This is a genomic window from Martinezella rhizogenes (assembly GCF_027460065.1).
GTDB lineage: Bacteria > Pseudomonadota > Alphaproteobacteria > Rhizobiales > Rhizobiaceae > Agrobacterium > Agrobacterium rhizogenes_C.
In genome coordinates this window covers 1-55,753 of sequence record NZ_JAPYZZ010000021.1, presented here as the reverse complement: position 1 = coordinate 55,753, position 55,753 = coordinate 1, and the positions used below count along the sequence as shown (strand labels likewise).

Below are 55,753 nucleotides of genomic sequence, written 5' to 3'. Positions count from 1 at the left end.
AAGTTTCCGCCGACCGGAAGGGCTGCAAAAGACGCTTGCATCGCTTGCAGCCCAGAAGGTCGATTTTCCCTTCGCTGTCGTCGTGGTCGATAATGATGGCGCGGGCCAGCAGGGCCTTGCCGTCGCGCGCGCATTTTTCGCACAACACAACATGGCCGGTCAGGCACTGGTAGAGCCGACGCAGGGCAATTGTTACGCCATCAACACCGCCTTCCGCACCGCCAGGCAGACTTATCCTTCGGCTGAGTGGTTCCTGATGATCGATGACGACGAGGCCGCCGCCCCCGTCTGGCTTGCCGAAATGGTGTCGGCGGCAAAATCCTTCGGCGTCGATATCGTCGGCGGACCCGTCAACCGCGAATTCGACGCCCCTGCTTCGAAGGCGGTCCTGTCGCATCCGCTGTTCGGCTCCATCGAAGCGCCGACCGGCCTTGTCGAGCAAATCCACGGATCGGGCAATTGCCTGATCTCGCGTCGGGTGTTCGAAAGCCTGCCGAAACCGGAATTCGACGTGCAGTTCAACTTTCTCGGCGGCGGCGACATGGATTTCTTCACCCGCTGCCGCAAGGCCGGCTTTAAGTTTGCCTGGAATGCCCGCGCCGTCATCATCGAATATGTGCCGGAAAGCCGGATGGCGCCGCGCTGGATCATGGAGCGCTCGCTTCGCACCGGCATCATCAATTACAGCATCGACCGCGCCCGCCGCCCCGGCCTGAAGGGCGGACTGCTGCTTACCGCCAAAAATGCCATCAGCCTGTGCCTGTCTCTGGGTCGCGCCGTTTCCGCCGGGCTGAAAACCGGTGCATTGCTGCCCGCCACACATCCGCCACTCATGTCCATCGGTCGGGTGATGGCAAGCCTCGGCATCACGCTGACGCCCTACAAGGCGCCGGCGAAGAAGAGCTGAACCCCAATCGTTCTCATAGCTGGTCTAGCTGAGGGTCTTTTCCCTGCCAAACGACAGCATGTTCAGACGCCGTTTCTGCAAACCGAGTGACGAAAAGGCAGTCGCGAGAACGAGGAGCGGCACCAGCAGCGGCCAGAAGAAACACAGGACAATGCCGGTCACCCGGTAAAAATCCCAATTCTTGTCGCGGCGGGCACCTTCAATATAGGTCATGGCGAGAGAGGTGGCGGTGCCAATTCCATATATGAAAAGAGAAATGGACGTAATCACCATGGGTGTCCCCAAAATATCTCTGATTCGAATAAATTTCTAATATTGGGACAGTGTAGCGCGGTCCTTCGCAGTTGCAACGAATTTCAGCGGCAAAGCCCGTTCGCTCAATAAGTTAGGGAAAGCTGATTAACTGACGCGATGCAATATGCCTGCCGCGCAAGAGGCTTGCCGCAGCTTTACCGGCCCTGACCCGACGCCCCGAAGCGATACTTCAGCAGCGAATATATCGCGATCGGATTGGTCAGCAGGTACCGCTTTCCCAGACGCTTCGGCTCAAGCATCGCCCGGTAGAGCCATTCCAGCCCCATATCCTGCATCCATTGCGGTGCGCGGCTGTTCTTCCCGGCAAGGAAATCGAAAAGCCCGCCACAGGTCTTGATCACGGCAATGCCGGAAAGCCTGTCGAGATTGCGCGAAACGAAACGCTGCTCCAGCGGAATGCCGAAGCCGACCCAGAGAATATCCGTTTTCGAAGCGGCGATATCGGCAAGGACTGCGTCTTCCTCGGCGCGGCTGAAATAACCGTTGCGCCGTCCCGAAAATATGAGACGCGGATAAAGCCTTTGCATTTCTTCGACCGCCGCGCGGTTCACCTCTTCCGAACCGCCGAGGAAATAAAACCGGCTGCCCGTTTCTTCGGCGCGCCTGGCCACCGCGTGAACGAGGTCCGTCGTCGCGACCCGTTCCCTCAGCGCCTGCCGGCAGAATTTTCGGGAGAAGATCACCAGCGACATGCCATCGGCGTGAATCTGGTCCGCCTGCCGCAGCATGGCGTCGAATTCCCGATCGTGATGGCAGAGCGCAATGACCTGGCCGTTCGCCGAGGTCGAATAAAACGGTCTTGCACCGGCCACGCGCTCGCTTCCCGCACGCAGGATGAAATCCCGCGCCGTTTCATCGATGGTCGCGTCAGTGATGGGCAACGCCGCAAGGGGAATAACCGGCCAGACCTGGCCCGGCCCTCCCATATCCGGCATCTCTCTCCCTGTCATGATCTGTCCGGTGTCCAAGATAGGCATCGTTTCATTGTTATATTCACGCTTATGCTTAGGGTATAAGGCTTCAGACACTACGAAGAACTATCATTAATATTTTTATAAATCCCCGCATGTCGCAGGCATTTTACACGCCTGAAGGTTGTGCGCCACTCCTGTCGCCTATTCCGGTTTCCCCGCCGATGGGCTAAAGGGACCACGACATCAAACCACGGAAAGGTCTTCGCCATGGAAACAGTATCGATCGATAATCGCGGCGATTTCGGCCTCTGGGCGATAGAACGGGCCAAGGAAATCGTTGCCAACGAAGCCTCCGATCTGGCCATTTCGGTGCGCGACGGCGACGAGACCGGTATTCGCGATGCGGGCAATGCGCTGGGCGCCGCCATCGCCGCCGCTCTGCTCGAAGTTTATGACGGCCTTATCTCGGAAGAATAAGCCCGGCAGGCAGCCGCTCCCGGATCAGGCATAACGTGCCGCTGCTTCCGCGTGATCGTCCCGCCGCAGGTAACCCCAAAGACCGAGCGCCACGGCGATCGCCAGACCGAGGAACAGGCCGCCCATGCCACCGGCGATCAGGAAGGTCAGCTTGCCCGGCGGCCAGCTTCGGGAATTGGGCGCGACCGGCTGCGAAATCACCCGCACATTGGTGGAATCGATCGACTGCTGTTCGGCAAGCTGGCGCGAGCGGGTGAGATAAGTCTCATAGATCGCCGCCGCCGAACGGGCGTCGCGATCCAGATCGCGCAGCCGCACCTGCGCCTCATTGTCGGTGAAGACATTGGCGCGCTCCGCCACCGCCTTCAATCTCAGCGCATCGAGCGAGGAGCGAGCTTCCGCGACATTGATCTTGGCCGCCTGCAGGATGCGTCGCGCCTCATCCGCCATGCCACGTTCCAGCATCGCCCGCTCCGCGCCGGCGGTTGCGAGACGCGGATGGCGTGCGCCATAGGTCAGCGTCATCGCGCCGATCTGCTGCTGCAGCGTGCTGTATTGGGCGCGGATGGTGTTCATCGTCTGGCTGTCGAAGATGGCGTCGCTCTGGGTGCGGTTCTGGGCGATCGCCGCCTCCATCTGCTTCAGGCGGGATTCCTCCTGAATGAGGCGCTGCTGGGTGGCAAGCACCTGCGCATTCAATTCGCCGGAGGCGAGATTGCTGACGAGCTGGCCATTATTTTCCTGCAGGCCGTTCTCGCGGCGGAAATCGGCCACGCGCTTTTCGGCGATGGTCACATTCTCGCGCATTTCCTCGAGCCGCTTCTTGAGATCGTCGACGACGCGCTGGCTGCTGTCGGAATTTGTCTGGAACAGCTCGCTTTCGAAGGCCTTCACGATGGCCTTGGAGACCGTCACCGATTTTTCGGCATCATTGGTCCAGACCGAAAGCGTGACCACAAAAGAGCGCGGATCACGTTCCGCCGCCACCCGGTCGCCAAGCGAGCGGAGCGCGCCGACACGGTTGTCGCCATCATCAGGCTTTGATGAGAACATTGCCTTCAGCCGGGCAAGCGGCGGTGGGCTGATGAATTCAGGATCCTGGTCGAGCTTCAGTTCCTCCACCACCCGCGCCAGCACGTTGCGCGAGGTGATGGTGCGCAGCTTGCTTTCCACCTCGAGGATTTGCGTATCCCGCTGCTGGTTGGGGGAAAACACCCCGTCATTGACGACGTTCAGGTTGGAGGGGTTAACGACGATATCCGTATAGGCCTTGTAACGCGGCGGCGTCATGGAGGCGTAAGTGAGCGCGCCGGCGACGCAGAGAACGATCGCCAGCACGATCCAGACAATACCCTTGCGCAGCCAGACGAGCACGTCGTCCACACCGATCCTGTCGATATATTTGAGGCCGGGTAGCATGGAGGCAAGGCCTCCACCAGGTGAAGCCGCCCTCACCCGCGTCTCGACCGGGGCCGGCTCGGCAGCGGTCGGCGCCGGTCTCGGCTCGAGATGCTCTTTCAGCACCGTACGCTCGAAAACCTCGTCCTCATCCACCAGATCGTCCAGCAGGGAACCATGGGTTCTGGCGGCGGGCGCCGTTTTTTCATCGAGCGGACGTGCCTGCTTATGTCCCGCCTTTTGAAGCCTGTACATCAGCCAATCCAACCCGAACGAACCACAAAAAAGGCCGGCAACACAGTATTCCCATCGTCGCCAGAGCCGCTATTGACGGACAAGTTTAAATATGACGGGTGAATTTTAGGTTACCCGCATTATTGCCGCCATCATCGCCTATTCGCGGCCGCCATGAAAGCGATGATTGACTTGAATGGATCGATACGGTTCTTTCAACCGTTATATTTTTTCATTATCCCTTTGCACCTCAAAAGATTTTATGGAAACGGAGTTTGGAATGAGCCTGAAATTCGGAACGAGCGGCCTTCGCGGCCTCTCCGTCGATCTGAAGGGAAAAGCCTCCGCCGTCTACGCCACGGCATTTGCAAGGCACCTTCTCACGTCGGGTCAGGCAAAGGTGGGTGATCCCATTCTCATCGGCCGCGATTTTCGCGATTCGAGCCCGGATGTCTCCGCCACCTGCATCGCCGCGCTGAAAAAAGCCGGCCTCAAGCCGCTCGATTGCGGCACGGTGCCGACCCCTGCCCTGGCACTTTACGGCCTGTCGCTGAAGGCCGGCGCGGTGATGATTACCGGCTCGCATATCCCGGCAGACCGCAACGGCATTAAATTCTACCGCCCGGACGGCGAAATCGACAAGCAGGACGAAACCGCGATCGCGGCCCTTGCCGCCGAAATCGAGGCGGAAGGCATAAGCGACGAGGCGGCCACCGCCGAGGACCATTCCGCCATCGCTGCCGAACTCTTCTACGAACGCAACATCGCCCTCCTGCCGGAAAAGGCGCTTTCCGGCCTCAGGATCGGTGTTTACCAGCATAGCACGGTGGCGCGCGATCTCTTTGTCGACGTGCTGGCCCATTATGGCGCCGACGTCGTGCCGCTCGGCCGCTCCGAAAGCTTCATCCCGGTGGATACCGAGGCAGTCTCGCCGGAAACGCTGGCACTTCTTAAGGAATGGTCGCCCGAGCATGGCCTCGACGCCATCGTTTCCGCCGATGGCGATGGCGACCGCCCTCTGCTGTCCGATGAAAACGGCATACCGCTGCGCGGCGACCTGATCGGCCTCATCACCGCCAATTTCCTCGATGCCGGCGTCGTCGTCACCCCGGTCACGTCCAATTCGGGCATCGAGGCGAGCGGCTCCTTCGAGGTCATCCGCACCAAGGTCGGCTCACCCTTTGTGATCGCCGGCATGGCGCAGGCTCTCGCCGAGGGAAAAAACGGCGTCATGGGTTTCGAGGCCAATGGCGGCCTGCTGACGGCCTCCACCTTTACGCTGAACGGCAGGCCGCTTTCGCCACTGCCGACGCGTGACAGCTTCCTGCCCATTCTCGCCGTGCTGCTTCTCTCGGCCGAGCAGAAAAAACCGCTCTCGCAGATTGCCGCCGCCTACAGGCTGCCGGTCGCCGCCGCCGACCGCCTGGAAAATTTCGCCCAGGAAAAAAGCGCCGCCCTGATGACGCATCTGCGCGCCTCCCGCGACAACCTTGAGGCCTTCCTCGCCCCTGTAGGCAAGGTCAAGGATCTGAGCGACATTGACGGCCTGCGTGTGGCGCTCACCGACGGCAGCACCATCCATTTCCGCCCTTCCGGCAACGCCCCGGAAATGCGCTGCTACGTCGAGGCCGCCAACCAGGATGAAGCCGAAACGCTGTTGCACAAGGGGCTCGAACTCATCCGGAATTTTGGCTGAGTGTGGATGCCGCCTGCGCGATGGTGTAAGCTTGCCACATGAAGAGAGCAGAGGCCATCAGGAAACTCAAAATGCACGCCCATGCCATGAAAAGCATGGGCGCGACATCGCTGTATCTTTTTGGATCCACCGTCCGCGATGAAGCACTGCCCGCAAGCGATCTGGACGTCTTCATCGATTACGATCAGGACGGTCGCTTTTCGCTGATCGATCTCGTCGGCATCAAGCAGTTTCTCGAAGACGAGCTAGCTATGGAAGTGGACGTGACCACCCGCAACAGCCTTCACCCGCTGCTCCGCGCCGACATCGAGCAATCCGCAGTGCGGATATTCTGATGATAAGGCGTAGGGTCGGGCCGGTTCTCAGCGAAATGCTGGAGGCGATCCAAGGCATCGAGGCGCATACCGCCGGATTGTCACTGGACGACTTCAAACAGAACTGGCTCCTCAAGCTTGCCGTACAGCGCGCTTTGGAGATCGTTTCCGAGGCATCACGGCACATCCCGGAGGACTTGCTTGATGTCGCGCCTGACATTCCCTGGAAACAAATTCACGGGATCGGCAATATTTTACGTCACGAATACCACAAGATCGCGGATGATGTGATCTGGGCGGTGGTGACCGAACATGTCGCACCGCTGAAAATCGCCGTCCAGGCTATTCAACAATCCGTCGGGCCTGAAAACTGAAGTTTTATGGGCAGAATGTCCCAAATGTCGCATCCCGCCTTTCCCTGTTGCACTCGCTGCCCCGGAAAGCGATAAGGACCGCAGGGTCCAAGGAGGCGACGATGAGCGGCGAGACCGTTACCCTTTATGAAGCGATCGGTGGCGATGCGACCGTCAGGGCGCTCACCCGGCGTTTTTATGAATTGATGGATACCCTGCCCGAGGCGGCGCGCTGCCGTGCCATCCACCCTGCCGATCTTTCCGGCAGCGAGGCGAAGTTTTACGACTATCTGACGGGATATCTTGGCGGACCGCCCGTCTATGTCGAAAAACACGGCCACCCGATGCTGCGCCGCCGCCATTTCGTCGCCCCCATCGGCCCCACGGAGCGGGATGAATGGCTGCTGTGTTTTCGCCGCGCCATGGATGAGACGATCGAGAATGCGAAGCTGTGCGAGATCATCTGGGCGCCGGTGGAACGGCTGGCCTTTCACATGCAGAACCAGGAAGCGGATAACCCATGACCCACGCGAGACTGCGCGCCTTCATTCTGCTGCTGGGCGGCCTTTTGGGGGCTGCCGGTGTCATGCTTGCCGCCGCCGCCACCCATACCGGCGAAACCTATATGCTGGGCAATGCCTCGGCCATGGCGCTGGCCCATGCGCCGGTGCTGGTGGCACTCAATATCGGCGCGGACCGCATCAGAACCGCCATTCCGGCGGGCCTGATCCTCGGCCTCGGCACTGCGGTCTTTGTTGGCGATCTCGTCGTCAGACATTTTTCCGGCCACAGCCTGTTCCCCTACGCAGCCCCCATAGGCGGCCTCGGCATGATCGGCGGATGGCTGGTGCTCTGCGCCGGCGCGTTCCTGAAGCCGAAAGGCTGATCGGCCTTAACGCCGCCGCGTCCAGCGAAACGGCAGGATGTTGCGGCCCTTTTCCGCCGCCTCGCCGAGAGCGAAGGGCGGCGCCTCGCCGGGCTGGCGGGTGCGCAGGTGGGGAAAGATCACCACATTGCCGCCGGTGGTCGCGGCGCGGTTGCGCCTTTGACGTTCGCCGACGATCTCATACATTTCCGTCAGGGCCGGATCGGCAGCCTGTTCGGCCATCTTGTGCAGTTCCACGCGGCAGGCTTCGTCTGCCGCCGGCTCTTCACCCTTAAAATTATTGCGCTCGTCGCTCATCGTTGGGAGTCCGTTCATTCATCGTCTGCAGCGCCCGCTCCAGACTGGATTTGCTGCCATTGCGCAGCGGAATGAACGTCTTGCCGAATTTCTTGCAACCGGACTTCACCCGCAGACACGCATCGTGGCTGATACAGTCGATCGGGCAAAAAACGCAGTCGACGGAGGGAAGCACGGTATCGATGCGCGAAACCGCCTCACGCAGGCCGCCATCGTGATGGATCAGTTCGGCGCCGAAATTGCTGGCGATCTGGCGAAGATGGGCAACCTGACAGTCACGGCCGCCAACGTAAAGAAAGCTCTTCGGACCGGAAAGCTGCTGTTCGGCCACGTCCTTTTCAGGTTGAGGCGCGCCCTTGCCCTGCTTGCCGCCGCGTTCGGCTTTCTTCTTTTCCTTGCGTGCCATTCCCTCACCTGCCGGTTGATTTTTCATGCCCCGATCTTCGGGCCCCATAAGCGGGATGCCGGCACCATAATAAAGATGAGTTTTGGAGTAAAGTATAAAGGTGATAATTTTCCTCATGTTTCTGTAGAAAGAATCGATCACCTGTTCGTGAGAACCCTGGCTTTCAGCCGCTGATGCGCAATCCGCCCATGAAAAGCTGCTCCAGATGCCGGGCCGCATCCTCGAAACGACCGTCGCCACCGTGTCTGTCACCCAGCACGGCGCGCACCTGCACGTCAAAATCCGCATAATGCTGGGTGGTCGACCAGATCGAGAAGATCAGATGATAGGGGTCGCATTTGGCCATCCGCCCCGCCTTGATCCAGGCGCGGATCACCTCGGCCTTTTCATCCACCAGTTGTTTGAGCGGGCCTTTCAGTTCATCCTCGATATGCGGCGCGCCCTGCAGGATTTCATTGGCGAAGAGCCGGCTCTCACGCGGAAAATCGCGCGACATTTCCAGCTTGCGGCGAATATAGGAGCGGATCTCGCTTTCGGGATTGCCTTCGGCATCGAAAGCCCGCAGCGGATCGAGCCATGTGTCCAGCACCCGTTCGATCAGCGCGCGATGCATCGCTTCCTTGGTGCGGAAATAATAAAGCACGTTCGGTTTCGACATGCCGGCCGCCTCGGCAATCTGGTCGATGGTGGAACCACGGAAGCCATTGGTGGAAAACACATTGAGCGCGGCCTCGAGAATCGTTTCCTGCTTCTCTTCCTGAATGCGGGTCCGCTTCTGGGTTTTCGCTGCTCGCGGTATGGCCATTCTCTGCTCTCTGTTTCTTTTCAGTGCAATTGCCGATACAGTATGCTTAAAAAATAATCTTCGCGTACAGTTTAGGCAAAATTAGTGCGATTCGTCACGAAAATCTCTTGCTGACGCCATCGCGAATTTGCAATGTTTACCAGCCGGTCAATTTATCCACCATCGCCATCTTTAGGCAATGGCTGTTATCTTAGCCGGCAAAAACGGGAACGGCACAAGCTTTGCTTCGATAAAAACAAAACGGGTGAGGACGACATTTCATGGCGGCGGGTAAAAACTTGACGGTCAATGGCGACCGCCTGTGGGACAGTCTGATGGACATGGCGAAAATCGGCCCCGGCATTGCCGGCGGCAATAATCGCCGCACGCTGACAGATGAGGATGCCGAGGGCCGCAGCCTGTTCCAGCGTTGGTGCGAGGCGGCGGGCCTGACGATGGGCGTCGACCGCATGGGCACCATGTTCGCCACCCGCCCCGGCGAGGACCCGGACGCGCTGCCGGTCTATATTGGCAGCCATCTCGACACCCAGCCGACGGGCGGCAAGTTCGATGGCGTGCTTGGGGTGCTGGCGGGACTGGAAGTGGTCCGCAGCCTGAACGATCTCAACATAAAGACGAAACACCCTGTTGTCGTCACCAACTGGTCCAATGAGGAAGGCGCGCGCTTTGCCCCGGCCATGCTGGCCTCCGGCGTCTTCGCCGGCATTCACGATCTCGATTACGCCTATAGCCGCACCGATACCGACGGCAAGACCTATGGCGAGGAGTTGAAGCGCATCGGCTGGCTTGGCGAAGAACAAGTTGGTGCGCGCAAGATGCACGCCTATTTCGAATATCATATCGAGCAAGGGCCGATCCTCGAGGCCGAAGGCAAGCAGATCGGCGTCGTTACCCATGGTCAGGGTCTGTGGTGGCTGGAAGTGACGCTGACCGGCAAGGAAGCCCATACCGGCTCGACGCCGATGACCATGCGCGTCAATGCCGGCCTTGCCGCGGCCCGCATCCTCGAAAAGGTCCAGGAAGTGGCGATGGCCCACCAGCCGGGAGCTGTGGCCGGCGTCGGCCAGATGATCTTCACGCCCAATTCCCGCAACGTGCTGCCCGGCAAGGTGGTATTCACCATCGACCTTCGCACGCCGTCTCAGGCGAAACTCGACAACATGCGGGCCACCTTCGAACGCGAAGTGCCTGTTATCGCCGAAGAACTCGGCGTCGGCTGCTCGATCGAAGCCATCGGCCATTTCGATCCCGTCACCTTTGATCCCATTCTGGTCGAGCGGGTGCGCTCCGCCGCCGAGCGACTGGGCTACAGCCACATGGACATCATCTCCGGGGCCGGCCACGATGCCTGCTGGACGGCAAGGGTCGCTCCATCAACCATGATCTTCTGCCCCTGCGTGGATGGGCTTTCCCATAACGAGGCCGAAGAGATTTCACCGGAATGGGCGGCCGCCGGCTGCGATGTGCTACTGCATGCGGTGCTGGAGACTGCGGAGATCGTCGAATGACCGCCACCATCATCAAAAACGGCACCATCGTCACCGCCGACCTGACCTACCGCGCCGATGTGAAGATCGAAGATGGCAGGATCACCGAGATCGGCCCGGACCTCACCGGCGGCACCATCCTCGATGCCACGGGATGTTACGTCATGCCCGGCGGCATCGATCCGCATGTGCATCTGGAAATGCCCTTCATGGGCACCTATTCCGCCGATGATTTCGAAAGCGGCACGCGGGCCGCCCTTGCCGGCGGCACCACCATGGTGGTGGATTTCTGCCTGCCCGATCCCGGCCAGTCGATTCTCGATGCCCTGCAGCGGTGGGACAACAAGGCGACACGCGCCAATTGCGATTATTCCTTCCACATGGCCGTTACCTGGTGGGGCGAGCAGGTCTTCAACGAGATGAAAACGGTGGTTCAGGAAAAAGGCATCAACTCGTTCAAGCACTTCATGGCCTATAAGGGCGCGCTGATGGTGAATGACGACGAGATGTTCGCCTCCTTCTCGCGTTGCGCGGAACTCGGCGCCATTCCATTCGTGCATGCGGAAAACGGCGATATCGTCGCTCAGATGCAGGAAAAGCTGATGGCCGAGGGCAATGTCGGGCCGGAGGCGCATGCCTACTCCCGGCCTCCCTCCGTCGAAGGCGAGGCCACCAACCGCGCCATCATCATCGCCGATATGGCCGGTGCCCCGCTTTATGTTGTGCACACATCCTGCGAACAGGCGCATGAAGCCATCCGCCGCGCACGCCAAAACGGCATGCGGGTTTATGGTGAGCCGCTGATCCAGCATCTGATCCTCGATGAAAGCGAATATGCCAATGCCGACTGGGATCACGCCGCCCGCCGGGTCATGTCGCCGCCCTTCCGCAACCGGCAGCATCAGGACAGTCTCTGGGCGGGTCTCGCCTCTGGCTCGCTGCAATGCGTGGCGACCGATCATTGCGCCTTCACCACCGAGCAGAAACGCTTCGGGCTGGGTGATTTCCGCAAGATACCAAACGGCACCGGCGGGCTCGAAGATCGCATGCCGCTGCTCTGGACCCATGGTGTGGTGACCGGACGTCTGACGATGAATGAATTTGTCGCCGTCACCTCCACCAACATCGCCAAGATTCTGAATATCTATCCCAGAAAGGGCGCGATCCTCGTCGGCAGCGATGCCGATATCGTCGTCTGGGACCCCGCGCTGGAAAAGACCATCAGCGCCGCAAGCCAGCAATCGGCCATCGATTACAACGTGTTCGAAGGGCAGAAGGTGAAGGGCCTGCCGCGCTACACCCTGTCGCGCGGCCTCGTCAGTGTCGAGGAAGGCACCATCGAAACACAGGAAGGTCATGGCCAATTCGTGGCCCGTGATCCCTACCCCGCCGTCAGCCAGGCGCTGTCCACCTGGAAGGAACTCGTTTCGCCGCGCAAGGTGGAACGCACAGGCATTCCGGCATCGGGCGTATGACCATGAGCAGCGAGCCGAAACGGGAAATCCTCATCGCCGCCGCCATTCTCCTCAACGAGCGACGGCAGATGCTTGTGGTGCGCAAGCGCGGCACCACGCAATTCATGCAGCCGGGCGGCAAGATCGATCCGGGTGAAACGCCGCAGCAGGCGCTGCACCGCGAACTGGCCGAGGAAATCGGCCTGACGCTGCCCGAAGATGCCGTTCGTTATGAGGGCATCTTTCGCGAGGAAGCCGCCAATGAGCCCGGCGCCGATGTCGTCGCCCACGCCTTCACCGCCAGACTTCATGCCGAGGTCGTGCCGCAGGCGGAAATCGAGGAAGTGCGCTGGCTCGACCTCGACCGCCACCCCGGCGTCACGATCGCCAGACTGACGGAAACCCAGATGCTGCCGCTGGCGCGCGCGGCCCTTACGGAAAGCGACAATCAGCCAAGATGAACCAGGCCTCTTCCTATTCCGTCGTTTCCGCCAGAAAACTAGGCCTGACCTTCGAAACGGGGGATGGTCCGGTCCACGCCTTGTCGGATGTCGATCTGGACGTAAAAAAGGGCGATTTCGTCTCCTTCATCGGCCCTTCCGGCTGCGGCAAGACCACCTTCCTGCGGGTCATAGCCGATCTCGAAAAACACACGTCAGGCGAAATCACCGTCAACGGCACGACGCCCGAAAATGCCCGCAGGGACCGCTCCTATGGTTACGTCTTTCAGGCCGCCGCACTTTATCCCTGGCGCAGCATCGAAAAGAACATCGCCCTGCCGCTCGAAATCATGGGTTACAGCAAGTCGGAACAACGCGAGCGCATCGACCGCACGCTCGATCTCGTCAACCTCAACGGTTTCGGCAAGAAATATCCCTGGCAGCTTTCCGGCGGCATGCAGCAGCGCGCCTCCATCGCCCGCGCGCTCGCCTTTGATGCCGACCTGCTGTTGATGGACGAACCCTTCGGGGCGCTGGACGAGATTGTCCGCGACCACCTGAACGAGCAGTTACTGAAACTCTGGGATACGACCGGCAAGACCATCTGCTTCGTTACCCATTCCATTCCGGAAGCGGTTTATCTCTCGACGAAAATTGTCGTCATGTCGCCGCGGCCGGGGAGAGTGACGGATGTGATCGAATCCACCTTGCCTCGGGAAAGGCCGCTGGAAATTCGCGAGACGCCGGAGTTTCTGGCGATTGCGCATCGGGTGCGTGAGGGGTTGAAGGCGGGGCATGGTTATGAGGGGTGAGGTTGGCGCCAGCATTACCCCCCTCTGCCCTGCCGGGCATCTCCCCCTCAAGGGGGGAGATCGGCAAGCGGCGCACTCCTCTCTTCACTCTCAGTCCTTGAGACGGTCGAGACCTCACCACGAGTCGATCTCCCCCCTTGAGGGGGAGATGTCCGGCAGGACAGAGGGGGGTAAGCGTCACCCCCGTAGTGAGCGTAAACCCCACCCACAGAGCAAGCGTCGGAGAGAAACACCATGACCCTCCTCCGCCACCGCATCCTCCCCATCCTCACCGTCCTCCTCGCCATCCTCATCCTCTGGCACCTCGCCGTCATCTATCTCAACATGCCTTTCGCCCGCGACCAGGCCATCCGCGCCGGCCAAACGCCGAGCTTCTCGCAACTCCTGCCGCAAACCTTCGCCCAGGAACGCCCGGTTCTCCCCGCCCCGCACCAGATCGCCGCCGAACTCTGGGACACGACCGTCAACAAGGCGATCACCTCCAAGCGCAGCCTGATCTACCACGCCAGCATCACGCTTTCGGCCACGCTGCTCGGTTTTGCCATCGGCGCTGTTCTCGGCATCCTGCTTGCCGTCGCCATCATCCATAACCGCGCCATGGACCGCTCCGTCATGCCGTGGATCATTGCCAGCCAGACGATCCCCATCCTCGCCATCGCACCGATGATCATCGTCGTTTTGAACTCCATCGGCATTTCCGGGCTTCTGCCCAAGGCGCTGATCTCCACCTATCTCTCCTTCTTCCCGATCGTCGTCGGCATGGTGAAGGGCCTCAGAAGCCCGGAAACCCTCCAGCTCGATCTGATGCACACCTATAATGCCTCATCGGCACAGATCTTCTGGAAGCTGCGCTGGCCTTCGGCACTGCCCTATCTCTTCACCTCGCTGAAGATCGCCATCGCGATTGCACTGGTCGGCGCCATCGTCGGCGAATTGCCGACGGGAGCCGTCGCCGGTCTCGGGGCGCGCTTGCTCTCCGGCTCCTATTATGGCCAGACAGTGCAGATATGGGCGGCGCTGTTCATGGCCGCCGGTGTTGCGGCGCTGCTGGTGTCGATCATCGGCATTGCCCACGCCGCCGTCCTCAAGAGAATGGGAGCACGGCCATGACGAACCCCTTCTGGTTTATCGGCGCGATCCTGTTCTGGCTTGCCGCCTGGGTCTTCAACGAATGGCTGGTTCGGCGCAGTTTCGTTTCCGCTTCGGCACAGCGCATTAGCCACATCGCCGTGCCCTTCCTCTTCGGCCTTGCCCTGCTGGTTCTCTGGGAAGGTATCGTCCGCGGTTTTTCCGTGCCGCCCATCCTCTTGCCGGCCCCGAGCGCCATCCTCACGCGCCTTCTCGGCTCGCTGCCGATCCTCTGGGCGGATTTCCGCCAGACTTTCCTCAAATCGGTGCTGACCGGTTACGTGCTGGGCTGCGGCCTCGGTTTCCTCGTCGCCATCCTCATCGACCGTTCGCCCTTCCTCCAACGCGGACTTTTGCCCATCGGCAATTTCGTCTCCGCCCTTCCGGTGGTCGGCATAGCGCCGATCATGGTCATGTGGTTCGGTTTCGACTGGCAGTCGAAAGTCGCCGTCGTCGTCATCATGACGTTTTTCCCGATGCTGGTGAACACGGTGCAGGGGCTTGCCGCTTCCAGCCACATGGAGCGCGACCTGATGCGCACCTATGCCGCCGGCTGGGGGCAGACATTGCTGAAACTGCGCCTGCCAGCCGCCTGGCCCTTCATCTTCAACGCGCTGAAGATCAATTCCACGCTCGCCCTGATCGGCGCCATCGTCGCGGAGTTTTTCGGCACGCCCATCGTCGGCATGGGTTTCCGTATTTCGGCGGAAATGGGCCGCAGCAATGTCGACATGGTCTGGGCCGAGATCGCGGTGGCCGCACTCGCAGGTTCGGGCTTTTATGGTCTGGTGGCGCTCGCAGAGCGGGCCGTCACCTTCTGGCATCCGTCCGTCCGTGGGGGACGAACGTAAATAACGAAAAAGGGAACAGCGATGAAAATGAAACTTGCATCCATGCTTCTTGCCGGCGCGTCACTCCTGACCGCATTCGGGGCCCAGGCCGCCGACAAGATCACCCTGCAGCTGAAATGGGTGACCCAGGCGCAATTCGCCGGTTATTACGTCGCCAAGGACAAGGGCTTTTATGAAGCCGAAGGCCTCGATGTCGATATCAAGCCCGGTGGCCCGGATATTGCCCCCGCACAGGTTCTGGCCGGTGGTGGTGCTGACGTCATCGTCGACTGGATGCCGTCTGCCCTCGCGACGCGCGAAAAGGGCGTGCCGCTCGTCAACATCGCCCAGCCGTTCAAATCGTCAGGCATGATGCTAACCTGCCTCAAGGAAACCGGAATCACCAAGCCGGAAGATTTCAAGGGTAAAACGCTCGGCGTCTGGTTCTTCGGCAACGAATATCCGTTCCTGTCGTGGATGGCGCACCTGAAAATCCCGACCACCGGCGGCGCTGATGGTGTGACCGTTCTGAAACAGGGTTTCAACGTCGACCCGCTGCTGCAGAAGCAGGCCGCCTGCATTTCCACCATGACCTATAATGAATATTGGCAGGTCATCGATGCCGGCATCAAGCCGGAAGAACTCGTCACCTTCAAATACGAGGCGGAAGGCGTGGCGACGCTGGAGGACGGACTTTACGTTCTCGAAGACAAGCTCAAGGATGCCAAGTTTAAGGAAGACATGGTCAAATTCGTCCGCGCTTCGATGAAGGGCTGGAAATGGGCGGAAGAAAACCCTGACGATGCCGCCGGTATCGTTCTCGAAAACGACGCCTCCGGCGCGCAGACCGAAAAACACCAGAAGCGCATGATGGGCGAAGTGGCCAAGCTCACCGCCGGCTCGAAGGGCGCGCTCGACAAGGCCGATTACGACCGCACGGTGAAAACCCTGCTTGGCGGCGGCTCCGATCCTGTCATCACCAAGGAACCATCGGGTGCTTATACGACCGAAATCACCGACGCGGCGCTGAAGTAGGTCGAAGTGACGTCCAAGTAATGGAACGCGCGGGAGGTCCGCGCGTTCTGATTTATGACTCGCATGAAGAGCGCCAACTCTCTCGACGTCATCCTTGGGCCTGTCCCAAGGATCTAACCACGTCAACAAAATCACAACGTTGCAGATAAACAGTGACAAGCCCGAGGATGACGTCGGCGAGGTTGGCTCAACTCGATTTCCCATCTGACGACACTCTTCTTTTGGGGGCTTTGCGAGAATACGCCACTTGTGCAAACTGCGCCGGTAGTTCGAAGGCATCAGCACGTCGCCAATTTCACTGGTAACCCCTCTGACGAATTACAACATCTGCGGCTATACAAATTACAACATCTGCGGCTATACAAAAATGTATATCAACCATAGCGGCTATGCGGATTGATTTGTACGACAACAACAATTACAGTCCCGCCCACAAGACTGCCAGATTTGATCTTGTAAAAAAAGCACTAGGCAAAGGTGCTTGAGATTCGCGTTGAGGGGCGTTTGAATCGGGAGGATCGAAAAGGAAGTATTGTGATCCCTTGTTTCACATTCGCCATCGCATGACCTTTTGAGACACGGCCCGGAGCCTAGAGGACATGTGAGCGGATATTGCGCGAGCCAAGACACATGCAGCATAAAGTCACGTTTAACCGCTTTGTTTTCCTTCTTCTTTCCGCAACGGCGCTCCCCTTGTCCGCAGCCGCCGAGGGAGAGGCGCAGGCACCGGTCAAACAACAGAACCTGCCTTCCATCATCGTTGCCCATGCCGCAAAACGCGATCTCGTGGACCGCATCATCGCGACGGGCACCATCCGCCCGGTCGATGAAATCTATGTCCAGCCGCTGGTCGACGGCCTGTCGATCGATACGCTGAACGTGGATATCGGCGACAGGGTCGAAGCAAATGCCGTCCTCGCCGTCCTCTCCTCGGACAGTCTGATCCTTCAGAAAAGCCAGCTTGAGGCCAACAAGGCCAAGGCGCAGGCTGCGGTTGCCCAGGCCAAGGCACAGGTCCTGGAAGCGGAGGCGAGCGCCAATGACGCGAACCGCCAGCGCGACCGCGCCGCAAAGCTTGGCCAGAGCGGCTCCGGCTCGGTCTCGCAGGTGGAGCAGACCCAGGCGCAGGCCGAAGTGGCCGCCGCCAAGCTCAACGCCGCCCGCCAGGCCGTTTCCGCCGGCGAGGCCGACATCAAGGTGGTTGATGCGCAGATTGCCGATATCGACCTGAAGCTGACGCGCACCGGCGTGAAAACCCCTGTCGCCGGCATCGTTTCGGCCAAGAATGCCAAGGTGGGCGCAATTGCCAGCGGCGCCGGCAATCCGCTTTTCACCGTCATCAAGGATGGCGCGATCGAACTCGTCGCCGATCTGTCCGAAACCGATATCCAGAAGGTGAAGGTCGGCCAGAAAGCCTATTTGACGGTTGCCGGCGGAGCTGAGAAAATAGAGGGCAAGGTGCGCCTCGTCTCGCCCACCGTCGATCCGACGACGCGCCTCGGTTCCGTGCATGTGGTTCTGCCCGAAAACAGCCCCGCGCGCTCCGGCATGTATGCCAGCGCGGCGATCATCGTTGAAGAGACGAATGCGCTCGCTCTGCCGCTGTCGGCCGTCACCGCCGGACGTGAAGGCTCGACCACCCGCAAGGTGGAAGGCGACGTCGTCAAGCAGGTGAAGATCGAAACCGGCATTGAAGACGGTGGTTATATCGAGATTGTCAGCGGTCTTGCCGCTGGAGACAAGGTTGTCGAGAAGGCTGGGGCATTCGTGCGTGATGGGGACCGGATCAAACCGGTGGAAGCCCAGACAGCTGCGTCCAACTGACTGAGGGATTGAAATGAACTTTTCCGCATGGTCAATCCGTAACCCGATTGCGCCGCTGCTCGGCTTCGCCGTGTTGATGATGCTCGGCCTGCAGGCGTTCAACACGCTGCCGATCACCCGTTTTCCGAATATCGACGTTCCCGTCGTCGCCGTCACCGTGACCCAGAGCGGGGCTTCGCCCTCAGAGCTCGAAATGCAGGTGACGAAGGAGATCGAGGACGCCGTCGCCGCCATCAGCGGCGTTGACGAAATCCAGTCCACCGTGGTCGATGGCCAGTCCACCACCACTGTCGTCTTCCGCATCGAAAAACCAACGGAAGAGGCGGTTCAGGATACCAAGGACGCCATCGACAAGATCCGCAGCGACCTTCCCGCCGATATCGAAGTGCCCGTCGTCAGCAAGATCGACGTCGAAGGCCAGGCGATCCAGAGCTTTGCGGTCTCCTCGCCCAATATGACGCTCGAAGAGCTGTCATGGTTTGTGGACGATACGATCAAGCGGGCGTTGCAGGGCAAATCCGGCATCGGCAAGGTCGATCGCTACGGTGGTGCCGACCGTGAAGTGCGTGTGGCGCTCAGCCCCGAAAAGCTCGATGCCTATGGCATCACCGCCAATGAGGTGAACAGCCAGCTGCGCGGCACCAATATCGACCTCGGCTCCGGCCGTGGCCAGGTGGGCGGCAACGAACAGACCATCCGCACCCTCGGTGACACGCGTGATGTCTCGCAGCTTGCCAACACCACCATTGCCCTTTCGAACGGCCGTTTCGTCAAGCTATCCGAACTCGGCACGATTACGGATACCTATCAGGAGCCGAAGTCCTTCTCGCGCTTCAACGGCAATCCGGCCGTCACCTTCGCCGTGTTCCGCTCCAAGGGCGCAAGCGAGGTTTCCGTAGCACAGACCGTGTCGGAAAGCCTTGAACAGGTCCGAAAGGACCATCCGGACGTCGACATTCAGAAGGTCGACGATGCCGTCTACTTCACCTACGGCAACTATACGGCCGCACTCGATACGCTGATCGAAGGCGCTGTCCTTGCCGTTATCGTCGTCCTGCTCTTCCTGCGCAACTGGCGCGCAACCCTTATTGCCGCTGTGGCGCTGCCGCTCTCCGCGATCCCGACCTTCTGGATCATGGATATCATGGGCTTCTCGCTCAACCTCGTCAGCTTCCTCGCGCTTACGCTCGCCACGGGTATTCTCGTGGATGACGCCATCGTGGAAATCGAGAACATTGCCCGCCACATCAAGATGGGCAAGACACCCTATCGCGCGGCACTGGAAGCGGCGGATGAAATCGGCCTCGCCGTCATCGCCACCAGCTTCACCATCATCGCGGTCTTCGTGCCCGTCTCGTTCATGCCCGGCATTCCCGGACAATACTTCATCCAGTTCGGCCTCACCGTCGCCTTCTCGGTGTTCTTCTCGCTCGCCGTCGCCCGTCTCATCACGCCGTTGATGGCGGCCTATCTGATGCGCGCCGAAGACGCGATGGACGACCACCACGACAATGACGGCCGGTTGATGAAGGCCTATACGCGCATGGTCACTGCCACCACCCGCAAATGGTGGGCGCGGTATCTGACGCTGGTCGGCGCGATTGCATTCCTCGTCGCCTCCGTCATGCTTCTGGCCCAGGTACCGGGCAGCTTCCTGCCGCCGGATGACGCCTCTCGCGTCACGCTCTCGGTGGAACTGCCGCCCAATGCGACGCTTGACGAAACCGACCGGACGACGACGCAGATCTATCATGCCCTGCGTGACATCAACGGCGTGGAAAGCGTCTTCATCCTCGGCGGAGCATCGCCCAAGGGTGACCTGGAGCTGCGTCGCGCCACCGTCAACGTTATCCTCCAGCATATCGACCATTCGCTGCTCAAGCTGGTGGTCAACAAGGGTCTCGGCTCCATTCCGCTCATCGGCCAATATCTGCCGAAGGTGGAGGAAAAGGGCCGCACACGTCCGCAATGGGATGTGGAACGGGATATTTTCGCGCAGGTGCATGGCATTCCCGATGTCCGCATCATTAAGCTGAACGACCGCGCGGAACGCGAACTCTCCTTCAACTTCCTTTCAAAGAACGAGAAGGACCTGAGCGACGCCGTTGGCATTCTCGAAAGCCGCCTGCGTGCATCGCCCATCCTCGCCAATGTCAGCTCGGAAGGTGCTCTGCCCCGTCCCGAACTGCAGATCCGCCCGCGCAAGGATGAAATCGCCCGCCTCGGCATCACGCCGCAGCAGATTTCGCAGACCGTGCGTGTCGCCACCATCGGCGATATCGACGCGCAGCTGACGAAAATCTCTCTGGATGACCGGCAGATTCCGATCCGCGTACAGGCTTCGCTCGACACCCGCCGCGATCTCGCCACCATCCGCGCGCTGAAGATCAAGACCGCCTCCGGGTCACTCGTGCCGCTCTACAGCGTCGCCGATATCGACTATTCGGAAGGCCCAAGCTCGATCAAGCGCAACGACCGCAACCGCGTCGTCTCCATCGGCTCGGATGTGCCCTTCGGCACGGCGCTGGATACCTCGACGGCCGAGTTCAAGCGCATCGTGGCAGAGACCCAGCTTCCGGCAAGCGTCCGCCTTGCCGAGAGCGGTGACGCCAAGGTGCAGGGCGAAATGCAGCAGGGCTTCGTCAACGCCATGCTGCTTGGCCTGATGCTGGTGCTGGTCGTGCTCATCCTGCTATTCAAGGATGTCATCCAGCCCTTCACCATCCTGTTCTCGCTGCCGCTTGCGATCGGTGGCGTGGCAGTGGCGCTCATCATCACGCAGAACGCGCTCTCCATGCCCGTTCTCATCGGCATTCTGATGCTGATGGGCATCGTGACGAAAAACGCCATTCTGCTGGTGGATTTCGCCATCGAAATGCGTCGTCACGGCATGGAACGGGTGCATGCCATGGTGGAGGCAGGCCGCAAACGCGCCCGCCCGATCATCATGACCTCCATCGCCATGTCGGCGGGCATGTTGCCCTCCGCACTCGGTGTCGGCGAAGGCGGTTCGTTCCGCGCGCCGATGGCGATTGCGGTGATCGGCGGCATCATCGTCTCGACGGTACTGTCGCTCATCGTGGTGCCGGCCTTCTTCCTCATCATGGACGACCTGTCGCGCCTGCTCGCCCACCTCTTCGGCCGCTTTGTCGGCAAGAAAGAAGTGGAGGAGGAGGCCCTCTCCAACGAGAAACTCTCGGAGATCGCCCACGAAAACAGCCTGGCGCTCTCCTCGCTGGAGGCGCGGGTCGCCAGCATGGAAAAGGGCACCGGCGATAAGGCCAGCGACAAGGGCAGTAATATATTGCGGCTGCCGCCGCTTGCTGCGGAGTGAAGTTTGCAGAATAACGATTGAGACGCCGGGCCATCTGCCCGGCGTTTCGCTTTAACTGATACGTGAGGGCAAAACGTCGCCGCTTGTTTCTTCTCCCCGAGGGGGAGAAGGTGGCCCGAAGGGTCGGATGAGGGGGCAACCTCTCCGTATATCCCGCCCCTCGCCCCCTCATCCCGCTGCCGCGGACTTCTCCCCCTCGGGGAGAAGAAATATGTCGCACTCGCCCGCTCCATATTTCCCCCTGTGCTTATAAGCACGAATGGACGAACCATTTCCGCCCCTATGACGACCGCAATCCTGTTTGATCGAAATCAATTCGCTTTTCAGGTGAACTGCTAGTCTCCCTCGCATCGGGAATTGCCGGTCGAGGAAAAATGCGATGAGTTCTTTGCAGATAGGCGTGAGGGAGAAGGAACTTCCCCGGTTTCGTATCGCTTCGGACAGCCCGGCAAAAGGTTTGAGCGGGAGCCGGATGGACGTGAACAAGACCGTGAAGCTGAGCAACAGGGACAGGAACATTCTGCTGCGCGCACCCCTGATCGGGGTTGCCGACGACGCGGCAGCGCTGAAGCTGATGGAGGCGGCGACTATCACCAACGTCAACGCCCGTCACGTCCTCTTCAAGGAAGGCGAAGCGGCGCAGCATTTTTATTGCGTGCTGTCGGGTTATGTCCGCCTTTACCGGCTGGACCGGCACGGGCGCGAGGCGGATGTGCGCGTCAGCGGCCCCGGCGATACCTTCAACGAATGCCTGATCTTCGGAAGCGACACCTATCGTTACAGCGCACAGGCGGCGGAAAGCTGCACCGTGGCGCGTTTCGAGCTGGCAAGAATCCGCAACCTGATCGATCAGGAACCGGCAATCGCCAAGGCCGTCATGCGCTGCCTTTCCAACAGCCTGCTGGCGACCATGGATTGCATCGCCAATGATCGGCTGCAGACAGCACCACAACGCGTCGCCCACTACCTCATCAACCAGGGCCCGCGGGATGCGACATCCTTCTCGCTACGGCTGCCGTTCCAGAAAAGCCTGCTTGCCGGCAAGCTCGGCCTCGCGCCGGAAGCGCTGTCACGCGCCTTCTCGGCACTGAAAAAGTCAGGCGTCACGGTGCGCGGCCGCATCGTCCAGGTCAATGACGTCGCGGCCTTAAAACAGATCTGAAAACACCGGGAGAGGACGAAGGGCGGGATGCCAGCCGGCAGCCCGCCCTTCTGCATGCCCGAAAACGGAAAATCAGCCCGGCTGCGGCACGAAATGGAAGCTATCGCCCTGCCGCTCGATGTGGAAAAATCCGCCAAGATGGCCGCCGGAAACCAGCCAGTCATGATCGGCCGCCTCGGCTAGTGCCGCACGGCGGGTCGCATAAGCAAGTTCGGAATCGATATCGTAAACGAAAGCTATTTCGGGATCGTCCGCTTGCAGCGCGCTCACATGCAGCACATCACCCCACAATAACAGTCGGTCATCGCCATTGCCGATGAGATAACCGGCATGCCCCGGCGTATGGCCGGGCATGGCGATCGCCTCGATATCCTCGGCAACCGTTCCCATGGGGATCGGCCGCAACACGGCGCCGCAGATATCGAGCAGCCGCGCCGCAAGATCGAAACCGCCCTGCCGGGCGGGCGGCAATGTCTTTCGCGCCTCCGCGCTGGAGAAGAAGGCTAGATCGGCCTCGGGCACCCATATCTCCGCATTGGGAAAATAAGGCCGGTCGCCATCGATGAGACCCAGCGCGTGGTCGCCGTGAATATGGGTGAGGATGACACGGCTGACATCATCAGGCTGAATTCCGGCGGCTATCATCGCCGGGCGGGCATGGCCATAGGCGGCGCCCCAGGCCGTGCCGCAACCGGCATCGATCAGCCACACACCATCGGGCCCGGACAGCGCAAAACAATTGACATCCACATCCACCGTCTCGCCCTCGAGGCCGGCGAGAACGACAGCCAGCGCATCCGCGCCCTGCCGGTGGATGAGATGGCCGACCGGCGCCTTGTAGACACCATCAACGAACCGGGACACGGCATAGGGGCCGAAACGCAGCACTGCATTCATGGCTCAGAGACCACCCTGCTCTTTCAGGAAACCGACGATACGATCGACGCCATCGCCCCGTTTCATATCGGTAAAAACGAAAGGCATGGCGTTGCGCATCCGCGTCGCATCGCTGTCCATCACGGTCAGATCGGCCCCGACGTAAGGGGCGAGATCCTTCTTGTTGATGACCAGCAGGTCGGAGCGGGTGATGCCCGGCCCGCCCTTGCGCGGAATTTCCTCACCCTGACAGACGGAGATCACATAGATGGTGATATCGGCAAGATCGGGCGAAAAGGTCGCGGCAAGATTATCGCCGCCGGATTCGATGAAGACCACGTCGAGATCGGGAAAGCGGGCATTGAGCCCGGCAATCGCCTGCAGATTGATCGTCGCGTCTTCGCGGATGGCGGTATGCGGGCAACCGCCCGTCTCGACACCGACGATACGCTCGGATGGCAGCGCCTGCATGCGCACCAGCGCCTCGGCATCTTCCTTGGTGTAGATATCATTGGTGACGACCGCGACGGAATAATCGGCGCTCATCGCCTTGCAGAGCTTTTCCGTCAGCGCCGTCTTGCCGGAACCCACCGGCCCGCCAATGCCGACGCGCAGCGGACCATTACCCGATTTCATCACTCTGTTCCCTTCACTATGCTTTGGTATTTCCTACCGTAAAGCCTTGGACCAACGCTTCAAGAGCAAGCAAGAACCGTGCCGCCAGTTTCTTCTCCCTGCCGGGGAGAAGGTGGCCCGAAGGGTCGGATGAGGGGGCTAGCTCTCGATCTATCTCTGCCCTCGCCCCCTCATCCCGCTGCCGCGACCTTCTCCCCGGCGGGGAGAAGAGACACGCGGCACCCGCTCGCTCCACCAATTATTATCAGGCCTCCCTCAGGAGCGGAAAAGCCGCGTGCCCTGTGTTTCATGACGCATCGCCGCCGTGTCAGCGATAACAGTGGCGCTGCCGAGGTCATCAAGCGTGGATAATGCCGCCCGTGCCGCGACCTCCGCAATCACCGCCTCGCTTGCGGCCAGAATGGCAACACCATCCTTTTGTCCCGCGACACCAAGACGGATACCCGCCGAAACGATCTGCGAAGCGCCAGCATGCAGAAAGGCCGCAAGCGTCTCGCGCAGCGGCACTCCATGTCCGGCAGCCACAGCGCCTATGGCGACGGGATAGGGAGCCTCCTTCGGCAATAGCTCGAGAACCGCATGCGGCCATGCGCCGGCAGCGGAAACGAAGGCATCTCCCAGAAGCACGGTCTCGCGATAACGTTCCGCCGAACCGGCCAGCGCGCGGCCGAGATCAGCCGCTTCGCCGAGCGCAACGGCATCCTGCGAGCTTCGCCAGGCATGCGCCAGAAACACCGCATCGTTCCACAGGCTGCCGTGGCGCAGCAGCGTTTCCACCCAGCCGCCCAAGCCGGCGGCATCGCGCACGCGCCCGTCCTCCACCGCCTTTTCCAACCCGCCGGAATAGGAAAAACCGCCGACCGGGAAGGCCGGCGACAGCCAGGCCATCAGCCGCAGCAGCGCGGCGACGCCGCTTTCCTCGCTCACGCCTCAGCCGTGGTCATGATGGTGGTGGCCGTGATCATGGCCATGGGAATGGCCACCATGGGCGTGATAGGCGCCCCGTGCCGGCTGGAAAGGTTCTTCCACATCCCGCACGGTGGCGCCGAGACCTTCCAGCATGGCGCGAATGACGTGGTCGCGCAGGATGAGAATACGCTCTTCCTCGATCTGCGCCGAAAGATGCCGATTGCCCAGATGCCAGGCAAGCTCGATCAGGTGAAGCCGATCCTTGGCCTTGATTTCGAACAGCTTTTCATCCGCCGCGCGAACCTCGATCAGATCGCCGTTCTCCACCACCAGCAGGTCGCCATGGGCAAAAAGCACGGCTTCTTTCAGGTCCAGCATCACCATCTCGTCATTTTGCAAATGCAGCAGCTTGCGGCGCAGATGCCGCTGGTCATGCGCCAGCGTGACGTAACCGGAGGGCTCGTCGCCGGGGGTTCCGGCCGGGTGATAGGAGGTGACGCGCAGCATGGGATGATCCGTTTCAGAAACAGTCTTGAGAAGGTGATTTTTGACGGATAGGCGGGGTGATTTCAAGCTGCGATTTCAGAAGGTTGAGACGGAGCTTGGAGAGGCCGTCGCGCGAGAAAGCAGCACCTCAGAAAAAAGAAAAGCCCGACATCGCTGCCGGGCCTTCAGAAAATCATGAAACCGAAATCAGGCCGCAGCGCGGCTTTTCAGGTTTTCGAGAATGTTCTGCGGCGAGGAAACGCCGTAGGGGTCGGATTCGCAATTGTCGGAATAACCCTCTTCCTCGAACCACTGCTCCACCAGACCGTCATTGATGACGGCGGCGTAACGCCAGGAGCGCATGCCAAAGCCGAGATTGTCCTTGGCGACCAGCATGCCCATCTTGCGGGTGAACTCACCGGAACCGTCAGGAATGACCTTGACGTTTTCGAGGTTCTGGCCCTTGGCCCAGGCATTCATGACAAAGGCATCGTTGACCGAAAGGCAATAGATTTCATCGACACCGAGCGCGCGGAATTCACCCGCCAGCTTTTCGAAGTCGGGCAGCTGATAGGTCGAGCAGGTCGGTGTGAAAGCGCCCGGCAGCGAAAACAGCACGACCTTTTTGCCCTTGAAATAATCGTCGGAGGTCATGTCCTGCCAACGGAAAGGGTTCGGGCCGCCAACGGCTTCATCACGAACGCGCGTGCGGAAAGTTACGGCAGGCACTTTTTTGCCGAGCATGTCTTGTCTCCTGTTCTGGCGTTTTACGTGGATCGCTTGGGATCGATCCACGCGGAATTCTTTTGCCGTTTCCATAACGCAAGATGCGCTGCGGTGCAGCATAAAAATCCGGCCTCAAAAGAGATTCGAACAGGCGGTTTTACCACCTGACACAACTATAAAGTATAGTTTACACAAATACACTTTTAAGTAATATTCCGCACCCAAAGGGAGATATAGAAATTGATTTTGAAAGACCGCGTCCTCAATCATCTCGACAGTACCCTCAGGGCCTATTTCGATTATAGCGACGGCCCGCAATGCTCCAACCTGCGTGGCTTCGTCGCCGGGTTGATAACCGATGTCTGCGAAAGACTGGATACCGAATTGCTGCGGAAGGTCGCGGAGAAGGTTGATGGCAAAAGTTTTGCCGAATGGCGATCCTGGTACATTGATGAGGCCGTGACCCTGCAGGCCAATGCCGTCGGCGCCTTCGCCCATCGTGTCATCGATGTGGAAACGCTCAGCCCCTCGGCGCTCAGCCGGAAAGTGCCCTGTGAACTTGGTTACAAACACGCGGATGAATTCATCACCTGCTGGCAGGAAACCTATGGAAAGCGGCTGGCCGAAAAGGAAAGGCTGCCTTCATCGAAAAAATTTCAGGACAAGCGTAACAGCCATACGGAGCCGCCCTACCTGATGAAAGATATCCTGGGGCTGTCCTGGTGGCGCAAGCGGTCGAAATGAAGGATGGCAACAAGGAATCGACCAAGGAAATGCTGGCGGTTTTCCGCATCATCGCCAGCGCCGGGCTTTCGCTGATCCTATTGTTGGCCACATTCAAGAACAGGACGCCGGACCTCTCCGATTGGCTGGTATACCCGGCTACCCTCTTTTTCAGTGCCTCGTTGCTGTTCTGTCTTTACCTGTTTCTGCAGACCATAACCTTGCTGGCCAGCGAGACGGACGCCATCATCGATCAACCGAGGATCAAAATCCCGGCGCTGGCGGCGATGGGGCTTTTCATGACCGGCATCGCGAGCCTGCTGGCCGCGCTCATTTGCATCTGAGCGCGGAGCAACCGTTCCTCAAAACAGGAAATAACGCTGCGCCATCGGCAGCACGGTCGCCGGTTCGCAGGTCAGCAATTCGCCATCCGCCCGCACCTCGTAAGTCTCGGGATCGACCTCGATATGCGGGGTGAGCGAATTGTGGATCATCGAGGCCTTGGAAATGCCGCCGCGCACATTCTTCACCGGCAGCAGCTTCTTGGCAACGCCGAGGCGCTGGGCAAGGCCACCATCCAGCGACGCCTGTGACACGAAGGTGACCGAGGAATTGGTGCGCAGCTTGCCGTAAGCGGCAAACATCGGCCGATAATGCATCGGCTGCGGTGTGGGAATGGAGGCATTCGGGTCGCCCATCGGCGCTGCCGCAATCGAACCGCCGAGCAGCACCATTTCCGGCTTCACGCCGAAAAAGGCCGGGTTCCACAAGACAAGATCGGCACGCTTGCCGACTTCGATGGAGCCGATCTCGTGGCTGACGCCCTGGGCGATGGCCGGGTTGATGGTATATTTGGCGATATAACGGCGCACCCGGAAATTGTCGTTTTCGCCGGTCTCTTCCTTCAGGCGGCCGCGCTGGCGTTTCATCTTGTCGGCGGTCTGCCAGGTGCGGATCGCCACTTCGCCGACACGGCCCATGGCCTGACTGTCGGAGGAAATGATCGAAAACGCGCCGATATCGTGGAGGATATCTTCCGCCGCAATGGTTTCCTTGCGGATGCGGCTTTCGGCAAACGCGATGTCTTCCGGGATGGACGGCGACAGGTGATGGCACACCATCAGCATATCCAAATGTTCGGCGAGCGTATTAACGGTATAGGGCCTCGTCGGGTTGGTGGAAGAGGGAATGACGTTCGGGTTGCCGCAGACCTTGATGATATCAGGCGCGTGCCCGCCGCCCGCTCCTTCGGTGTGGAAGGCATGGATGGTGCGGCCCCTGATGGCGGCGACGGTGTCTTCCACGAAACCGCTTTCATTCAGCGTATCGGTGTGGATCATCACCTGCACGTCATATTCATCGGCCACCGTCAGGCAATTGTCGATGGCGGCAGGCGTCGTGCCCCAGTCCTCATGCAGCTTCAGCGATGAAGCGCCGGCAAGGATCATTTCCTCCAGCGGTGCCGGCAGCGAGGCATTGCCCTTGCCGGCCAGCGCCAGATTCATCGGGAAGGCATCGAAACTTTCGATCATGCGCTCGATATGCCATGCGCCGGTGCAGGTGGTGGCGAGCGTACCATGGGCGGGGCCGGAACCGCCGCCCAGCATGCAGGTCACGCCGCTCATCAGCGCTTCCTCGATCTGCTGCGGGCAGATGTAATGGATATGCGCATCCATGCCGCCGGCAGTGAGGATCTTGCCTTCGCCGGCGATTGCCTCCGTCGAAGGGCCGACGATGATCGTCACACCCGGCTGCGTATCCGGGTTGCCCGCCTTGCCGATAGCATGGATGCGGCCGTTCTTCAGGCCAACATCCGCCTTGTAGATGCCGCTATGGTCGACGATGACCGCATTGGTGATGACGGTATCGACAGCCCCTTCGGCCCGTGTCGCCTGGCTCTGGCCCATGCCGTCGCGAATGACCTTGCCACCGCCGAATTTCACTTCCTCGCCATAGGTCGTGTGGTCCTTCTCGATCTCGATGAAGAGTTCGGTATCGGCAAGACGCACCTTGTCGCCAACGGTCGGGCCGAACATGCCGGCATAGGCGGCGCGGGAAATCTTGTAAGGCATGGGCTCAGGCTCCTTGGGACGCGGAGAAAATCGATATGGGAGAAATTCGTGTCAGCCGGCCCTCGTTTGAGAGGGCTTCGACCAGTTGTAGTTCGGCGGCAAAAGGATGACCGCTCCAGCCCTGATGGCCGAAACCGGCTATCGCCACCTCGTCACCATCGCCGCTCACGCTCTCGAGAACATGGGCAATGGCAAAAAGGCCGGTGCTGGGGCAAACGTAGGGCGCTGGCTCATAGGCTTCGAGCGCCACATCGAGCCTTTCATGCACAGCGCGTGGAATGACGATATGGCTCTTGCCGGTGTCCGCGGCGATTGCCGCAAAACCGGCGGTGTAATCGGCGCAGAAATCGGTCAGCTCCGGCCAGCGCGCGCGGATGCCCGGCTCCATTTCTGAAAACTTCGCGGGATCGCGCACCGACCATAGGGCGGTGGCCTGCCGCACGCCGCCGCTCTCGCGCCAGTCACGGCCTCCCGTCATCTCCTGGCCCGGCCGCCCGGTATTACAGACAGCCACCACATCCGTGCGGCTGCCGCCGGCGCCCAGCGACCGGCAATCATTAAAGCGGATGACAATGTCGGAAAGATCGATGAAACCAGCCACACCCGGCGGCAGTTCCCCGTTTCCGACAATCATGATCCGCCGCCCCATGCCGTTCAGAAGCCTTCCGACAACTGGCGCAATTCATCGGCGCGCTTGCTGCTCATATCGGCGAGGCAGGAAGCGATCAGCATCGGCTCCATCGTGCCGCCACGCGCCTGAAAACCGGATAGCGCGCAGTTGGCATCGCGAAAAGCCACCCATGCGCGCTGGGCCGTCACCAGAGCGTCGGTCGCACCCTTGCTGCTTGCGTCGGCCGTCTTGTCGCGCTCGGCAAGCTGCTTGCGAAGCTTCTGATAGGCGGCGTTCAGATCCTTGTCGGCCTTTTCATGATCCTTGCCGGCGCAGATGGTCATATCCGCCTGCGTCTGCGGCGACTTGCAATCGGGCTCGGTCTGTGCGGCGACCGGCATGGAGATGCCAGCAGTCACGCTGAAGAGGATGGCCGCCATGACGACGTTATTTCGGGTCATCGCCATCGCTCAAGCCGCCGCGCCGTCAAAAGCCTGCGATTTCAACGCCCTTGGATCGACGCCGTCGAGACAATTGGCGTTGACCGCCACCATGGGCGTACCGTCAGGCCCATCGGCATAGGCAAAGCTTTCAATGCCGCAGGTGGAGCAGAAAAAATGATGGATCTTGTGTTTGTTGAAGAGATACTCGCTCAGCTTGTCCTCACCGGAAAGCAGGGTGAATTTCTCCCGCGGCGCAAAGGCGAGCGTGGAGCCCAGACGCTTGCAGCGTGAACAATTGCAGATGACGGTATGGTCGAGATCGGCATCGACCTCGAAGCTGACGCTGCCGCACTGGCAGCTTCCATGATAATGCGCCGTCGCCATTTCATAACCTCCCCATGACCTGTTGACGGAAACCATAAACCTCACGCTTGCCGGACAGCGGCACCAGCGTCACTTCCCGCTTCTGGCCGGGCTCGAAACGCACCGCCGTGCCGGCCGGAATATCGAGACGCATGCCGCGCGCCTTGTCGCGGTCGAACAGGAGCCCGGCATTGGTCTCGAAGAAATGATAGTGGCTGCCCACCTGCACCGGCCGGTCGCCCGAATTGGCCACCTCGATCGTCACCGTCGGCTGGCCGGCATTCAGTTCAATGGTGCCTTCTGCGGCAATGATTTCGCCTGGCTTCATGGTGTTTCCCTTGTTTCTGTCTCAGGCGGCAGTCGCGGCCGCGCAGCCTTCGGCCTTCAGCACGCGCTTTATGGACGCCGGATTGGTGACGAGTTTCACTGCCGGGCGCACCGGCCTGCGAACCAACTCGCCTCCGCAGTTCGGACAGGCGCCTTTGAGTACATCCGTCACGCAATCGGCGCAGAAGGTGCATTCGAACGAGCAGATCATCGCATCCCGACTGTCGGGCGCAAGATCGCGGTCGCAGCATTCGCAATTGGGCCTCAGTTCCAGCGCCATGCCACCCTCCTCACCGGATCGGTTCGTGAACGGTCACCAGCTTGGTGCCATCAGGAAAGGTCGCTTCCACCTGCACGTCATGGATCATCTCGGCAATGCCATCCATCACCTGATCGCGGGAAATCACATGCGCGCCGGCTTCCATCAGATCGGAAACGGCGCGGCCATCGCGGGCACCCTCGACCACGAAATCGGAAATCAGCGCAATCGCTTCGGGATAGTTCAGCTTCACGCCACGCTCCAGCCGGCGGCGCGCCACCATGGCGGCCATGGAAATCAAAAGCTTGTCTTTTTCTCTTGGGCTAAGGTTCATCGTCGTCCCGCAGCTTGGCATCCGCTCCGCAAAGCTGCTTTGCGGGAGATCAGATCCGACATTTGACAGACCCCGAAGGATGCCCGTCACGAGGCGATCCGAAGGGATTACAGATTCCAGACTTTCGGCACTGGCGCGCCGTTTCGCAAGAGCGAAATGATCGGAAAAAGCAATTTTCTGAGGGAGAAACCGTCCGCCGCCGACACCCGCACGACAAGCTTGCCCTGCCATTCGCTGGCGCCGCCGCTTTCACCGGCAATAGCCCGGATTTTAGGCAGAAGCGCCTCGGAGAGAGGCCCGATATAGAGAAGCGTCGCAAAGGCCACCTGACCGGCCAGAACCGCCGATTTCGCGGTCAGCTCCGCCACCTCGCCCTGAAGCAGAAGTTCCTCCGCATGCACCAGCTTGCCCCCGTGGCGAATGCGCCACCGGTCGCGGAACAGGCCATGCGTCATCGCCTCGCCCATGGCTTGGCGGCCGAGCAGCACGGCTTCGACGGCGATGAATTCGGAGGAGGCGTCGAGATCGGCTTCCAGCCGGCGGGTCAGCGACGCCCGGTCGAAGAGGATGGTTTCCTGCGGCAGCCAGTGTAACCGCGCACCCGGCCCGGCCGAAACGCGGGCAGTGACGGTGGCTGTGCCTGATGATGCCTTATAGACCTTCTCGCAGGCCTGCGTTGTCACGACAAGCGAGGTGCCGGCACCGGCAACCGCCTGCCATTCGATCTCGTCTCCGCCGGTCAGGCCGCCGGAGGAATTGATGAGAATGGCTTCGGCTTCGTTTGAAAAGGTGTCCGGCAGGCGGATTTTGGCACAGCCTTCCTGGAACAGCTCGTCCAGCCGGCTGCGCCCTTCAACCGCCTTGGTTACAACGCGTCCTCTGCCACGGGCGCGCTGCTGCCGGACAGGTTGTTGAGCGTCTTCACAACCGGAAGGGCCGATGGCTTGCTGTTGCTGCTGCACGCGGTCTCCGATGTACTTGCGGAAGCGGACGCGGCCTTGGCGCCACAGTCCTTCTTGACGACGGCGTCCACCACCATCTGCCCTTCCGTGTTGCGGAAGAAATCCCACATTCTTTCGGCCGCATCAACCGTGCGCGTCACTTCGCCTGTGGGCATCTTGCGCTCCACGGCGGGTTCGGCCTTCGGCGTCTGCTCACCGCCGGGTTTGCGGGTAACGACGGCGCTCGCGGCCAGCACTTCCGCTTTCATGGTGGCGCGCGGCCAGGCATGGTCCCAGTTTTCGATGACATAGGACTGGATGCGCGCACCAGCCTTGCAGACATCGTAAGAATTAACGGTGAAGCTCTCGCCCACCTTGCTTTTGGCAGCACCCTTGCAGCCGTCCATCTCGGCCCAGCGTTTCAGCGCCGTCTCGCCGCCATATTGCCAATAGGATTTGCCGCCGCCCTGATAGGGGTTGGCAGGATCCTTCAAGCCCGCAAAGGCGATGATCGACATCGGCCGCGCCGGCTGGCAGCTGGCCACATCCGGGCTCCACTTGCCTTCGGTCTCCAGCGGATAACCCGCGCGCAACGAGGCGACGAAACCGGCGGCGGTGAAATCCGCGTTGCCGCTGCAGATGAATTGCGACAGCATGCGCCCGCCGCCGGAATAACCGGAAGCGTAAAAGCGCTCTTCATCCACGCAGAACTTGCCCTTGACCATGTCAATCGCATTGCGAATGAAACCGACCTCATCCAGCCCGCCGGGACGCGTCGTAACGCCCGGCACGTTCCAGGCATGGGTGCCGGGCAATTCGCCGTTCAGACTGCCGGCCAGCGCCACAACCATCAGACCATCACGCTCGGCCAGCTTGTCCCAGCCGCTGCGGTTCAGCTGACCGTGCGGATTGCTGTTGGAGCCATGGAAATCGAATACCACCGGCAGCGGCTTTTTTCCGTCATAGGCGGAGGGAACAAAATAGACGCCGTCGCGTTTCTGCCCGTTAGAGAGAATGGAAAAATCATGCCGGCCCGGCACCATGCCAGGTCCGGGAAGCTGACCGCAGGTCGATGCCGACGCTGCGACGCCGGCGCTCGCGCACATTGCAATGCCCAGAACGAGGGTGCGGGCGGAGCGGAAGAACCGGGTAGCCCGGCCAATTGCAAAGTCTGGATTCATTGACACGCCTTTATTGGCACTATGTCCCCGACGATACGTCGGAGGTGCATGGAATGTAAGGGATCAACTGTCGCGGCGTGCGAATAGACTTTTCCTGTGTCTCGCATGCAGCATTTGCGCTGCCAATATCACAGGCTTTTATTCAACGAAATGCTAAAATTGCGCATAAAAGCCATGCAGAGGCGCATAGGCTTTCAAAATATTAATCGGCCGTTTGCACGCCGTGATCGGCGCGCAGCATTTTTAGTCTCGATTTATACTGTCAGATGACGCCGCGCTTCCGGTGTATCCAGCGTTTCGGCCAGCCCCTCATGCACGATTTCACCGCGGTCCATGATGTAGACATAGTCGGCAAGCTCGCGGCAGAAATCCAGATATTGCTCGACCAGCAGGATCGCCATGCCGGTGGAATCGCGCAGATATTTGATCGCCCGGCCGATATCCTTGATGATCGACGGCTGGATGCCCTCGGTCGGCTCGTCGAGGACGAGGATTTTCGGCCGCGTCACCAGCGCCCGGCCAATCGCAAGCTGCTGCTGCTGGCCGCCGGAGAGATCGCCGCCGCGCCGCGACAGCATGGATTGCAGCACCGGAAACAGGCTGAAAATATCGTCCGGGATGAACCGTTCCCTGCGCGGCAGCGGCGCATAACCGCTTTCCAGATTTTCCTGAACGCTGAGCAGCGGAAAGATTTCACGCCCCTGCGGCACATAACCGACACCGCGCTTCGCCCGCTGGTAAGGCGCCAGCCCATCCAGCGCCGCACCGCCGAAACTGATCGTCCCGGCACTGGTGGCCTGCTGGCCGGTGACGGCGCGCAAAAGCGAGCTTTTGCCCACGCCGTTGCGACCGAGGACGCAGGTGATCTTGCCCATCTCTGCATTAAGCGAAACGCCGCGGAGCGCTTGGGCTGCGCCGTAGTGGAGGTTGATGTTTTCGACTGTCAGCATGGTGCCACCTGTAGCTTCATCGGGGAGCGGATTGTGGATCCTCGGGTCAAGCCCGAGGATGACGTAGCTAGGCGCGGGACGGAAAACGACGCCACCACATCGAGATTTCGCCCGGGCTGTGGGACGTCAGGGTGCAAAAATGTCCGTGCAACATTGCAGGTATAAGCTCCAGACGTAACCACACCCCATCCGTCATCCTCGGGCTTGACCAGAGGATCCACCTCCGGGAGCCCACCATGACCGGCTTCGTTTATATCGTCACGAGCGGCAGACACGGAACGCTCTACATCGGCGTCACGTCCAGCCTCGAGCAGCGAATCTACGAACACCGCGAGGGCCTGACGGAAGGTTTTACCAGTCGTTATGGATGTACGCGCCTCGTCTGGTATGAGGAGCATATGAGCATCGGCACCGCCATCCAGCGGGAGAAATCGTTGAAGCGCTGGTATCGCGACTGGAAAATCAAGCTGATTGAAGATTTTAATCCGGAATGGCGTGATCTTTATGAGGAGTTTGGCTGAGGGCTTGGGGGTGGATCCTCGGGTCAAGCCCGAGGATGACGGCGGAGAATGGGGCACTGGTGACAACATACCCACTGCCGTCATCCTCGGGCTTGACCCGAGGATCCACAGCGACAAACGCCCAAATGTCCTTGTGACACACACCACCATCACCGCCCCAGATAATTCTCGATCACCTTCGGATCGCTGGACACAAAATCGATCGACCCTTCCGCCAGCACCGAGCCTTCGGCAAGACACGTCACCTTCACGCCCAGCTCGCGGATGAAGCCCATGTCGTGTTCCACCACCACCACCGAACGGGTCTTGGCGATTTCTTTCAATAGCACCGCAGTTTCGGCCGTTTCCGCATCCGTCATGCCCGCCACCGGCTCGTCCACCAGCAGCAGCTTCGGCTCCTGCGCGAGCAGCATGCCAATCTCCAGCCACTGTTTCTGCCCGTGCGAGAGATTGGCGGCGAGGTCGCCCCGGCGGTGGCCAAGCCGCACGGTGGCGAGGATTTCCTCGATACGCACCTTGTCTTCCTCCGTCAGTCGGTAAAACAGCGTGGCGAACACGCCGCGCTTGCGGTTCAGCGCCAGCTCCAGATTGTCCCAGACGGTGTGGCTTTCAAACACCGTGGGCTTCTGGAATTTGCGGCCGATGCCCAGCTGGGCGATGTCAGCCTCGTCCTTTTTGGTGAGATCAATGCTGTCTTCAAACAGCACGGTGCCGGTGTCCGGCCGGGTCTTGCCGGTGATGATGTCCATCATCGTTGTCTTGCCCGCACCATTCGGGCCGATAATGGCGCGAAGCTCACCCGGTTCGACCACGAAGGAGAGCGAATTCAGCGCCTTGAACCCATCGAAGGACACGGAGATGCCATCGAGATAAAGCAGGCTTTTGGTTCTGTTTTCAGAAATCGTGTTCATGTCCGCTCACTCCGCCGCCTGCTGTGCCACTGTCGAACCGCTGTCGTTACCGGCTTGCGCTCCGCCAACTGCCGCCCGCGCCACACGCTTTTCACGCCGCCCGGCAAGGTAATACTGGAGCGTGCCGACAATGCCCTTGGGGAAAAACAGCGTCACCGCGATGAAGAGGCCCCCCAGCGCAAACAGCCAGAATTCAGGAAAAGCACCGGTGAAATAGCTCTTGCCGCCATTCACCAGCAGCGCCCCGATGATCGGCCCGATCAGCGTGCCGCGCCCGCCCACCGCCGTCCACACCACCACTTCGATGGAGTTGGCGGGCGAGAATTCGCCGGGATTGATGATGCCCACCTGCGGCACGAACAGCGCACCGGCAATGCCCGCCATCATGGCAGACACGACGAAGGTGAAAAGCTTGATGTTTTCCACCCGGAAACCAAGGAAACGAACCCGGCTTTCGGCATCCCGCACGCCCACCAGCACCTTGCCGAATTTGGAATTGACGATGCCTGACGCAATCAGCAGCGAGATCGCCAGCATCACGGCGGTTACGGCAAACAGCACGGCGCGTGTGCCATCCGCCTGCACGGAAAAGCCGAGAATATCCTTGAAATCGGTGAGGCCATTATTGCCGCCGAAACCCATGTCATTGCGGAAGAAGGCGAGCAGCAGGGCATAGGTCATGGCTTGGGTGATGATCGAGAGATAAACGCCGTTGACGCGCGAGCGGAAGGCGAACCAGCCGAACACGAAGGCCAGCAGCCCCGGCACGACAAGCACCATCAGCGCCGCAAACCAGAACATGTCAAAACCCTGCCAGAACCACGGCAGTTCCTTCCAGTTGAGGAACACCATAAAATCAGGCAGCACCGGATGACCATAAACCCCGCGCGTACCGATCTGGCGCATCAGATACATGCCCATGGCATAACCGCCGAGCGCGAAGAAAGCGGCGTGGCCGAGCGAGAGAATGCCGCAATATCCCCAGACGAGATCGAGCGCCAGCGCCAAGAGCGCATAGGCCAGATATTTGCCCAGCATCGACATGATGTAGGTCGGGATGCGAAACGCGCTACCCTCCGGCAGCAACAGGTTGGAGGCAGGCACCAGAACGGCGATGGCCAGAATGATGCCGATGGCGATGGAAATGCGGCGATCGAGCGCGCGCAGGAGGAAGCCGGTAATCATGCTTCGATCGCCCTTCCCTTGAGTGCGAAGAGACCGCGCGGCCGCTTTTGGATGAACAGGATGATGAGGACGAGCACGAGGATCTTGCCGAGCACGGCGCCCACGGTCGGCTCAAGGAACTTGTTGAGCACGCCGAGCGACAGCGCCCCGACCAGCGTTCCCCAGAGATTGCCGACACCGCCGAACACCACCACCATGAAACTGTCGATAATGTAGCTCTGGCCGAGATTGGGGGAGACATTGTCGATCTGCGACAGCGCCACGCCGGCAAGGCCGGCAACGCCGGAACCGAGCGCGAAGGTGAAGGCATCCACCCAGGGCGTCCGGATACCCATGGAGGAGGCCATGCGGCGGTTCTGGGTCACGGCACGCATCTGCAATCCGAAGGCGGAACGCTTCAGAAGCACCAGCAGCGCGAAGAACACCGACAGCGAGAAGCAGACGATCCACACCCGGTTCCAGGTGAAATTGAGATAACCGAGGCTGAAGGAGCCGGACATCCAGCCGGGGCTGCCAACCTCCCGGTTGGTGGGGCCGAAAATGGAGCGCACGCCCTGTTGCAGCATCAGCGAGATGCCCCAGGTGGCCAGCAGCGTTTCCAGCGGCCGCCCGTAAAGGAAGCGGATCACACCGCGCTCCATCACGAGGCCAACGAAGGCCGTCACCAGAAAGGCGGCAGGCAGGGCAATCGCCAGCGACCAGTCGAACAGGCCGGGGAAGTGACTGCGGATCACTTCCTGCACCATGAAAGTGGAGTAAGCGCCGATCATCACCATCTCGCCATGTGCCATGTTGATGATGCCCATCACACCAAAGGTGATGGCAAGGCCGATCGCGGCCAGCAGCAGCACGGAACCGAGCGACAGGCCGTACCAGACATTCTGGGCGTAATCCCAGAAGGCAAGCGCGCTTTCGATGCTGGAAATCGCCTCGTCTACATCGGGTTTGAGGCTCTGATCCACGGACGCGGACGCCGCCATGAGGATGCCGATCGCATCGCGCCCGCCAAGGCTCTTGATGGTGGCAATCGCGTCTTTCTTCTGGTCGAGCGGACGGTCCGAGGAGAGCAGCGAGACAGCCCGCGCTTCCTCCATCCGGGTCCGCACTTCCGTATCGGTCTCCTTGGCGATGGCCGCTTCCAGCAATTCGAGATTTTCAGCACTCGGCGCTTTCAGAACCGCATCGGCGGCGGAAAGCCGCACGGAGCGTTCCGGACTGAGCAGCGTCAGACCGCCCATCGCGGCGCGAATGACGCGGCGCAGATTGTTATTGACCCTGATTTTGGTAACAGCCGCCTTCGGCGCTTCACCGGCGCTTTCGCCGGTCAGCGGATCAACGAGCGTGAAATTGGAACCCGACGGCTTCGTCATGAACACCAGATTGTCGGCCTTGCGCACGTAAAGATCGCCCGCCGCGAAAGCCTCAAGCGCCGGCACGACACGCGCGTCGCCCGTGGCGGCAATCTGGCCGATAAGCGTTTCGGCCTGCTTGAAGTCAGCCGTGCCGAGCTGATCGATCAGCGCCTTCGGATCGCTCTGCGCGAAGGATTGGGCTGCGATCCCCAGGGTGAGCCAGAGGAAGATAGCTCCGAGAAAAGATCGGATCGTCATGTCGGGGTCCTTAGGGCGGTTTGCAACGGGGCGTTTGTGTGGCGCCCGTTGAGTATGCGGCTTTACCCCCCTCTGCCCTGCCGGGCATCTCCCCCTCAAGGGGGGAGATCGGCAAGATGCTTTCCCGCCATTTCATTCTCGAACTCCGAGATGGGCGGGACCTCGCCGCAGGTCGATCTCCCCCCTTGAGGGGGAGATGCCCGGCAGGGCAGAGGGGGGTAATTCTTGTTCAGTTTCGAATGATAAAACCGCCCCCCAACAAGGGGAGCGGCCACCATCCCGCTAATCAGCTACCCTTGCCGCCGCACTTCCCACTGGCCACATTGAAGTTCCCGCAGGACATCGGCTTCCGCCAATCCGAAATCAGGTCCTTCGAATCCGGCAGATAATCCGACCACTCATCCCCCACGACCTGCGGGGTCTGCTGCACGATTTCGAACTGCCCGTCAGCCTGGATTTCGCCAATCAGCACCGGCTTGGTGATGTGGTGGTTCGGCATCACGGTGGAGTAACCGCCCGAAAGGTTCGGCACGGAAACACCGATGATCGAGTCGAGAACCTTGTCCGTATCCGTCGTTCCGGCGGATTCGACGGCCTTTACCCAGGCGTTGAAACCGATATAGGCGGCTTCCATCGGGTCGTTGGTCACGCGCTTGTCGTTTTTCGTAAACGCATGCCAGGTCTTGATGAATTCGGCATTGATCGGTGCATCGACGGACTGGAAGTAGTTCCAGGCGGCAAGGTGGCCGACCAGCGGCGCGGTATCGAGACCAGCAAGCTCTTCTTCACCCACGGAGAAGGCGACGACCGGGATATCCTCGGCCTTGACGCCCTGGTTGGCCAGTTCCTTGTAGAAGGGCACGTTGGCGTCACCATTGATGGTGGAAACCACGGCGGTCTTTTTGCCAGCCGAGCCGAATTTCTTGATGTCGGACACGATCGTCTGCCAGTCGGAATGGCCGAACGGCGTGTAGTTGATCATGATGTCCTCTTCCTTGACGCCCTTCGACATCAGGTAGGCCTTCAGGATCTTGTTGGTGGTCTGCGGATAGACATAGTCGGTACCAGCCAGAACCCAGCGCTCGACGCCTTCGGTATTGGCAAGGTAATCGACGGCCGGAATGGCCTGCTGGTTGGGGGCGGCACCGGTGTAGAAGATGTTGCGCGAGGATTCCTCACCCTCGTACTGAACCGGATAGAACAGGATCGAGTTCAGTTCCTCGAAGACAGGCAGAACGGATTTACGCGAGGACGACGTCCAGCAGCCGAACACGGCGGCGACCTTGTCCTGCGAAATCAGCTGGCGGGCCTTTTCGGCAAATAGCGGCCAGTCGGAGGCCGGATCGACCACCACGGCTTCGAGCTTCTTGCCGAGAACGCCACCCTTCTTGTTCTGCTCATCGATGAGCATCAGCATGGCGTCTTTCAGCGTCGTTTCTGAAATCGCCATGGTGCCGGACAGCGAATGCAGCACGCCGACCTTGATGGTGTCGTCGGCAGCAAAGGCGCCATGGAAGGCGGTGGTGGACAGGATCGCGCCAAGCAGCGCGGCACTAAGCGTCTTGCGGAACATCATCGGAAGAACCCCTCTCCTTGTTGGCCTCTCGTGGAGGCTCAGCGGTATCTACGACCGCTGCTGGGAGGGACTATCGATCTCGCGGATGCGAAACCGTATACGTCAATTGACGTAGGCGGGGTGGCGAAAGGTGCAGTGGGGGTTGGGGTAGGTGAATGCAGTGCCAGCCCTCGACGCGGTGCCGCAATTCACTCGCCGTCATCCTCGCCCTTAAGGCGAGGATCCATGGCTGCTTGAGAGAGTGGATCCTCGGGTCAAGCCCGAGGATGACGCCGAGTGATGGATCGAAAGTGGAGGTATACGGGCAAACCGCCCAAGCTCAAAAAACGGAACGATAGTTTCCCGCTTGTTTCTTCTCCGCCGGGGCGAAGTACGCGACAGCGGGATGAGGGGCGAGCGTCGAGATATACGGAGAGCTAGCCCCCTCATCCGACCCTTCGGGCCACCTTCTCCCCCGCGGGGAGAAGAAACCTGCGACACGGTCTCAGATCAGGAATGCGGCTTGCCGTCCCGCTCTTCGTCGCGGATCGCGTCGTCATGATACCAGGAGCCGAAATCCACATGCGGCTCTTTCGCCTCACGCTCAAGCTCGCTCAGCCCGCTGTTGCGGAACTTGGAAGCACCTGCGCGCCCGCCGACCGGGAATTGATAGATCGTTGCCGTCTCGCGATGAAAGCCAGTTGCCATATCGACCATCTCACTTTGTTTGCATCGAAACATTTAGGTCTGGAGCAAACCCACAAAGACCGGATTCGCTCCGTTTGATTAAAAAAAAATCACGTTGCGAAAAATATAGGCATTAATCGGTCAATCAGCAAGAAAAACCATTCCGAAAGCGCCGGTTTTTGGGGCAAATGCCAATCCGTCGCGCGCAATCGAAATCATTGCATCGCAGCAGGGCATTTCCGCTGAGGATGCCGGCTATCTATCAGGATTCAATGATAAAACATGAGGGGTGAATTTGCCTGTTGCAGCGCAACAGAAGCGGGTGCGCGCGATATCGCAGCCCCTGCGCGCCAGGGCCCCTGAAAGATTTTTCGAAAAAATCGCCTGATATCGCCAATCTGGCACGCGGCATGCATCTAAGGGGTCAGCCCTTGAACGCGAAAGCGCTTCCGGCGGCGAAAGCCACGGAAGCCTCAAGGCTTCGCATTTTTACCTATGAGAGGTTCGTAATGACTAAGTTCAAACTCGAGTACATCTGGCTGGATGGATACAAGCCCGTCGCCAACCTGCGCGGCAAGACACAGGTCAAGGAATTCGACGAATTCCCGACACTCGAGCAGCTGCCACTTTGGGGTTTTGACGGCTCCTCCACCCAGCAGGCCGAAGGCCACTCGTCGGATTGCGTGCTGAAGCCCGTTGCGATCTACCCGGATCCGGCCCGCACCAACGGCGCGCTCGTCATGTGCGAAGTCATGATGCCCGATGGCGTCACCCCGCATGCATCCAACAGCCGCGCCACCATCCTCGAAGACGAAGATGCATGGTTCGGTTTCGAACAGGAATATTTCTTCTACCAGGACGGCCGCCCGCTCGGCTTCCCGGAACAGGGTTACCCCGCTCCGCAGGGCCCGTATTACACTGGCGTCGGTTACAAGAACGTCGGTTCGGTTGCCCGCGAAATCGTTGAAGAGCATCTCGATCTCTGCCTCGAAGCCGGCATCAACCACGAAGGCATCAACGCCGAAGTGGCCAAGGGCCAGTGGGAATTCCAGGTGTTCGGCAAGGGCTCCAAGCGCGCCGCCGACCAGATCTGGATCGCCCGTTACCTGCTGCTGCGTCTGTGCGAACAGTACGGCATCGACGTTGAATTCCATTGCAAGCCGCTCGGCGATACCGACTGGAACGGTTCGGGCATGCACTGCAACTTCTCCACCAAGTTCATGCGTGAAGTTGGCGGCAAGGACTATTTCGAAGCCCTCATGGCCGCTTTCGCCAAGAACTGGCAGGAGCACATCGACGTTTACGGTCCGGACAACCATCTGCGCCTGACCGGCAAGCACGAAACCGCTCCGTGGAACAAGTTCTCCTATGGCGTGGCAGACCGTGGCGCGTCGATCCGCGTTCCGCACTCCTTCGTCAACAACGGTTACCGTGGTTACCTCGAAGACCGTCGTCCGAACTCGCAGGGCTGCCCTTACCAGATCGCTTCCGTCGTTCTGAAGACGATCGCCGAAGTGCCGCTCGCAAAGTCGGCTGCTGCCTGATATCAAACTGATGGCGTCGCCCGAGCCGGGCGGCGCCATTTTTCTGTCCACCGAACGGACAGGCGGACAGGTGACCTTTCGCCCGTCGCCACATGCGGCATAGTCATCCCGGCGCAGGCATCTGCGTGGTTTTGAGCGATGGCATCGCCGCTTCCTTGACCCGGACAGGGTTCGCCCCGGTGCCTCAAAGCAGGCCATGTGCTTTCGAGCAGAAAGGTGAACGATGGGCATTCTCGACAAATTTTCCCTGAAGAACCGCACCGCCATCATCACCGGCAGCGGCCGCGGTCTCGGTTTTGAAATCGCCAAAGCCTTTGCCGAAGCTGGCGCCCATGTCTGGCTGACCGGCCGCAATGCCGAGACGTTGCAACAGGCGGTCGACTCGTTGCGCAAGGCAGGCGGCAAGGCGGATTATGCCGCCTTCGATATTGCCGATACCAAAGCCGGGGCGGCGCTCGTCCACCGCATCATGAGCGAACTCGGCCACCTCGATATTCTCGTCAACAATGTCGGCGCGCGCGACCGTCGGCCGCTGTCCGAGTTCAGCGATGAGGACGTGCTGGAATTGATCCGCACCGACCTCACCTCCTCCATTTCCCTGTCGCGGGATGCGGCGGAAGCCATGGCGGCAAAGGCCTATGGCCGCATCATCACCATCACCTCCATTCTTGGCCACATCGTGCGGCCGGGCGATGCGATCTATCCTGTCGCCAAACAGGGGCTGACGGGCCTGATGCGGGCCATCGCCGTTGAATATGGCGCCCGCGGCATCACCAGCAATGCGATTGCTCCGGGCATGTTCGCCACCGAGACCAATGCTGCCCTTGCCGAAAATCCTGAGATGGTGGCCTTCGCCAAGCTACGCGTGCCGCTGGAACGCTGGGGCAGACCGGACGAGATTGCCGGTGCGGCCCTGTTTCTGGCCAGCGACGCGGCCTCCTTCGTCAACGGCCATGTGCTGACGGTGGATGGCGGCATGTCGGTGCGCCTGTGAGAGGCCGCGGGCGGAAAGGCGCTCAATAGGCATGGCGGCACGGCAACGCATCATCCCCGTCAGGCGCGAATATAACCGCTGGGTCGCCAACCAGACGCTGGAAGATTATGCGCTGCGCTTTACCGCCAAGAGCGCCCGGCAATTTTCCTCCAACCGCATTTCCCACACCGCCATCGGCGCGATTTCCTTTCTGGCGCTGGAAGCCATCGGTGGGGCAATCACGCTCTCCTACGGCACCACCAACGCTTTTTACGCCATCCTTGTCGCTGCCGTGGCAATGCTCGCGGTCGGCCTGCCGATCAGCCGTTATGCCATCCGCCACGGGGTAGATATCGATCTGCTGACACGCGGCGCAAGCTTCGGTTACATCGGCTCCACCATCACCTCGCTCATCTACGCTGCCTTCACCTTCATGCTCTTCGCCATCGAGGCGTCGATCATGTCCGGCGCGCTGGAGCTGGCGCTCGGCATTCCCTTGTGGATCGGCTACATCATCTCCGCCGTCATGGTCATTCCGCTCGTCACTCATGGCGTACGGCTCATCAGCCGGTTCCAGATCATCACACAGCCCTTCTGGATCGTGCTAAACATCCTGCCCTTCATCTTCATCGCCCTGATGGACTGGGAAAAATACGATCTCTGGCGCGCCTTTGCCGGCATCCACCATGCATCCGGCCCGCCAGGCACGGTCGCGGATTTCAATCTCGTGGAGTTCGGCGCGGCGTCGGCCGTCATTCTGGCGCTGATGTCGCAGATCGGCGAACAGGTGGATTTCCTGCGCTTCCTGCCCGCCGAAGGCCAGAGCAGGCTTCGCCACCGCATAGCCGTGTTCTTGGCCGGCGCTGGCTGGGTCGTCGTCGGCGTGCCGAAGCTGCTCGCGGGCTCGTTCCTCGTCGTGCTCACCTTCAGTTCCGGCGTCTCGGTAGACCGCGCCGCCGATCCCGCGCAAATGTATCTCACCGCCTTCGGTTACATGATCCCCAACGAGACAGCCGCCATGCTGCTGATGGTCGCCTTCGTGGTCGTCTCGCAGCTGAAGATCAACGTCATGAACGCCTATGCGGGCTCGCTCGCCTGGTCGAATTTCTTCTCCCGCCTCACCCACAGCCACCCCGGCCGCGTCGTCTGGCTGGTCTTCAACGTGGTGATCGCGCTTTTGCTGATGGAACTCGGCATTTACCGCCTGCTGGAAGAAACGCTCGGTATCTTCTCCATCATCGCCATGGCGTGGCTCTGTACGATTTCCGCCGATCTCTTCATCAACAAGCCGCTCGGCCTTGCGCCGCCCGGTATCGAATTCAAGCGCGCCCATCTCTACGATATCAATCCGGTCGGCGTCGGCTCCATGGCGCTTTCGGCCACCATCGCGCTGATGGCGCATTTTGGCGCTTTCGGGGCGCTTGCCGCCTCGCTCGCCCCCTATCTGACGCTCATCGTCGCCTTCATCGCCTCGCCCGCCCTCGCCTTCGCCACCAAGGGTAAATTCTACCTTGCCCGCAAGCCGCGCCAGAAATGGCGCGAAGAAAGCGCGATCACCTGCTCGATCTGCGAACACCCGTTCGAACCGGAAGACATGGCGTGGTGCCCGGCCTATGCCGCGCCAATCTGTTCGCTCTGCTGCTCACTGGACAGCCGCTGCCATGACATGTGCAAGCCAAAGGCCAAGCTCAACTATCAGGTCGCGAGTGTCGCCAAAACCTTCCTGCCGAGGCAATTGGTGGCGAAACTCGCCACCCGGCTGGGGCGGTACGGCATGGCGGCGGCGATTGCCGTCACCGCCATCGGCGGCATATTGGCGCTGATCGCCCATCAGGTCGGCACCGCCTCGCCGGCAACGGCGGATGTGGTGAACCGCACCATCCTCATCGTGTTTTTCGTCTTCGCCGTCATTGCCGGCATCGTCTGCTGGTTCCTCGTGCTTGCCCATGACAGCCGCGTTGTGGCGGAAGAGGAATCTTCGCGTCAGAACACATTGCTGCTCAAGGAAATCGCCGCCCACAAGAAGACCGATGCCGCCCTTCAGGACGCCAAGGAAACCGCTGAGGCCGCCAACCGCGCCAAGAGCCGTTACGTGGTAGGCCTCAGCCATGAATTGCGCACGCCGCTCAATGCCGTTCTGGGTTATGCCCAGATCCTCGAGCGCGACGACACCATTCCCCCTCCCCGGCAATCGGCCATAAAAGTCATCCGCCGCTCAGCCGATCACCTGTCGGGCCTGATCGACGGGCTTCTCGATATTTCCAAGATCGAGGCCGGCCGCCTGCAGGTCTATTCCAACGAGATCAATATCCAGGATTTCCTCGACCAGATCGTCGATATGTTCCGCCCGCAGGCGCAGGCCAAGGGGCTGGAATTCCGCCATGAGCGCGCTTTCTCGCTGCCGCAATATGTCCGCACGGATGAAAAGCGGCTGCGCCAGATTCTCGTCAACCTGCTTTCCAACGCCATCAAATTCACCGATGAGGGCGCAGTCACCTTCGATGTCGGTTATCGCAGCCAGGTGGCAAGCTTCACCGTTTCAGATACCGGCCGTGGCATCGCACAGAAGGACCTCGCCCGCATCTACGAACCCTTCCAGCGCGGCGAAGCAGAGAGCGTGCGGCCAATGCCGGGGCTCGGCCTTGGCCTCACCATCACACGGCTCCTGACCAACACACTCGGCGGCGAGATTTCCGTTTCCAGTGAAAAGGATGAGGGTTCCACCTTCCGCGTCCGCCTGATGCTGTCAGCCGTGCACCGGCCAAGCACCGCGCCCGCGCCGGAAAAGACCATCCGCTCCTATTCCGGCCCGCGCCGCACCATCGTCGTGGTTGATGATAATGAGGATCACCGCGAGTTGATGCGGCAGGTGCTCTCGCCGCTGGATTTCGTGGTGCTGACCGCCCAGAGCGGACCGGAATGCCTGACGCTGATCGAAGGCGTGAAACCCGATCTCTTCCTCATCGATATTTCCATGCCCGGCATGAGCGGCTGGCAGCTGGTCACGAAACTGCGCGAAGCCGGCCAGACCGCCCCGCTCATCATGCTCTCAGCCAATATCGGCGACGGGACCGTGGCCAACGGTAATGGAAGTGCGGGCGAGGACAACCACAACGACGCCATCGCCAAGCCGGTCGATATCCGCCACCTGTGCGACAGGCTCGCCGTGCATCTCGGCCTGAAATGGATTTACGAGACGGACATGCCCCCGGAACCCGCTCCGCAGCCGGTTGCACGGATCATCCATCCGGGCGCTATCCATATCAGGGATTTGCAGCAGCTCGGCGAAATCGGCTACATACGCGGCATTGAGGCGAAACTCGCCGATCTCGCCCGCAACACGGAAAACCTGCCCTTCACGCAGGAGCTTGGCACTTATGTGCAGGCTTTCGATCTGGCCGGTTACGCGCATTTTCTCAAGCGTTTTGCGGATAATAACACCATGGGAGACGGCAAGGCATGAGCGGTCAGGCAACAGCGGCTCCGAGAGACATCGTCCTGCTGGTGGATGACAGCCCGGAAGCGCTCGGGTTCCTCACCGACGCGCTGGAACAGTCAGGCTTTTCCGCCCTCATCGCCACCTCGGGACAGGCCGCGCTCAACATTGCTGAACGCATCACGCCCGATATCATCCTGCTCGACGCCGTCATGCCCACCATGGACGGTTTCGAGACCTGCCGCCGCCTGAAGGCCAATGCGGCGGTGGCGCAGGTGCCTGTCATCTTCATGACCGGGCTGACGGAGACCGAACATGTGGTGCGGGCGCTCGAATCCGGCGGTGTCGATTATCTGACCAAGCCGATCAATATTGACGAGCTGCGTGCCCGCATCCGCGTGCACCTTTCCAATGCCCGCTCGGCCCAGAGCGCCCGCGTGGCGCTCGATGCCGCCGGCCGCCATCTGCTCGCCGTGCGCGCCAATGGCGCCATCCACTGGTCCACCCCGCAGGCGACGCGGCTGGTCAATGCCGCAACCGGCCGCGACGACGGGTTGGAGATCGTCGTTGCCCATATTTCCGGCTGGCTCTCGGACAGGGCAACGGTGGATGCCGCCCGCGACACGCCGCTGACGATCACCGAGGCCGGACGGCCTGCCCTGCAGCTCTCCTTCCTCGGCGCAATGGGACCGGACGAATATCTCTTCCGCCTGACCGCCGCCAACGAGAAATCCGACGACCATCTGCTGAAAAGCCATTTCGCCCTGACCACACGGGAATCGGAAGTTCTGTTGTGGATCGCCAAAGGCAAGTCCAACCGTGATATCGGCGATATTCTCGGCCTTTCCGCGAGAACCGTGAACAAACATCTGGAACAGATCTATGTGAAGCTCGGCGTCGAAAACCGCGCTTCCGCCGCGGTCAAGGCGGCGCATGTCCTGCATCAGGGGTGACGACCGCCGTTAATATGCTAAGGTTCGTCCGGCATATATTTTCCGCTTGAGTGCACGCCACCCGCTTATTGGCCGGGCGGCCGCCGCTTGTTTCTTCTCCCCGAGGGGGAGAAGTCCGCGGCAGCGGGATGAGGGGGCGACGGTAGATATATCCGGAGAGCTAGCCCCCTCATCCGACCCTTCGGGCCACCTTCTCCCCTTCGGGGAGAAGAAACAAGCGGCCACCTATCCTCCCCAAAATCCTCTGTTCCACCCTCATCCTCAACACAGGAACAAACACCCATGAACCGTTTCATCATCCTTTCCGGCTGCTCCGGCGGCGGTAAATCCACCCTGCTTGCCGAACTATCCCGGCGCGGTTTCGCCATCGTGGAAGAACCGGGCCGCCGCATCGTCATCGAGGAAACCCGCAATGGCGGCGCGGCCCTGCCCTGGATCGACATGCAGGCTTTCGCCCGCCGGGCCATCGCCATGGCGCTCGAAGACCGGCGCATGGCCCCACCGGAAGGCCTTGTCTTCTTCGACCGCGGCCTGATCGATGCCGCCTCCGCATTACGGCATATAAGCGGCGATGGCTTCATCGATACGCTGCGCCATGCGCACCGTTATAATTCTCTGGTCTTCCTCACCCCACCCTGGCCGGAAATCTACCGCGGCGATGATGAGCGCAAACACGGTTTCGATGCGGCGGTTAAGGAATATGAGCGGCTGGTCCGGGATTATGCCCGGCTGAATTATGAAACAGTGATAGTGCCGAAGGAGCCGGTTTCTGAGCGGGCCGCCATGGTGCTGGAGCGCTTGGCGGACGTCGTCTGAAAAGATGGCCGGCATGACGAAGGTCAGGAGGCTTAACCCGGAAAACAAAAAGCCCGGCATCGCTGCCGGGCTTCGATAAGGCATAAGGGAAAGGCTTAGCTGCCCTGCTGGATGTAGGTGAACTTGCCGTCCGGGCCCTTCTTCCATTCGTACATGACGTAGCCGGGAAGCTTCGGGTCGCCCTTCTCGTCGAAGGAGATTTCGCCGAGTGCGGTCGGGAAGGAGCCTTTCTTCAGGGCTTCGGCAACCTTTTCCGGCTCCACGGAACCGGCGGCCTTCGCGGCGCCTGCAATCGCCTGCATCGCGGCATAGGAGTAGAGCGTGTAGGCTTCCGGGTTGAAGCCGGCGGCCTTGAACTTCTCGACCAACTCCTTGTTTTCCGGGCGCAGTGTCGGATCGGGGCCGAAGGTGTTCAGCGTGCCTTCAACGGCGTCGCCGGCGATGGAGGCAAGTTCGTTCGAAACGATACCGTCGCCCGAAACGAGCTTGGCCTTCAGGCCCTGGTCAGCCGCCTGGCGGATGATCAGGCCGGCTTCCGTGTGCAGGCCGCCCCAGTAGATGATGGAAACGCCGGCTTCCTTCATCTTCGAGATCAGCGCGGAGAAGTCCTTGTCGCCGACGTTGACGCCTTCGTACATGACTTCGGTCACGCCGGCAGCATTGGCAGCCTTCTTGGTTTCATCGGCAAGACCCTGACCATAAGGTGTCTTGTCGTGAATGATCGCGACCTTGGCGTCCTTGAAATGGTCGGCCAGGTACTTGCCGGCGATACCGCCCTGCTGGTCGTCACGGCCGCAGGTACGGAAGGTGTTCCACAGGCCGCGTTCGGTGAAAACAGGGTTGGTCGCGGCAGGCGTGATTTCGAGAATGCCGTTTTCGGCGTAAACTTCAGACGCCGGAATGGAAACACCCGAGTTGAAGTGGCCGACAACGAATTTCACGCCGTCAGCAACGAATTTGTTGGCGACCGAAATACCCTGCTTGGGGTCGGATACGTCGTCGCCCAGCACGATCTTGATTTGCTCGCCATTGATACCGCCGGCGGCATTGATGTCTTTTGCAGCCTGTTCGGCACCCTTCTGGATCTGAGCGCCGAAAGCAGCGTTCGGGCCGGTCAGCGGTGCGCCGACAGCGATCACGACATCGGCCCAGGCCGAACCGCCAAACGCGACCATGGCGGTCAGCGCAACAGCGGAAAGAAGAGACTTCTTCATTACTTTACTCCCAGTTCCTTGGATGGGTTGATTGCAAGGACCTGTTCGATACCCACCTTAACCGAACAGAAACCGTTCCACTCTGACGAGCATTGTGCAGCCGGAAAAATCCGCCTGTCAATCTTTCTTCTTGTAGGAAAATGCCGACGTGCGGTCATAGAGCCAATAGTAGTTATTGACCATCTGGCTTGTCCGGCGCATGCGGAAACCGATGCTGGAAAAGACCAGAAGAAGAACGACGTCAAACACGTAATAGAAGCCGTTGATGAACGGCCCGTTGAAGAGCGCGTAATGCAGAAACCGCATGACGAGCCCCAATGCCAGCGTATAGATTACCACACGCGTATAATCGCCCCAGCCATCGGCCACGGATTTGCCCGTGCGCCATGCCGTCCAGAAACCCAGGAGAACAACCAGTGCGCGCAGAACATAACGCACGCCGTTATCGGTTTCGAAAAAAAGGCCCTGCATCTCTTTCCCCATCAGTGCCGGGCTGAAACACCCTGGCCCTGCCTTGTCTGTCGTCCCGTCGTTTCCCGCCGGGCATTTTATTGTTTGCGTCCCGCCGTCTGACACCAGGGCCCCGGCAGGTTGCGGTTTGCAGTCTTGCGCCGCAAAATTTCCGGCGCAAGTAAAATCTTTCAGTGCCGTCCGCCTTCCAGATAGGCGGCGCGCACCTGCGGATCGGCGAGCAGCTCCCTGCCCGAACCACTCATCGTCACCTTGCCGTTGACCATCACATAGGCACGGTCGGAAAGCTTGAGTGCCGCAAAGGCGTTCTGCTCCACCAGGAAGACGGTGAGCCCCTCTTCCTTGTTCAGCTTCTTGATCGCCTCGAAGATGCCCTTGACGATCAGCGGCGCAAGGCCGAGCGACGGCTCGTCGAGCAGCAGCAGCTTCGGCCGTGCCATCAGCGCGCGGCCGATGGAAAGCATCTGCTGTTCGCCGCCGGAAAGCGTGCCGCCACGCTGACTCTGGCGTTCTTTCAGGCGCGGGAACATCACGAAGATCTTCTCGACGTCTTCCTTGAAATATTTCAGGTTGTCGAGATTGGCGCCCATCTGCAGGTTTTCCAGCACCGTCATGCGCGGGAAAATCCGCCGGCCTTCGGGCGACTGGGCAATACGCTTGCGGGCAATGAGATGCGTCGGCAGCTGGGTGATATCCTCGCCATCGAAGATCACCTGGCCGGCACGGGCCTGCGGGCTGCCGCAGATGGTCATCATCAGCGTCGACTTGCCGGCGCCGTTGGCGCCGATCAGGCTGACGATTTCACCCTTGTTGACTTCGACATCGACACCGGCCAGAGCCCGGATATTGCCATAATAGGTTTCGACACCCTGGACTTTCAGAAGCGGTTCACCGGACATCAGGCCGCTCCTCCGTCGAGTTCTTCCGCAATCACGTCTTCCACTTCATCATCCTCGACACCCAGATAGGCGGCGATGACCTTCGGGTCGTTCTTCACATGGTCCGGCGAACCATCGGAAATTTTCTGGCCATATTCCAGAACCACCACGTGGTCGGAAATCTGCATCACCACGGACATGTCGTGCTCGATGAGAAGCAGCGACGTGCCTTCGTCGCGGATGCCGCGCAGCAGCGTGTTGAGCGCAAGCGATTCCTTCGGATTGAGACCGGCAGCCGGTTCATCGAGGCACAGAAGTTCCGGCCCCGTGCACATGGCGCGGGCGATTTCCAGACGGCGCTGGGCGCCATAGGGCAGATCGCCGGCAGGGTCATCGGCCCGGTCTACCAGATCGGCCTTTTCCAGCCAGTACTTGGCCTTCTCGATCGAGCTGTTGACCGCTCTTTTATAGGCGGGCAGGCCGAGAAGACCGAGAATGGTGTAACCCGAAGCCTTCATCAGCGCATTGTGCTGCGCCACCAGCAGGTTTTCCAGAACAGTCAGGCCTGAAAACAGGCGGATGTTCTGGAAGGTGCGCGCGACCTTTGCCTTCTTGGTAATTTCAAAATCCGGCAGGCGCTCGAGAAGGTGCGCCTCGCCATTCTGCTGGCGCATGGTGATCATGCCCATCGTCGGCTTGTAGAAGCCGGTGATGCAGTTGAAGACCGTGGTCTTGCCTGCGCCGTTGGGGCCGATCAATGCGGTGATCTCGCCGCGCTTCGCCTCGAAGGAGAAGTCGTTGATGGCCATCAGGCCGCCGAACTTCATCGAGAGATGTTCGACCTTGAGGATCGTATCATTTGTCATTGTTGTCGTTCCGGAAGCCATCAACCGTGACCTTCCTTGGTAAAGCTGCCGGAGACGGCCTTGCGTTCCTTAAGGAAGGCCGTGGGTTCACGCGAGCCGACGAAGCCGCGCGGCTTGAACAGCATGACGATGACCATGGCAAGACCGAAGAGCAGCATACGGTAAAGTTCCGGCGTGAAATCCGGCCCGAAGACATGCTTCAGGAACTCCATTTCGCGCAGAAGCTCGGTGCCGCCGACCATGACGAGCGCCGCAATGGCGATACCAGTGAGCGAGCCCATGCCGCCGAGAACGACGATGGCGAGAATGACGGCCGATTCCAGGAACACGAAGCTTTCCGGCGACACGAAACCCTGACGCGCGGCAAAGAAGGAGCCGGCAAAACCACCGAACATCGCGCCCGTGGCAAAGGCGGTGAGCTTGGTGATGACGGTATCGATGCCGAGCGAACGGCAGGCGATTTCATCTTCACGCAGCGCTTCCCAGGCACGGCCGATCGGCATGCGGCGCAGCTTGATGGTGACGTAAGCCGTCAGCATGCAAAGCAGCAGGATCACGTAGAACAGGAAAATCTTGTAATAGGCCGACGACATCGACAGGCCGAAGGCCTTGGCAAAGTTGTTGGACGCACCGACATCGAAGGACCAGATGCCGAAGACGGAAGCCTTGGCGATGCCGGAAATACCGAAGGTGCCCTTGGTGACGGCCGTCCAGTTCAACAGCACCAGACGGATGATTTCACCGAAGGCGAGTGTGACGATCGCCAGATAGTCGCCGCGAAGACGAAGCACCGGGAAACCAAGGATGACGCCCCAGAAGCCGGCAAGAATGCCGGCAACCGGCAGCAGCACCCAGAAAGACAGGCCGAACTGGCTGGATAGCAGCGCGTAGGAATAGGCGCCCACCGCATAAAAGGCCACATAGCCGAGATCGAGCAGGCCGGCGAGACCGACGACGATATTGAGGCCCCAGGCCAGCATCACATAGATCAGGATCTGGATGCCGAAATTGTCGACGAATTTCAGCGAACCCTGAAAACCGAACAACTGCACGGCGATGACGGGATAAAGCAGCAGCAAAACCAGCGCGAATTTCAGGAAGTGCTTGTGGAAAAAGCCTTTTTCTTCGGAGATTTCCAGCACGCCGCTCTTGGCCTTGGAGATCTTGCGCCGATCCAGCGACGGCTTGATGAAACCGACCACAAGAAAGCGGCCAACGGCGGCAACGGCGACGAAGATCGCCAGCAGCCCCCAGCGGGTGCCCCAGATCAGCTGGTTGTTGATGTCCTGATAGGTGATGATGCCGATATAGAGGATGAACATGCCGAACGAGATGACGCCGGCAATCAGCCCCTCCTTCACGGCCGTCGCCATCAGGCTCGGGCTGGAAGCGGCATTTTCGGAAGCGATATTGGTCATGGGATCACACCTTCTCGACTTCCGGACGACCGAGAATACCGGTCGGCTTGAAGATCAGCACGAATGCCAGGATGCCGAATGCCGCGACATCCTTGTAGGCGATGGAGAAATAGGCCGACCACAGCGATTCGATGAGACCGATCAGGAGGCCGCCGAGAACGGCGCCCGGAAGCGAGCCGATGCCGCCGAGAACGGCCGCGGTGAAGGCCTTGACGCCGGGCACGAAGCCGTCGCTGAACGAGGCAACACCATAATACATCAGATACATGGTGCCCGCGACCGCAGCCAGCGCCGCACCCATGATGAAGGTGATGGAGATCGTCTTGTCGACATCAACGCCCAGAAGGGCGGCCATCTTGCGGTCCTGTTCGGTGGCGCGCTGCGCCCGGCCGAGCGGGGTCTTGTTGACGATATACCAGAAGGCGAAAAGCAGCACCGAGGTAACGACCATGATGATCAGCTGCTTCAGCGACACGGTGATGGCGCCGAAATGATAGCTTTCCGTCACCATTGATGGGATCGGCTTGTTGCGCGGTCCCTGCGTGACCTGAATGAAGTTGGACAGCGCGATCGACATGCCGATGGCAGTGATCAGCGGCGCAAGACGGAACGAACCTCTGAGCGGGCGGTAGGCGACGCGCTCGATCACCCAGTTCCACAGGCCGGTCATCAGCATGGCGACGATCATCATCAAAAGCAGAAGAAGCGCCACCGGAATGCCGGCGAAAAACGATGTTGCAATCAGAAAAACGATCAGCGCGGCAAAGCCGCCAAGCATGAAAATATCGCCATGGGCGAAGTTGATCATGCCGATAATGCCATAAACCATCGTGTAGCCGATAGCGATGAGGCCATAGATCGATCCAAGAGTCAGCCCGTTAATGAGCTGCTGGATAAAATACTCCATGTCTTTCCCCCGGGTATGGCCTCAAATGGGCCACGCCTCGTTATGTTAATTATAGGGAAGCCTTTATAAGTCGACCCCCACTACCAAAATGCATATCGTGTTCGCTAAAAATGTGAAGTCAAAAACGGGCGATCCTGCACAAAATTTGGAATTTCCACATGGACTGCCGCTTTCCCGGTCAAAAGAGCCATGATTTTGGCAGGAAGTGCTAAAAAAATGACGTCCGGATGCTTATTTTAGCATTGTCTGATGCCATTATTTGACGGGCAGCGGGCAAAGGAGTAGCGAAGAACGAAATGGCAAAACCCCGTTACGGGATGCCCCCGTCGCCGGATGGCTGTGGCAGAGAGATGATCGACATATTGACAAAAGCGGCGCTGGACGCCGGACAGGCGATCATGGCGGTTCACCGCGCTGGCCCGCATGTGTCCTACAAGGATGACTGCTCGCCGGTGACCGAAGCCGATCAGCGCGCCGAGACGATCATTCTCGAGGCGCTGGCCGCGCATTTCCCTCAAATCCCCGTGGTTGCCGAAGAGGCCGTGTCGAACGGCATCCTGCCGGAAACCGGGACTGAGTTCTTTCTCGTCGATCCGCTTGACGGCACCAAGGAATTCATTTCCGGCAAGGACGATTTCACCGTCAATATCGCGCTCATCCGCAACGGCGTGCCGGTGGCCGGCGTGGTCTACGCCCCCTGCCGCGGGCAGGCATGGACGGGCAAGGACAACGCCGCCGAAAAGCTCGCAATATCAGGCGACGGCGCGATCCTGTCGCGCCACCCCATCCGGGCCCGCCGACGCGGCGCTTCGCCTGTGGCGCTGATCAGCCGTTCGCATTGCACCGCCAAAACGGAAGCCTTCGTGGCCGAACACGGGCTGAAGGACTGTATCTCGGTCGGTTCCTCGCTGAAATTCTGCATGCTGGCGGAGGGTGCCGCCGATATCTACCCCCGCTTCAGCCGCACCATGATGTGGGACACGGCCGCTGGCGACGCCGTGCTGCGTGCCGCTGGCGGCCGCACGCTCGATTGCGAAGGCCGGCTGCTCGCCTATGCGGTGAGGGGCGAAGGCGAGGATGCGCTGGCCAATCCGGATTTTATTGCCGAAGGGGCGATGGCGGTGGAGATCGGCGGGTAGTACTCGCATGCAGTGTGCTGTGGTTCTTTGCGACGCTTGGCATTGATAGAGTTGGCGTATGCGGCTTTACCCCCCTCTGCCCTGCCGGGCATCTCCCCCACAGGTGGGGAGATCGGCAAGGCGCGCTTTCACCACTCCATCCTCAGACATCGAGATAGCCGAGACATCGCCGCGAGTCGATCTCCCCCCTTGTGGGGGAGATGTCCGGCAGGACAGAGGGGGGTAAAGCGGGCAAACGCCGAAGCCCCAAGACACGCCTATTCCAGCGCCCCAAAAAATAATTCCTTCCCCCTCATCCCCACCCCCCGCCACCGCATCACAATGC

General features: G+C 60.3%; 57 protein-coding genes and 1 pseudogene (1 of these 58 cut by a window edge). 26 read left to right on the top strand and 32 right to left on the bottom strand.

Features of this window, described 5'->3' with window-relative positions; translation table 11 throughout:
- Positions 1 to 907: the 3' portion of a polysaccharide biosynthesis UDP-hexose transferase UppJ gene (gene uppJ / locus O8B93_RS23860; protein ID WP_269712309.1), read on the top strand. It extends 38 nt beyond the left edge of the window; the window shows 907 of its 945 coding nt (coding positions 39-945); the start codon falls outside the window, past its left edge; it ends in the stop codon at positions 905 to 907.
- Positions 908 to 931: 24 nt separating this feature from the next.
- Here the strand turns inward: uppJ and O8B93_RS23855 are convergent, their stop codons facing one another.
- A complete protein-coding gene (locus O8B93_RS23855; protein WP_269712308.1) occupies positions 932 to 1,180 on the bottom strand; it encodes a hypothetical protein in 249 nt (82 codons plus the stop codon).
- Between the two features lie 176 nt (positions 1,181 to 1,356).
- Positions 1,357 to 2,157 carry a polysaccharide biosynthesis UDP-hexose transferase UppL gene (gene uppL, locus O8B93_RS23850; RefSeq protein ID WP_269712321.1) on the bottom strand — a complete coding sequence of 267 codons (801 nt, stop codon included), beginning with the start codon at positions 2,155 to 2,157 and terminating at the stop codon, positions 1,357 to 1,359.
- A gap of 246 nt (positions 2,158 to 2,403) precedes the next feature.
- Between uppL and O8B93_RS23845 the strand changes: the two genes are divergently transcribed.
- The gene (locus O8B93_RS23845; protein ID WP_269712307.1) at positions 2,404 to 2,613 is read left to right on the top strand and encodes a hypothetical protein; all 210 of its coding nucleotides are present in this window, start codon (positions 2,404 to 2,406) and stop codon (positions 2,611 to 2,613) included.
- Positions 2,614 to 2,637: 24 nt separating this feature from the next.
- On the opposite strand, the gene uppM is transcribed toward O8B93_RS23845, so the two are convergent.
- Positions 2,638 to 4,266 (bottom strand): polysaccharide biosynthesis protein UppM, encoded by a 1,629-nt coding sequence (uppM, locus tag O8B93_RS23840; protein ID WP_269712306.1) that lies wholly within the window; start codon positions 4,264 to 4,266, stop codon positions 2,638 to 2,640.
- 259 nt (positions 4,267 to 4,525) lie between these two features.
- On the opposite strand from uppM, the gene uppO reads away from it, so the two are divergent.
- From uppO to O8B93_RS23815, 5 genes are all read left to right on the top strand, one after another.
- Entirely contained in the window at positions 4,526 to 5,941 is a 1,416-nt protein-coding gene (gene uppO / locus O8B93_RS23835) for a polysaccharide biosynthesis phosphomannomutase UppO (RefSeq protein ID WP_269712305.1), read from the top strand.
- A 38-nt stretch (positions 5,942 to 5,979) separates the two neighbouring features.
- Entirely contained in the window at positions 5,980 to 6,276 is a 297-nt protein-coding gene (locus tag O8B93_RS23830) for a nucleotidyltransferase family protein (protein ID WP_269712304.1), read from the top strand.
- A 35-nt stretch (positions 6,277 to 6,311) separates the two neighbouring features.
- On the top strand, positions 6,312 to 6,629 hold the full coding sequence (locus O8B93_RS23825; RefSeq protein ID WP_405049088.1) for a HepT-like ribonuclease domain-containing protein: 318 nt from the start codon (positions 6,312 to 6,314) through the stop codon (positions 6,627 to 6,629).
- Between the two features lie 101 nt (positions 6,630 to 6,730).
- Positions 6,731 to 7,132: a globin domain-containing protein gene (locus tag O8B93_RS23820; protein ID WP_269712302.1), complete on the top strand. Its 402-nt coding sequence runs from the start codon at positions 6,731 to 6,733 to the stop codon at positions 7,130 to 7,132.
- Entirely contained in the window at positions 7,129 to 7,494 is a 366-nt protein-coding gene (locus O8B93_RS23815) for a DUF423 domain-containing protein (protein ID WP_269712301.1), read from the top strand. Before O8B93_RS23820 ends, O8B93_RS23815 begins: the two co-directional genes overlap by 4 nt.
- 6 nt (positions 7,495 to 7,500) lie before the next feature.
- Here O8B93_RS23815 and O8B93_RS23810 read toward each other — a convergent pair whose 3' ends face one another.
- The 3 genes and pseudogenes from O8B93_RS23810 to O8B93_RS23800 form a co-directional block, all read right to left on the bottom strand.
- Positions 7,501 to 7,791, bottom strand: a complete 291-nt coding sequence (locus O8B93_RS23810) for a hypothetical protein (RefSeq protein ID WP_269712300.1) — start codon at positions 7,789 to 7,791, stop codon at positions 7,501 to 7,503.
- A pseudogene (locus tag O8B93_RS23805) lies at positions 7,772 to 8,095 on the bottom strand (DUF2325 domain-containing protein); the annotation flags it as partial. The gene O8B93_RS23810 and the pseudogene O8B93_RS23805, both read right to left, overlap by 20 nt.
- 265 nt (positions 8,096 to 8,360) lie before the next feature.
- The gene (locus O8B93_RS23800; RefSeq protein WP_269712299.1) at positions 8,361 to 9,002 is read right to left on the bottom strand and encodes a TetR family transcriptional regulator C-terminal domain-containing protein; all 642 of its coding nucleotides are present in this window, start codon (positions 9,000 to 9,002) and stop codon (positions 8,361 to 8,363) included.
- Positions 9,003 to 9,262: 260 nt separating this feature from the next.
- On the opposite strand from O8B93_RS23800, the gene O8B93_RS23795 reads away from it, so the two are divergent.
- The 10 genes from O8B93_RS23795 to O8B93_RS23750 all read left to right on the top strand — a co-directional run bounded on the left by O8B93_RS23795 (position 9,263) and on the right by O8B93_RS23750 (position 22,508).
- Positions 9,263 to 10,510 (top strand): Zn-dependent hydrolase, encoded by a 1,248-nt coding sequence (locus O8B93_RS23795; RefSeq protein ID WP_269712298.1) that lies wholly within the window; start codon positions 9,263 to 9,265, stop codon positions 10,508 to 10,510.
- A complete protein-coding gene (gene hydA, locus O8B93_RS23790) occupies positions 10,507 to 11,964 on the top strand; it encodes a dihydropyrimidinase (RefSeq protein ID WP_269712297.1) in 1,458 nt (485 codons plus the stop codon). The genes O8B93_RS23795 and hydA overlap by 4 nt, the downstream gene beginning before the upstream one ends.
- Positions 11,961 to 12,404: an NUDIX hydrolase gene (locus O8B93_RS23785; RefSeq protein ID WP_269712296.1), complete on the top strand. Its 444-nt coding sequence runs from the start codon at positions 11,961 to 11,963 to the stop codon at positions 12,402 to 12,404. Before hydA ends, O8B93_RS23785 begins: the two co-directional genes overlap by 4 nt.
- Entirely contained in the window at positions 12,401 to 13,195 is a 795-nt protein-coding gene (locus tag O8B93_RS23780) for an ABC transporter ATP-binding protein (RefSeq protein ID WP_269712295.1), read from the top strand. The genes O8B93_RS23785 and O8B93_RS23780 overlap by 4 nt, the downstream gene beginning before the upstream one ends.
- A 234-nt stretch (positions 13,196 to 13,429) precedes the next feature.
- Complete coding sequence (locus O8B93_RS23775) at positions 13,430 to 14,305, top strand: ABC transporter permease (protein WP_269712294.1); 876 nt, start codon at positions 13,430 to 13,432, stop codon at positions 14,303 to 14,305.
- Entirely contained in the window at positions 14,302 to 15,174 is an 873-nt protein-coding gene (locus O8B93_RS23770; RefSeq protein ID WP_269712293.1) for an ABC transporter permease, read from the top strand. Before O8B93_RS23775 ends, O8B93_RS23770 begins: the two co-directional genes overlap by 4 nt.
- Positions 15,175 to 15,195: 21 nt before the next feature.
- Positions 15,196 to 16,188 (top strand): ABC transporter substrate-binding protein, encoded by a 993-nt coding sequence (locus O8B93_RS23765; RefSeq protein ID WP_269712292.1) that lies wholly within the window; start codon positions 15,196 to 15,198, stop codon positions 16,186 to 16,188.
- Positions 16,189 to 16,818: 630 nt separating this feature from the next.
- Positions 16,819 to 18,012: an efflux RND transporter periplasmic adaptor subunit gene (locus tag O8B93_RS23760; protein WP_269712291.1), complete on the top strand. Its 1,194-nt coding sequence runs from the start codon at positions 16,819 to 16,821 to the stop codon at positions 18,010 to 18,012.
- 13 nt (positions 18,013 to 18,025) lie between these two features.
- Positions 18,026 to 21,346 carry an efflux RND transporter permease subunit gene (locus O8B93_RS23755; RefSeq protein WP_269712290.1) on the top strand — a complete coding sequence of 1,107 codons (3,321 nt, stop codon included), beginning with the start codon at positions 18,026 to 18,028 and terminating at the stop codon, positions 21,344 to 21,346.
- A gap of 472 nt (positions 21,347 to 21,818) precedes the next feature.
- Positions 21,819 to 22,508 (top strand): Crp/Fnr family transcriptional regulator, encoded by a 690-nt coding sequence (locus O8B93_RS23750; protein WP_269712320.1) that lies wholly within the window; start codon positions 21,819 to 21,821, stop codon positions 22,506 to 22,508.
- A gap of 72 nt (positions 22,509 to 22,580) precedes the next feature.
- Here O8B93_RS23750 and aidB read toward each other — a convergent pair whose 3' ends face one another.
- The 5 genes from aidB to O8B93_RS23725 form a co-directional block, all read right to left on the bottom strand.
- Positions 22,581 to 23,405, bottom strand: coding sequence for an AidB family quorum-quenching N-acyl homoserine lactonase (gene aidB, locus O8B93_RS23745; RefSeq protein ID WP_269712289.1), 825 nt, complete (start codon positions 23,403 to 23,405; stop codon positions 22,581 to 22,583).
- Between the two features lie 3 nt (positions 23,406 to 23,408).
- Positions 23,409 to 24,020 carry an urease accessory protein UreG gene (gene ureG / locus O8B93_RS23740; RefSeq protein ID WP_003520595.1) on the bottom strand — a complete coding sequence of 204 codons (612 nt, stop codon included), beginning with the start codon at positions 24,018 to 24,020 and terminating at the stop codon, positions 23,409 to 23,411.
- 255 nt (positions 24,021 to 24,275) lie between these two features.
- Positions 24,276 to 24,947 (bottom strand): urease accessory protein UreF, encoded by a 672-nt coding sequence (locus O8B93_RS23735; RefSeq protein ID WP_269712288.1) that lies wholly within the window; start codon positions 24,945 to 24,947, stop codon positions 24,276 to 24,278.
- 3 nt (positions 24,948 to 24,950) lie between these two features.
- On the bottom strand, positions 24,951 to 25,436 hold the full coding sequence (ureE, locus tag O8B93_RS23730) for an urease accessory protein UreE (protein WP_269712287.1): 486 nt from the start codon (positions 25,434 to 25,436) through the stop codon (positions 24,951 to 24,953).
- A gap of 186 nt (positions 25,437 to 25,622) precedes the next feature.
- Positions 25,623 to 26,159 (bottom strand): peroxiredoxin, encoded by a 537-nt coding sequence (locus O8B93_RS23725; protein ID WP_010972294.1) that lies wholly within the window; start codon positions 26,157 to 26,159, stop codon positions 25,623 to 25,625.
- A 222-nt stretch (positions 26,160 to 26,381) separates the two neighbouring features.
- Between O8B93_RS23725 and O8B93_RS23720 the strand changes: the two genes are divergently transcribed.
- Together O8B93_RS23720 and O8B93_RS23715 are read left to right on the top strand one after the other, a co-directional pair.
- Positions 26,382 to 26,885: a hypothetical protein gene (locus O8B93_RS23720; protein ID WP_269712286.1), complete on the top strand. Its 504-nt coding sequence runs from the start codon at positions 26,382 to 26,384 to the stop codon at positions 26,883 to 26,885.
- Positions 26,864 to 27,208 carry a hypothetical protein gene (locus O8B93_RS23715; protein ID WP_269712285.1) on the top strand — a complete coding sequence of 115 codons (345 nt, stop codon included), beginning with the start codon at positions 26,864 to 26,866 and terminating at the stop codon, positions 27,206 to 27,208. The genes O8B93_RS23720 and O8B93_RS23715 overlap by 22 nt, the downstream gene beginning before the upstream one ends.
- An 18-nt stretch (positions 27,209 to 27,226) precedes the next feature.
- On the opposite strand, the gene ureC is transcribed toward O8B93_RS23715, so the two are convergent.
- The 10 genes from ureC to urtE form a co-directional block, all read right to left on the bottom strand.
- Positions 27,227 to 28,936, bottom strand: a complete 1,710-nt coding sequence (ureC, locus tag O8B93_RS23710) for an urease subunit alpha (protein ID WP_006699554.1) — start codon at positions 28,934 to 28,936, stop codon at positions 27,227 to 27,229.
- A 4-nt stretch (positions 28,937 to 28,940) separates the two neighbouring features.
- Positions 28,941 to 29,585, bottom strand: coding sequence for a Urease operon accessory protein (locus tag O8B93_RS23705; protein ID WP_269712284.1), 645 nt, complete (start codon positions 29,583 to 29,585; stop codon positions 28,941 to 28,943).
- A 5-nt stretch (positions 29,586 to 29,590) separates the two neighbouring features.
- Complete coding sequence (locus tag O8B93_RS23700; protein ID WP_269712283.1) at positions 29,591 to 30,013, bottom strand: lysozyme inhibitor LprI family protein; 423 nt, start codon at positions 30,011 to 30,013, stop codon at positions 29,591 to 29,593.
- Positions 30,014 to 30,016: 3 nt separating this feature from the next.
- Positions 30,017 to 30,373 carry a GFA family protein gene (locus O8B93_RS23695; protein WP_010972298.1) on the bottom strand — a complete coding sequence of 119 codons (357 nt, stop codon included), beginning with the start codon at positions 30,371 to 30,373 and terminating at the stop codon, positions 30,017 to 30,019.
- A gap of 1 nt (position 30,374) precedes the next feature.
- Positions 30,375 to 30,680 (bottom strand): urease subunit beta, encoded by a 306-nt coding sequence (locus tag O8B93_RS23690; protein ID WP_063948241.1) that lies wholly within the window; start codon positions 30,678 to 30,680, stop codon positions 30,375 to 30,377.
- 21 nt (positions 30,681 to 30,701) lie between these two features.
- On the bottom strand, positions 30,702 to 30,959 hold the full coding sequence (locus O8B93_RS23685) for a DUF1272 domain-containing protein (RefSeq protein ID WP_269712282.1): 258 nt from the start codon (positions 30,957 to 30,959) through the stop codon (positions 30,702 to 30,704).
- 10 nt (positions 30,960 to 30,969) lie between these two features.
- Positions 30,970 to 31,272, bottom strand: a complete 303-nt coding sequence (locus tag O8B93_RS23680; protein WP_269712281.1) for an urease subunit gamma — start codon at positions 31,270 to 31,272, stop codon at positions 30,970 to 30,972.
- Positions 31,273 to 31,379: 107 nt separating this feature from the next.
- Positions 31,380 to 32,234, bottom strand: a complete 855-nt coding sequence (locus O8B93_RS23675; RefSeq protein WP_269712280.1) for an urease accessory protein UreD — start codon at positions 32,232 to 32,234, stop codon at positions 31,380 to 31,382.
- A complete protein-coding gene (locus O8B93_RS23670) occupies positions 32,138 to 33,394 on the bottom strand; it encodes a CE1 family esterase (RefSeq protein ID WP_269712279.1) in 1,257 nt (418 codons plus the stop codon). Before O8B93_RS23670 ends, O8B93_RS23675 begins: the two co-directional genes overlap by 97 nt.
- Positions 33,395 to 33,648: 254 nt before the next feature.
- Complete coding sequence (gene urtE / locus O8B93_RS23665; protein ID WP_142840511.1) at positions 33,649 to 34,344, bottom strand: urea ABC transporter ATP-binding subunit UrtE; 696 nt, start codon at positions 34,342 to 34,344, stop codon at positions 33,649 to 33,651.
- Between the two features lie 236 nt (positions 34,345 to 34,580).
- On the opposite strand from urtE, the gene O8B93_RS23660 reads away from it, so the two are divergent.
- Positions 34,581 to 34,865 (top strand): GIY-YIG nuclease family protein, encoded by a 285-nt coding sequence (locus tag O8B93_RS23660; RefSeq protein WP_269712278.1) that lies wholly within the window; start codon positions 34,581 to 34,583, stop codon positions 34,863 to 34,865.
- A 149-nt stretch (positions 34,866 to 35,014) separates the two neighbouring features.
- On the opposite strand, the gene urtD is transcribed toward O8B93_RS23660, so the two are convergent.
- The 5 genes from urtD to O8B93_RS23635 all read right to left on the bottom strand — a co-directional run bounded on the left by urtD (position 35,015) and on the right by O8B93_RS23635 (position 40,843).
- Positions 35,015 to 35,776: an urea ABC transporter ATP-binding protein UrtD gene (urtD, locus tag O8B93_RS23655; protein WP_269712277.1), complete on the bottom strand. Its 762-nt coding sequence runs from the start codon at positions 35,774 to 35,776 to the stop codon at positions 35,015 to 35,017.
- Between the two features lie 6 nt (positions 35,777 to 35,782).
- Entirely contained in the window at positions 35,783 to 36,961 is a 1,179-nt protein-coding gene (urtC, locus tag O8B93_RS23650; protein WP_269712276.1) for an urea ABC transporter permease subunit UrtC, read from the bottom strand.
- Positions 36,958 to 38,571, bottom strand: a complete 1,614-nt coding sequence (urtB, locus tag O8B93_RS23645) for an urea ABC transporter permease subunit UrtB (protein WP_269712275.1) — start codon at positions 38,569 to 38,571, stop codon at positions 36,958 to 36,960. The genes urtC and urtB overlap by 4 nt, the downstream gene beginning before the upstream one ends.
- A 286-nt stretch (positions 38,572 to 38,857) precedes the next feature.
- Positions 38,858 to 40,147: an urea ABC transporter substrate-binding protein gene (gene urtA / locus O8B93_RS23640; protein ID WP_269712274.1), complete on the bottom strand. Its 1,290-nt coding sequence runs from the start codon at positions 40,145 to 40,147 to the stop codon at positions 38,858 to 38,860.
- Between the two features lie 489 nt (positions 40,148 to 40,636).
- Complete coding sequence (locus O8B93_RS23635; RefSeq protein WP_269712273.1) at positions 40,637 to 40,843, bottom strand: DUF2735 domain-containing protein; 207 nt, start codon at positions 40,841 to 40,843, stop codon at positions 40,637 to 40,639.
- A 479-nt stretch (positions 40,844 to 41,322) separates the two neighbouring features.
- On the opposite strand from O8B93_RS23635, the gene O8B93_RS23630 reads away from it, so the two are divergent.
- The 5 genes from O8B93_RS23630 (at position 41,323) to O8B93_RS23610 (ending at position 48,535) form a co-directional block, all read left to right on the top strand.
- On the top strand, positions 41,323 to 42,357 hold the full coding sequence (locus tag O8B93_RS23630) for a glutamine synthetase beta-grasp domain-containing protein (protein ID WP_269712272.1): 1,035 nt from the start codon (positions 41,323 to 41,325) through the stop codon (positions 42,355 to 42,357).
- A 223-nt stretch (positions 42,358 to 42,580) separates the two neighbouring features.
- Positions 42,581 to 43,351 (top strand): SDR family oxidoreductase, encoded by a 771-nt coding sequence (locus tag O8B93_RS23625; protein ID WP_269712271.1) that lies wholly within the window; start codon positions 42,581 to 42,583, stop codon positions 43,349 to 43,351.
- Between the two features lie 31 nt (positions 43,352 to 43,382).
- Complete coding sequence (locus O8B93_RS23620; RefSeq protein ID WP_269712270.1) at positions 43,383 to 46,793, top strand: hybrid sensor histidine kinase/response regulator; 3,411 nt, start codon at positions 43,383 to 43,385, stop codon at positions 46,791 to 46,793.
- Entirely contained in the window at positions 46,790 to 47,719 is a 930-nt protein-coding gene (locus O8B93_RS23615; RefSeq protein WP_269712269.1) for a response regulator, read from the top strand. Before O8B93_RS23620 ends, O8B93_RS23615 begins: the two co-directional genes overlap by 4 nt.
- A 282-nt stretch (positions 47,720 to 48,001) precedes the next feature.
- On the top strand, positions 48,002 to 48,535 hold the full coding sequence (locus tag O8B93_RS23610; protein WP_269712268.1) for an AAA family ATPase: 534 nt from the start codon (positions 48,002 to 48,004) through the stop codon (positions 48,533 to 48,535).
- Between the two features lie 95 nt (positions 48,536 to 48,630).
- On the opposite strand, the gene O8B93_RS23605 is transcribed toward O8B93_RS23610, so the two are convergent.
- From O8B93_RS23605 to O8B93_RS23580, 6 genes are all read right to left on the bottom strand, one after another.
- Complete coding sequence (locus tag O8B93_RS23605; protein WP_006314984.1) at positions 48,631 to 49,749, bottom strand: branched-chain amino acid ABC transporter substrate-binding protein; 1,119 nt, start codon at positions 49,747 to 49,749, stop codon at positions 48,631 to 48,633.
- A 117-nt stretch (positions 49,750 to 49,866) separates the two neighbouring features.
- Positions 49,867 to 50,220 carry a DUF6867 family protein gene (locus O8B93_RS23600; protein ID WP_006314983.1) on the bottom strand — a complete coding sequence of 118 codons (354 nt, stop codon included), beginning with the start codon at positions 50,218 to 50,220 and terminating at the stop codon, positions 49,867 to 49,869.
- 170 nt (positions 50,221 to 50,390) lie between these two features.
- Positions 50,391 to 51,119 (bottom strand): ABC transporter ATP-binding protein, encoded by a 729-nt coding sequence (locus O8B93_RS23595; RefSeq protein ID WP_269712267.1) that lies wholly within the window; start codon positions 51,117 to 51,119, stop codon positions 50,391 to 50,393.
- The gene (locus O8B93_RS23590; RefSeq protein WP_269712266.1) at positions 51,119 to 51,985 is read right to left on the bottom strand and encodes an ABC transporter ATP-binding protein; all 867 of its coding nucleotides are present in this window, start codon (positions 51,983 to 51,985) and stop codon (positions 51,119 to 51,121) included. Before O8B93_RS23590 ends, O8B93_RS23595 begins: the two co-directional genes overlap by 1 nt.
- Positions 51,985 to 53,382, bottom strand: a complete 1,398-nt coding sequence (livM, locus tag O8B93_RS23585) for a high-affinity branched-chain amino acid ABC transporter permease LivM (RefSeq protein WP_269712265.1) — start codon at positions 53,380 to 53,382, stop codon at positions 51,985 to 51,987. The genes O8B93_RS23590 and livM overlap by 1 nt, the downstream gene beginning before the upstream one ends.
- A 4-nt stretch (positions 53,383 to 53,386) precedes the next feature.
- Positions 53,387 to 54,289: a branched-chain amino acid ABC transporter permease gene (locus O8B93_RS23580; protein ID WP_006314979.1), complete on the bottom strand. Its 903-nt coding sequence runs from the start codon at positions 54,287 to 54,289 to the stop codon at positions 53,387 to 53,389.
- 350 nt (positions 54,290 to 54,639) lie between these two features.
- Here O8B93_RS23580 and cysQ point away from each other — a divergent pair, with 350 nt between their 5' ends.
- Positions 54,640 to 55,428, top strand: coding sequence for a 3'(2'),5'-bisphosphate nucleotidase CysQ (gene cysQ / locus O8B93_RS23575; protein WP_269712319.1), 789 nt, complete (start codon positions 54,640 to 54,642; stop codon positions 55,426 to 55,428).
- Positions 55,429 to 55,753: the final 325 nt, after the last annotated feature.

Bases quoted from the DNA above. Each gene is read 5' to 3' on its own strand.
- hydA (WP_269712297.1), top strand. From the start codon at position 10,507: ATGACCGCCACCATCATCAAAAACGGCACCATCGTCACCGCCGACCTG.
- O8B93_RS23595 (WP_269712267.1), bottom strand. From the start codon at position 51,119: ATGTCCGGTGAACCGCTTCTGAAAGTCCAGGGTGTCGAAACCTATTAT.
- aidB (WP_269712289.1), bottom strand. From the start codon at position 23,405: ATGAATGCAGTGCTGCGTTTCGGCCCCTATGCCGTGTCCCGGTTCGTT.
- O8B93_RS23685 (WP_269712282.1), bottom strand. From the start codon at position 30,959: ATGGCGCTGGAACTGAGGCCCAATTGCGAATGCTGCGACCGCGATCTT.
- O8B93_RS23815 (WP_269712301.1), top strand. From the start codon at position 7,129: ATGACCCACGCGAGACTGCGCGCCTTCATTCTGCTGCTGGGCGGCCTT.
- O8B93_RS23630 (WP_269712272.1), top strand. From the start codon at position 41,323: ATGACTAAGTTCAAACTCGAGTACATCTGGCTGGATGGATACAAGCCC.
- urtD (WP_269712277.1), bottom strand. From the start codon at position 35,776: ATGAACACGATTTCTGAAAACAGAACCAAAAGCCTGCTTTATCTCGAT.
- O8B93_RS23800 (WP_269712299.1), bottom strand. From the start codon at position 9,002: ATGGCCATACCGCGAGCAGCGAAAACCCAGAAGCGGACCCGCATTCAG.
- urtC (WP_269712276.1), bottom strand. From the start codon at position 36,961: ATGATTACCGGCTTCCTCCTGCGCGCGCTCGATCGCCGCATTTCCATC.
- O8B93_RS23770 (WP_269712293.1), top strand. From the start codon at position 14,302: ATGACGAACCCCTTCTGGTTTATCGGCGCGATCCTGTTCTGGCTTGCC.
- ureE (WP_269712287.1), bottom strand. From the start codon at position 25,436: ATGCTGCGCGTCACCTCCTATCACCCGGCCGGAACCCCCGGCGACGAG.
- O8B93_RS23620 (WP_269712270.1), top strand. From the start codon at position 43,383: ATGGCGGCACGGCAACGCATCATCCCCGTCAGGCGCGAATATAACCGC.
- uppM (WP_269712306.1), bottom strand. From the start codon at position 4,266: ATGTACAGGCTTCAAAAGGCGGGACATAAGCAGGCACGTCCGCTCGAT.
- O8B93_RS23605 (WP_006314984.1), bottom strand. From the start codon at position 49,749: ATGAAGAAGTCTCTTCTTTCCGCTGTTGCGCTGACCGCCATGGTCGCG.
- O8B93_RS23615 (WP_269712269.1), top strand. From the start codon at position 46,790: ATGAGCGGTCAGGCAACAGCGGCTCCGAGAGACATCGTCCTGCTGGTG.
- O8B93_RS23855 (WP_269712308.1), bottom strand. From the start codon at position 1,180: ATGGTGATTACGTCCATTTCTCTTTTCATATATGGAATTGGCACCGCC.
- O8B93_RS23725 (WP_010972294.1), bottom strand. From the start codon at position 26,159: ATGCTCGGCAAAAAAGTGCCTGCCGTAACTTTCCGCACGCGCGTTCGT.
- O8B93_RS23660 (WP_269712278.1), top strand. From the start codon at position 34,581: ATGACCGGCTTCGTTTATATCGTCACGAGCGGCAGACACGGAACGCTC.
- O8B93_RS23610 (WP_269712268.1), top strand. From the start codon at position 48,002: ATGAACCGTTTCATCATCCTTTCCGGCTGCTCCGGCGGCGGTAAATCC.
- ureG (WP_003520595.1), bottom strand. From the start codon at position 24,020: ATGAAATCGGGTAATGGTCCGCTGCGCGTCGGCATTGGCGGGCCGGTG.
- O8B93_RS23765 (WP_269712292.1), top strand. From the start codon at position 15,196: ATGAAAATGAAACTTGCATCCATGCTTCTTGCCGGCGCGTCACTCCTG.
- O8B93_RS23775 (WP_269712294.1), top strand. From the start codon at position 13,430: ATGACCCTCCTCCGCCACCGCATCCTCCCCATCCTCACCGTCCTCCTC.
- O8B93_RS23625 (WP_269712271.1), top strand. From the start codon at position 42,581: ATGGGCATTCTCGACAAATTTTCCCTGAAGAACCGCACCGCCATCATC.
- O8B93_RS23700 (WP_269712283.1), bottom strand. From the start codon at position 30,013: ATGGCGATGACCCGAAATAACGTCGTCATGGCGGCCATCCTCTTCAGC.
- O8B93_RS23830 (WP_269712304.1), top strand. From the start codon at position 5,980: ATGAAGAGAGCAGAGGCCATCAGGAAACTCAAAATGCACGCCCATGCC.
- O8B93_RS23705 (WP_269712284.1), bottom strand. From the start codon at position 29,585: ATGGGGCGGCGGATCATGATTGTCGGAAACGGGGAACTGCCGCCGGGT.
- O8B93_RS23845 (WP_269712307.1), top strand. From the start codon at position 2,404: ATGGAAACAGTATCGATCGATAATCGCGGCGATTTCGGCCTCTGGGCG.
- O8B93_RS23785 (WP_269712296.1), top strand. From the start codon at position 11,961: ATGACCATGAGCAGCGAGCCGAAACGGGAAATCCTCATCGCCGCCGCC.
- cysQ (WP_269712319.1), top strand. From the start codon at position 54,640: ATGATCGACATATTGACAAAAGCGGCGCTGGACGCCGGACAGGCGATC.
- O8B93_RS23795 (WP_269712298.1), top strand. From the start codon at position 9,263: ATGGCGGCGGGTAAAAACTTGACGGTCAATGGCGACCGCCTGTGGGAC.
- urtA (WP_269712274.1), bottom strand. From the start codon at position 40,147: ATGATGTTCCGCAAGACGCTTAGTGCCGCGCTGCTTGGCGCGATCCTG.
- O8B93_RS23695 (WP_010972298.1), bottom strand. From the start codon at position 30,373: ATGGCGACGGCGCATTATCATGGAAGCTGCCAGTGCGGCAGCGTCAGC.
- ureC (WP_006699554.1), bottom strand. From the start codon at position 28,936: ATGCCTTACAAGATTTCCCGCGCCGCCTATGCCGGCATGTTCGGCCCG.
- O8B93_RS23690 (WP_063948241.1), bottom strand. From the start codon at position 30,680: ATGAAGCCAGGCGAAATCATTGCCGCAGAAGGCACCATTGAACTGAAT.
- O8B93_RS23600 (WP_006314983.1), bottom strand. From the start codon at position 50,220: ATGCAGGGCCTTTTTTTCGAAACCGATAACGGCGTGCGTTATGTTCTG.
- O8B93_RS23755 (WP_269712290.1), top strand. From the start codon at position 18,026: ATGAACTTTTCCGCATGGTCAATCCGTAACCCGATTGCGCCGCTGCTC.
- O8B93_RS23590 (WP_269712266.1), bottom strand. From the start codon at position 51,985: ATGGCTTCCGGAACGACAACAATGACAAATGATACGATCCTCAAGGTC.
- O8B93_RS23750 (WP_269712320.1), top strand. From the start codon at position 21,819: ATGGACGTGAACAAGACCGTGAAGCTGAGCAACAGGGACAGGAACATT.
- urtE (WP_142840511.1), bottom strand. From the start codon at position 34,344: ATGCTGACAGTCGAAAACATCAACCTCCACTACGGCGCAGCCCAAGCG.
- O8B93_RS23680 (WP_269712281.1), bottom strand. From the start codon at position 31,272: ATGAACCTTAGCCCAAGAGAAAAAGACAAGCTTTTGATTTCCATGGCC.
- uppL (WP_269712321.1), bottom strand. From the start codon at position 2,157: ATGCCGGATATGGGAGGGCCGGGCCAGGTCTGGCCGGTTATTCCCCTT.
- O8B93_RS23810 (WP_269712300.1), bottom strand. From the start codon at position 7,791: ATGAGCGACGAGCGCAATAATTTTAAGGGTGAAGAGCCGGCGGCAGAC.
- O8B93_RS23820 (WP_269712302.1), top strand. From the start codon at position 6,731: ATGAGCGGCGAGACCGTTACCCTTTATGAAGCGATCGGTGGCGATGCG.
- O8B93_RS23580 (WP_006314979.1), bottom strand. From the start codon at position 54,289: ATGGAGTATTTTATCCAGCAGCTCATTAACGGGCTGACTCTTGGATCG.
- uppO (WP_269712305.1), top strand. From the start codon at position 4,526: ATGAGCCTGAAATTCGGAACGAGCGGCCTTCGCGGCCTCTCCGTCGAT.
- O8B93_RS23670 (WP_269712279.1), bottom strand. From the start codon at position 33,394: ATGAATCCAGACTTTGCAATTGGCCGGGCTACCCGGTTCTTCCGCTCC.
- O8B93_RS23825 (WP_405049088.1), top strand. From the start codon at position 6,312: ATGCTGGAGGCGATCCAAGGCATCGAGGCGCATACCGCCGGATTGTCA.
- urtB (WP_269712275.1), bottom strand. From the start codon at position 38,571: ATGACGATCCGATCTTTTCTCGGAGCTATCTTCCTCTGGCTCACCCTG.
- livM (WP_269712265.1), bottom strand. From the start codon at position 53,382: ATGACCAATATCGCTTCCGAAAATGCCGCTTCCAGCCCGAGCCTGATG.
- O8B93_RS23635 (WP_269712273.1), bottom strand. From the start codon at position 40,843: ATGGTCGATATGGCAACTGGCTTTCATCGCGAGACGGCAACGATCTAT.
- O8B93_RS23780 (WP_269712295.1), top strand. From the start codon at position 12,401: ATGAACCAGGCCTCTTCCTATTCCGTCGTTTCCGCCAGAAAACTAGGC.
- O8B93_RS23760 (WP_269712291.1), top strand. From the start codon at position 16,819: ATGCAGCATAAAGTCACGTTTAACCGCTTTGTTTTCCTTCTTCTTTCC.